The organism is Streptomyces sp. A0642, assembly GCF_004795105.1.
In the GTDB taxonomy this organism is placed as follows: domain Bacteria; phylum Actinomycetota; class Actinomycetes; order Streptomycetales; family Streptomycetaceae; genus Streptomyces.
Genome location: NZ_SSBL01000006.1, coordinates 227,663 through 283,128, shown reverse-complemented (window position 1 = coordinate 283,128; position 55,466 = coordinate 227,663). Strand labels below are relative to the sequence as shown.

The window sequence follows — 55,466 nt, the reverse complement described above, 5'->3', positions numbered from 1 at the left end:
CCGGGCGGCGGACATCGTCGTCGACACTCTGCTGCACGGTCTCGGCGCACCCTGACACGGGAAGGCCCCGCTGGTCACACATGCTTGGGTGCTGGTGATTGTCAGCGCGGGACGTACGAATTCGAAAGGATGCCGCCCCTCACCCCGGCCCGGCGGGCCGCCGCGGCCGCGGCGATCATGGAAGAGGGATCCGGCGCTCTGCCAGGTGATTACGCAATGTTCGGGCACGGAGGTTCTACGCTGCCCCGGAACCTGCGCGAGCCAGGTTGCCCGCCGGGCCGCAGGTCCCCGACCGCCGCGCAACCGCCGTCGGTCAGCCCACTTCGCGGTTCCGGTTCATGCCACCACCGCCCACCCCCGCCGCTCCCGGGGCCAGCCTCGGCAGACCCCGGAGCTGGGCACGGGTCACCCGGTGGTTCCAGAGGCGTAGGTGCTCCGAGACATCGGCACGATCGGGGCACGACCGGGGCGGGGCGCATCCAGAGCATCCCGGAAGGCCGACACCATGCGCGCGTTTCCCGCCGCGTCCCTCACTGCGATGCGCACCGTGCGTCCTTGGTACGCGCAGGACAGGGGCGAAAGATCCCTCAGATAGACGTTGCTTCGGCGGCAATTCTCGACGAGTTGCGCGGCGCTCGGGCCATGGGACGGCAGTGTGACGGTGAGCCAGTTGGCCACGGCTTCTTCCACCACCACGGCTTCATCGAGCCCGGCAAGCCCGTCGGCCAGTTGCCGCCGCAGGGCATGGGTGCGACGCCAGCAACCCTCGTAGTACGTCGGATCGCGCAAGGCTGCCACCGCGGCCAGCTGTGCGGGCAGGCTCACAGGCCAGGGCGGGGTGCGCCGGCGCAGCTCTGCCCCGGTGTCCGGCTCGGCCACCAGGTAAGCGGCCCGCATGCCGGACAGCGCGTACATCTTGGACAGGGAGCTGCAGACCACCACCCTTGGATCCGTCACGGCTAGGCCGGCGAGCGACTCGTCCATGTCGACGTAGCCCAGGTAGGCCTCGTCCACCCACCAGCGGGTCCGGGCCGGTGAGGCGGTGATCAGGGAACGCAGGTCCACGGCAGGTGTGTGGCGGCCCGTCGGGTTGTTCGGATTGACCACCACGACGAGGTCGTAGCGCCCGTGCGTGACGACAGCCGACAACCGGCCGGTATCCAACCGCCAACCGTCTTCGCGACGCAGCCGGAACCGGTCCACCCGGCATCCGATGACCTTCTCCGTGACGTGCGCGTACTCACCGTAGCCCGGGTCCAGGAGAAGCACCCTGCTTTGCGGGGTCAGCCACTGGACGAAGGCCCTGAAGATCAAATCGGAGGAACCGGCGCCCGGTACGAGCGATCCCATGGGCAGAGCCCGCGCCCTGGCCTTCTCCGCCAGAAGACCCTCTGCACCGGTCGGCGGCGAGGTCCGGGCGACCCAATCCGGATCGTCCGCGAGCGCCGCACGCACCCCCGGGGCGGGCGGGAACCAGGCGTCGAGCACATCTGCCGCGACCACCTCATGGCGACGGTGCAGGGAGTTGAAGTCCGTCCCGATGGCAGCGAAGGAGACGCCGCCGTGCTCGCAGCCGTCCGGTCGCGGCGCGAAGGGCACGTCCAGTCGCCAGTCCACTTGGGCCCGCAGACGCTCCAGCATGGTGCGGTAGCGGTCCGTCGTGGCCCTCGCCAGCTCGTCGACGCCGCCGCTCAGTACCTCGAACGTGACCGCCCCACTTCGAACGGTGCGCCCGACCGGCTGCAGACCGGCCGCAAGATACATGGGAAGCAGTTCGGTCCGCCCCATCGCAACGATCCGCCGGCCGCCCCGGGAGGCGATCCAGCGCAGCGCCGCGTACATCAGCAGCGGTGCCGCCGCCGTGGACCGCCAACGAGGTTCGACGGTGAGGATGCGCACCTCGAACAGATCCTGCTCGGCCAGAAGCGGCAGTTCTTCACGGGACAGGTACTTGTCCAGCGCGAATCTCCTCAGCCAGGGAGGGGTCAGGCTGACAAAGCCGATGCGGGTGCTTCCTCGTGCGGCGACCACATACGTGTTGTCGCCGTCCAAACCGTCATGAAGCTTCCCTGCGGGATTCGGCGTGTGCTGGCCCAGCTCGTGGGCGTACACACGGTGACGCAGCTCATGGATCCACTCGAGGTCCTCCACAGTGGCAGTGCGCAGCTGCAGGTCGCGGGTCATCAGTTCCTCTTTCGCTACAGGAACTTGCATCATGTGCAACGCAAATCCGCTGTGTCAGGGGCTCCGGACTCGTTCGACCCGAGTACGCGTACTCACGCACACCGGCCGTGGTGCGTGTTAGTGGCCGGACAAGGGTGGCGAGCCGGGGCGGTCCGTCCATGCCTGGAGCCCTGAAGAGGCAGTAGGCCGCCCCGGCGGTCCACGCCCGCACCCGCACCCGCACCCGCGGGTCGGTTTGCCCGTGGCACGGAAACGCACCCCCTCCGAGGGACCTCGCGGACTCTCACAGACGAGACCTCATCAGGAACCCCGGCCGTCGCCCCTGGCCGCAGGGGCCGTCCCGGACGCGCTCGCCGTCGTCGTGCAGCTCCGGCCCTCCCTCCGCAGAGAACGCGCACTGCATGAGTCATGGCATACGCGGTGGCCGTTCGGGCCAGCCACCTCGACTTCCGCCTGCTGTGGGGTGGCGAGACCGCCGCCAAGTTCGACGCGCCGGCCACAGGGGTGGCGATGCCGCCGGTCGCCGTCTCCACCCTGCACGCCAGCACGTCGAAGTCGGCCTGCTGAGCGCCGCCGCTTGGCCGTGCCCGCCGGTTCGTCTGCTCGTCGGTCAGCCGCACGTTCTCCCTGTGCAGGGCGGGCGCGTCATCGAAAGATGACTCCTCGGCGTCCGTCCGCCCCTCTCGCCGACCACACACATATGTGTCTGGCCAGTAATGCCCCTCCCGCAACATGGTTGAACATGCAAAAATCTCTCGGAGTGCATTCCCCGAATGACACGTGCCGAGGTCGTTCCCCGGCGCCGTTCACACAGGAAAGGGTGGTTCGCATGTCTACCCCCAGGGCGAAATCGCGCAGCGCTGCCGCTGTCGCCTCCATGGCCGTGGTCCTGATCGGACTCGGTGGCGGGGCGGCGAACGCTGCCGGCTGGCCTCCCCTCCAGGAGGGCGCCCACCTCTACTCGGGCCTCACCGGCACCGGCACGGTGACCGAGGTCGATCTCAACGATCTCGGTACGTGCCACACGCTGTCCCCGTCCGTCCGCTCGGTCCAGATCGCCAACGGGTCCGCTTCCCTGGAGCTGTTCTCCGGGAGCGGCTGCACGGGCTGGGCGTGGCGCTCCGGCAGTCTGACCCAGACCAACCTCCCCCAGGCGGCTCTGAGTTACCGGGTCGTCCCCGCGTAGTCGCAGCGGACTCGCGCGACCCGTCGCGGCCCGGCAGGCCGGGCCACGACGGGTCGGGCACCGGTGGAGTCGCCGAGAACGCCTGCACGCCGATCCGGGCGAACCCGTCTTCGGTCACTTTCCGGTCTTCGCGGGTTGCTCGTGCGGGCCGCCTGCCCCCTCACCCTGCTCGGGAGTGACGCGGGCGACGGACAGCCGGGAGATGCCGTCGGCGGCAGGTGGCCGGGCCCTCTGCCGCCGACGGCGTCTCTGCTGCGGCCGTACCGCAGGGCCGGGGTCAGAGGGTGATGGTCTTGTACTCGGTGTACGTGCCGAGGCCCACCGCGCCGTACTCGCGACCGATGCCGCTGGCCTTGAAGCCACCGAACGGGCCGTCGAAGGCGACGGAGGCGCCGTTGACCGTGATGGTTCCGGTGCGGATGCGGCGGGCGACGGCGAGCGCATGTGTCTCGTCGGAGGACCAGACACCACCGGAGAGGCCGTACTCGGAGTCGTTGGCGATACGGACGGCGTCGTCCTCGTCGTCGTAGGCGATGACGACCAGCACCGGGCCGAAGACCTCCTCCTGCGCGATGCGCATGGAGTTGTCGACGTCGGCGAAGAGGGTGGGGGTGACGTAGTTGCCCTTCTCCAGGCCCTCGGGGACCTCGGGGCCACCGGTGACCAGGCGGGCGCCCTCCTCGATGCCGAGCCTGATGTAGCTGCGCACCCTCTCCTGCTGGTCAGGGCGGATCATCGGGCCGATGAAGGTGTCGGGGTCGTTGGGGTCGCCGACCTTGAGCGATTCCACCAGCTCCTTCAGACCCGCCACGACCTCCTCGTACCGGCTGCGCGGCGCGAGGATCCTCGTCTGGGCGATGCACGACTCACCGTTGTTGAGGAGCGAGCCGAACTTCACGCCCGCCACCGCCTTCTCGATGTCGGCGTCCGGAAGGATGATCACGGCGGACTTGCCGCCCAGCTCCAGGCTGACCCGCTTGAGCTGCTCCCCCGCGATCGAGGCGATGCGGCGCCCGGCGCGCGTCGAGCCGGTGAAGGCGATCTTGTCGACTCCGGGGTGCGAGACCAGGTACTCGCTGGTCTCCCGGTCGGCGGGCAGCACGCTGATCACACCCTCCGGCAAACCCACCTGCTCCAGCAGATCGGCCAGGAAGCCCATGCTCAGCGAGTTCTCCGGGGACACCTTGAGTACCACGGAGTTGCCGGCGACCAGGGCAGGGATGATCTTCGACGTGGCCGAGGAGAACGGCGAGTTCCACGGAATCACCGCGGCCACGACGCCGACCGCCTCGCGGCGCACGACGCTGCGCACCCGGGATGCGGGGTCGGAGGGCGCGAGTGTCTCCTCCCAGGCGAACTCCTCGGCCGCCTTGAGGTAAGCGTTCGCCTGGCGGGTCAGGCCAGGCTGTCCGGCACGGGTGAACCAGCCTGCCGAGCCGTTCTCCAGAGAGATGAGGTGGGCGATCTTCTCCGCGTGGGCCTCCCTCAGGGCGTTGAACCGGCGCAGGGCCTCGATCCGCTCGGCGGGCGGGGTCAGCCGCCACTCACCGGACTCGAAGGACGTCCGGGCCGCGGTGACCGCGCGGTCGATGTCAGCGGGCCGGGCCTGAGCGGCGCGGGCGACCACCGACCGGTCGTGCGGCGAAGCGATGTCGAGCAGCTCGGGGTCGCTCGGCTCGGTCCAGGAACCCCCGATGAAAAGCCGGTCGTAGGTGATCATGTTCGTCTCTCTTTTCCGGTGCCTTGGTCCGCCTGGGGCTTCTAACTGTCACTTCAATGTAGCACTTCTATGAGTTAAGAGCACGTAAGGATGTCATAGATGCCATCATCCTCTACTGCAGCGTTACCTTTAAGTCATGAGAGCCGACGCTGCACGAAACCTGGAAGCCGTCCTGACGACCGGGGCGCGCATGCTCGCCGCCGATCCGGCCGCGAGCATTGCGAGCATCGCCGCCGAGGCGGGCGTGGACCGGCGCACCGTCCACCGGCGCTTCGACTCCCGCGAGGAACTCCTCGCCGCCATCCACGAATCCCGGCTCTCGGCCATCGAAACCGCCATCGAGGACGCACGCCTGCGCGAAGCACCCGTGGCCGTCGCCCTGCACCGCTACGTCGAAAACATCATCACCGTCAACCGCACCTGGCCGGTCGACCTCACCCGCATGCTCACCGACGACACCATCCGCCAACGCCGCGACGCCTACATCACCGAGGTCGACACCTTCCTCGAACGCGCCACCGGCGAAGGCCTCCTACGCCCCGGACCCCCCAAGGATGGGCAGCAGCCCTGCTGGTCGAACTCATGACGCCGGCGTCACCTCATCGGTCGCATCCGAGCCCGGGGCGGGTGGCCGCCGGAGTGGTCGACACGTTTCTGTACGGCATCGGTTCGACCTCCCCCGTGGCACCCCCTGCGGCTTCGGCTCCCAATCCGGCGTTCCTGCCGCGCCCCGTCTTCCAGGCGGGCGGACATCGGGTGCACGACCACTCCGCTCACCCCGAGTGCGGCGCGGGCCCGCCCGGTTCGGGCCGCGCGACGAACGGAGGGGTGACGCACACGGTCGGTTCCTGAGTCGGATGACCCAAGGGCGGGGAGCGCGGAGCGCATGGGCTCCTCCTGCCGCAGGTGCGCGAGCGGTCACCCGAAGGCGGAGTCGGGTGGCGCGATACGGGCGGCGGGCACATGTGTCCGTCCAGCGTGCCTGTGACTCCCTCCTGCGAACCGTCATATGACTGATGTGTCTCGTTTCGCCACGGCCCAGAGTGGGTGGCGTCGGTTCGGACATGACGTCGCACCGACACCGCTGAAGACACGTTCACGAACCTGTCCCCTCCACCGGACACGCACGTCACCTCTTTGACAGGTGACGCACCGTGTGCGAGGGTCATCGCGCCGAGGCGCCACGGCGATGTCGCACCACCGGTGCGGACGAGAGGTTTCCCTGGCGCAAGCCGGTCACCGGATACGCACGACGGAGGAATTCCCATGATCAACAGGCGTACGTTCAGCAAGGCCGTCGGCCTCGGCACGGGGGCGGCCGCGGTCTCGCTGTCCGGCCTGGGCGGCGAGGCGTTCGCGTCAAACGCCTCGCGCACAGCGGGCACCGCTCAGGCGCCCACGGTCCCAGCCATCACCCCCGGCACCCACACCGGATTCAGCAAACTCAAGCAGGTCAAGGCCGGGCTCCTCGACGTCGGTTACGCCGAGGCCGGCCCCGCCCACGGACCCGTCGTCATGCTTCTGCACGGCTGGCCGTACGACATCCACAGCTTCGTCGACGTCGCCCCGCTCCTCGCCGACCAGGGCTACCGCGTCATCGTCCCCTACCTGCGCGGACACGGCAGCACCACGTTCCTGTCCCGCCACACCCCCCGTACCGCGGAGCAGTCCGCCGTCGCGCTCGACATCATCGCCCTGATGGACGCCCTCAAGATCGACAAGGCCCTCTTCGCAGGCTTCGACTGGGGCTCACGTACCGCCGACATCATCGCCGCCCTGTGGCCCGAGCGCGTCACGTCCCTCGTGTCCACCAGCGGGTACCTCATCACCAAGGTGAAGGCGCAGCTGGAACCCGCCGCTCCGGCCGTCGAGCACAACTGGTGGTACCAGTGGTACTTCGCCAGCGAGCGCGGCAAGAAGGCCATGGAGGACGTCGACAAGCGCATCGACCTCTGCCGTTACGTGTGGACTCTCGTCTCCCCCAACTGGAACTTCTCCGACGAGACGTTCGCGCGCACCGCCGAGGCCTTCAAGAACCCGGACTACGCCTCCATCGTCCTGTTCAACTACCGCTGGCGGATCGGCCTCGTCCAGGGCGAGCGGCGCTACGACCGCTACGAGAAGCTGCTGGCGGCCCAGCCCGAGATCGACGTCCCCACCCTCACCCTGGACGCGGCGCTCGACCCGTTCACCCCGCCCGATCAGGGCGCCGGTTACCGCCACCACTTCACGGGCCCCTACGAGCACCGCACCATCACGAACATCGGTCACAACCTGCCGCAGGAGGCGCCCACGACGTTCGCCCAGGCAGTGGTCGACGTCGATCACTTCTGAGCCCCGCGCCGAGACCCACGTACTGACCCGCTCTGCGGGCCGGATGCTCCGAGGAGGAGTCCCCGATGAACCAAGTCCAGTGGAAGCGTCTGACCGCCACCGAGCTGCGTGCCCTGGCGGCACAAGACGCGGTGGTCCTGCTGCCCGTGGGTGCCACCGAACAGCACGGCCCCCACCTGCCGACCGGCGTGGACGACTTCCTGGCCTCGGAGGTGTGCCGGCGGGCGGCGGTGCTGGCCTCGGAACACACGGGCGTGGTGGTGACGCCGTCGGTGCCGATCGGGCTGTCCGAGCACCACATGGCCTTCGGCGGCACCCTCACGGTGGGGCTGCCCACGCTGCACGCCCTGCTGCGGGACATCTGCCGCTCCGTGATCCGTGCGGGTTTCTCACGCATCCTGATCGTCAATGGGCACGGGGGGAACATGACCGCCCTCAACGCCGTCACCACCGAGCTGACCGCGGAACTGACGGCACCGATCGCCTTCGCCAGCTACTTCGGTGCGGGCCGGGAGGCGGTGCGCGACACATTGGAGACCCAGGACGGCCTCATGCACGCCTGCGAGGGGGAGACATCCATGATGATGGCCGTTTTCCCCGAGCTCGTCCACGCCGAACACCTTCCCCGCGCCCATGGGCCTCGGATCACACTGCCCGCCGAATCCCCCGAACCGGTGTACATGGCCGTCCCCTTCGACCGGATCACTCCGTCCGGTGTGGCGGGTGACGCCCGGGTCGCGAGTCCCGAGAAGGGGGAGAGGCTGCTCGCGGGCTGTTCGGCGGCCCTGGCCGACATCATCGTCCGGGATCCCTGGGCGAAGGCGGACTCCACGGAGCAGCCGGTGCGGTGACGACGGCACCGGTCCGGATCCGGGCACCCCGCCCCCCGAACCGCTGCCGGGGGGCACACATGCGCCGGACCTCACGCCCGCGGCCGGGAGGAGCACTGCTCCCCCGGCTGCGGGCCTCTTTCAAGGCCGCGCGGCCCGCTGACCGGCCCGCCCAGGACGCGCGCACCCTTGGCCCGACCCACGGCTCCCCCACGGGTCCGTGCGCTTCCGCTCCCCTGCCGACTGCGCCGCCCGCCCCCTGGTCGCGGACTCGGCCCGGCTGTGCGCCGCCCGCCCCCTGGTCGGGGGCCTTCTGGGCGCCTCCGCAAGCGCGAATCGGGCCCGCGCGAAGCTTTTCGTGCCTGTAGGCCGACGCGAGTCCGTGCGACGCAGGTCGTGCGACGCGAGTCCGTGTGCACCGACGATATGCCACGAAGAGACGTCACCGGCTTGACAGGTGACGGTGCAACATGACAGATTCGTCACCGTTCAGGGTGGTGACATTGTCTCGGCGAGGCCGGCACACCGCCCGCTGTCGAAATGCCTGAGAGGGAAATGCCGTGGTGAGCAACAAGAGTGGGCGCAGGCGACTGGTCACAGGTACGGTCGCGACGATCACGGCGGGCCTGGCGCTCGGCGCGTTCGCCCTGAGCGGGAACGCCAACGGAGCGACCTCGTCCCCCGAGGCCGACCGGCACCCGAAGCCCACCATCATCCTGGAGCACGGCGCCTTCGCCGACGGCTCAAGCTGGAACGGCGTCATCGACGAACTGCGCGCCGACGGATACCCCGTCGTCGCCGCAGCCAACCCGCTGCGCGGTCCCGCAACAGACGCCGCCGCCCTGCGCACGGTCCTGGACCATGTGGAGGGCCCCAAGATCCTCGTGGGCCACTCCTACGGCGGAAACGTCATCAGTCAGGCCGCCACCGACGACCCGCAGGTCAAGGCCCTGGTCTACGTCGCGGCCTTCCTCCCGGCCCCCGGCGAGACCGCCCTGGAACTCACCGGCAAGTTCCCCGGCTCGACCCTCCCCGACGCGCTCGACCCCGTCACCTACCAGCAGGGCGACGGCTCCACCGCCACCGATCTGTACATCCAGCAGGACAAGTTCCGCCACCAGTTCGCCGCCGACGTGCCCGCGCAGCAGGCCGCTCTCATGGCCGCGGAGCAGCGGCCCGTCGCCCAGTCCGCGCTCGAGGAGAAGGCCACCACGGCCGCCTGGAGGACCAAGCCCAGCTGGGACATCATCACCACCCGCGACCTCAACATCCCCGCGGCCGTCCAGCGCTTCATGGCCAAGCGCGCCCACGCCCACACCACCGAGGTCGCGGCCTCCCACTCCGTCGCCGTCTCGCGCCCCCACCTCGTCGCCGACATCATCGAGCAGGCCGCCCGCGCCACCGTTCGCTGACCCGCCACGGGCGGGGGGCGGGGCCACGCGACCGACCCCCGCCCACCCCCGGGAACCACCGCAGAGCTGGCAGATTTCGGCCCACGGGAGAATGGACGTCATGGCCTCACACGCGGACTCCCGGGCGCTGGGTGACTTCCTCAAGTCGCGCCGGGCACAGCTGACACCGAAGGAATGTGGTCTGCCCGAGACTGCCTCCTCGCGCAGGGTCGCGGGGCTGCGCCGCGAGGAAGCCGCCCGGCTCGCGGTGATCAGCGTCGACTACTACACCCGGCTCGAGCAGGGCCGCGTCCGGGCCTCCGCGCCCGTGCTCGCCACTCTGGCCCGTGCCCTGCGCCTGGACGGGGACCAGCAGCGCTACCTCTACGAACTGGCAGGCCGGAGCGACGCGTTGCCCCGCCGCCGCCGGCCCGCACAGCGGGTACGGCCCGCCATGCGGCGGCTGCTCGACCAGCTCACCCACACACCCGCGCTGGTCCTTGGCAAGCGCCTGGACATCCTCGCCTGGAACCCTGCCGCCGTGGCTCTCTACACCGACTTCGCCGAGGTCCCCGCCGGCCGGCGCAACTACGTGAGACTGCTGTTCGCCGACTCCGTCATGCGAGGGCTGCACCGCGACTGGAAGCACGATGCCCGCGAGGCCGTCGCCGCCCTGCGGATGGAGGCGGCAGCCGACCCCGACGATCCCGAACTCAGGTGCCTCGTCACCGAGCTGACGGCCCTCGACCCCGAATTCCGCACCTGGTGGGCCGAACACCACGTCACCAGCGCGACCCACGGAACCAAGCAGTACCACCACCCCCTCGTCGGCGGCCTCACCCTCGACTGCGACACCTGGGCCGGCTCCGACGACTCCGGTCAGCGGCTGATGGTCCTCACCGCCGAACCCGGCAGCGCCTCGCACGACGCCCTGCGCATCCTCACGTCCTGGACGCCTGAACGGACAGCACCGGACCCGGTGCGCGAAACGATCTCGTGACGGTCCGCGGAGAGCCGGGACCCGTCGTAGGGACGAGGACCGGCGCGCCTCGGGCCGGACGGCCCCCGCGCAAATGAACCCGGCCGCGCCGCCGCAGCCGTGCGGCCACGCCCCCGGCCGCTCCTCGATGTTCGACGCTTATGCGAGGGCTGTGCCCGCGCGGACCGCCCGCAGGACCGCCCCTCGGCGGGGCGCACCGAAAGGCGGGATGAATCCCACGGGGGTCTCGGGGACGATCAGCCGGGTGCGGTGCTCCATGCTTCCCAGACGATGATGCCGGACACGCGACCGACGCACGCCCCGGCCGCTCCGGCACCCGGTCAGCACCGCTCGTCGGCCGGGTAGAGGGTGCACAGCCGCCCTGCCTCCACGTACAGCCACACCGGAGTCAGAACGAGCCCGAACGCCACGAGCCAGCACTGGTCGCGGGAGGCGCCGCGTGCGATGCCGTCCTCGATCTGCCGGAAGTACGTGGGCGGGACGGAGCTCCCGAGAACAGCGCCCAGGACACCCAGACAAGACCCAGGCCGACGGGGGTGCAGACCCAGACCGTCCGCGCCGGCCAACTGCCACAGCATCCAGTCCGCCAGGGCGAGAAGGCCCAGGCCGAGCAGCGCGGCGCCGCTCCTCCTGGTGGAAGATGTCACCCGGGCGGGAGGCCGCCGTGGGGTGGGCTACTTGCACCGCCTCTATGATCGACCGGCCGCAGAACGACGAAAGGTGGAGGGCGTGATGCCTGGTCAGGTGACCGCAGTGAGCTGTAACGAGGCGTACTCGTTCAGCAAGCCCACGCGCGATTCCATCAGGCTGCTCACGGGGCTCGGTGTGGAAGGAGACGTTCACGCAGGTGAGACGATCCGCCACCAATTCCGCATGACCTACGAGCCGGACCTGCCCAACCTGCGCCAGGTCCACCTGATGCACGAGGAACTCTTCGACGAACTCGCGCTCAAGGGCTTCAGGGTCTCGGCGGGCCAGCTCGGCGAGAACATCACCACGCGCGGGGTGGACCTGCTGGGGCTGCCCACCGGCGCCCTGCTCCACCTCGGGGAGCAGGCGGTCCTCGAAGTGACCGGACTGCGTAACCCGTGCTCGAAGATCAACGACTTCCGCGAGGGGATGCTCGGTGAGGTCTTCGCCATAGATCCGCTGTCCGGCGAGTTCACATTCAAGTGTGGCGTCATGGCTGTGGTCCGCTGTGGAGGGACCGTCCGCCCCGACGATGCCATCCAGGTCGAGCCCCCGCCCCTACCCCACCGCCCGCTGGAACGGGTCTAAGGGCTGTCCCGCAATTCCTGGTGGATCAGCGCGCGGCGTCAGATGCGGTGCATCGCAAGGCGGAGAGGCGCCCGCATACTGGATGTATTCGGGCGTTTCGACAACGCGGCGAGGTGCCGTAGCTGGCGTCGCGCGCCCGCCAGGAATTGCGGGACAGCCCTTAGGTTCTTGGCCCGTAGTCATCAGCGAGAGGCTGGCGGCTGGGCGGCGCCCACCGACTGATCGCCGGTCAGAGGCCGTACGGGTAGAGAGCGATCTTCTCGCGCTCCAGGAAGAGCTCGACCCACGTGCCGGCAACACCCTCGGGCAGGGGATCAGCAAGGTCCAGCAGGATCTGCGAGCCATCCACGTCCAGCACGGCTGCGCCGTCCACGGTGAGGTCCAGCCGTCCGCGCAGGACAACGCAGTGCCCACCCGGCCGGACTCCCGGTCCGACACCGACGGCCGGTTGCGCGTTCCGACCCCAGACGATGCGCTCATCGACCGTCCACTCAACGTGGTACGGGCCCGGCTTCGCGGCCTGGTCACCGCACCAGCGGACCGCTGTCCCGCCGAACGGCGTCCGGACCTGGGCCAGCCAGGGGCTCCAAGGAAACTTCGCGACCTTCACCAGTTCGACCAGCATCGGTCGATCATGCAGCATCCGCGTTCCTGCCGGAACCCGTGCAGTTTCGGCGCTGCCTGCCGCAGGTTCGCCGGAACGTGTGCGTTTTACCGAAGAAGCCGCTGCAAGCGATGGCGGTTGTCGGGATCACCCTGCTTCAGGTAGATGCCGGACGGCCTGTTCCGGGCCGGTCGTGGCGCCCGCCCCGAGCGGTACGGCGGCGATGCGCCCGGTTGTCTGCCGGCACTGCGAAATCGCGGTCGATGTGCTCACGCGTGTGGGTCAGAGCCTCGGCCGACGAGGTGGCACCTCGGCTGAGCAGGTGTCGCACCATGGGTATCCGTCCGAACCCAGCCGCCCAGTCGAGGGCGGTCTTGCCCTTCATCACCGCGTTGACATCCGCCCCGTGGTCCAGCAACACATCCACCGTCTCCGGGTACCCCTCGCTGCCGGCCGTGGCTGCCAGCACCAGCGGCACCCATCCCCTCCTGCCCTGTGCTCCGGTACGGGCACCGGCATCGAGGAGAGCTCCCACGACTTCCGTGTGCCCACTCATCGCCGCCAGGCACAGAGGTGTCGACTCCGCGTACTCACCCACGCGCTGCTCCGGATCGGCTCCCGCGGCAATGAGCAGACGGACGACATCGGCATGTCCCCGCCCCGCCGCCAGATCCAGCGCCGTACGCCCGCCCGTGCCCGGCGCATCCACCGCAGCACCCAGCTCCAGCTGCCGCTCTACCGAAATCACGTCGCCGGCGTCGGCCGACCGCACCAGTTGATCCGCCACGTCCATACCCCGATCATTCCGCGTATCCGGGCCGAGGGAACAGCTGGGGCGCTCAACTCCCCGGCCTGTCGTCCGACTTCGACGGCAAGCGATCCAGGTTCGATGTCACGGGACGAAGTGCCCCGTCGCACGGAGCGTTGTTGCGCAGGCCGCGTACTTCCGGCTCTCAGCTGAAGATGTCGAGGACGTCCAGCCAGGAGTCCCCGTCGCCGGAGCGGGGGCGCATCGGACGCGGCTCCGGATAGGCGGCCGCCGCGGCTCGGGCGCGGACGACCTCCGGCCCGCCACACGCCTCCACCGCGAAGGCGCCGAAGACCTTGGCGAAGCCGGCCGGATCGCGAAACTCCACGCCGAACGCCCGGCCATCCTGCAACGGCACCCACACCACCCGGTCAAACCGTATCCACTCCAGCACCGGCTGGTCGTCCGCGGTCGACCGCCCTTCCAGCCACAGCCGCGCCACGTGCAGCAGATTCACCTGCTCCATCGCCAGCCGCTTGCGCCGCACCCGCAGTTCACGCGTCGTCAACATGATCCGCTGGTCCTTCTTCGGATACCAGACGACGCCGATCCCGAACGGCACCCACAACAGGATCCCGATCATCGGCCAGACGAGAGCGTCGCCCCACGATCGGAACAGTCCCCCGTCCCACAGATACAGGGCCCCGAAGACCAGAACCCACTTCGCCGTCATCCGCCAGAACCCCGTGCCCTGCCGGTACAGGACCCGCCGCTTCCCCGTCATCGTCATGCCCGCACGCTATCCGCCACCCTGCGGATCCCGGCAACGCCGGCCTCACTCCCTTCATCTCGTCCGGTCTTCCGACCGCCAGCCGAGGATGTCGAGGAGGAGCCCGTCCAGCGGCCCGCCGACCAGTACCGGGTACGTCTGGTGGGGAAGCAGGCCGGGGTTGAGGGCATCGTGGTCGTGGCCGTAGACCCAGCCGCGCGCGGCAGTTGCTCGTCGCCGTCGTTCATCCGAACGACTTCCCAGCCGCACCGACGGCACGGGCGGAGATGACCGACGGGCCCGGCCTGGGTGGGGGCCGGGCCCGGCGCTGTGCGCGGGGCGGCTATCGGGTCTGGAAGGCGCCGCGGCCGACAGGGCCGTGGCTGCGGGGCGGCCCAGTTCCGTTCCCGGCTGGTGGTGACGGCGGTGCGGGCATCGGCGCGGAGCCACGACTCACGGGTCGGCACGATTCGGTGGCGTTCATGCGGGGAGGGTGTCTCCGGGGAAGCCGTGGCACGCGTGAACCTCGCAGCGCATCATTCCCGCTCGCACACAGGGGTCCCCCGCCATGATCTCCGCCGCTTCCTCGGCCGGCACGGTCATGATCGCGACGCCGGCCACCGGGGCGGAGGCGACCGGGCACAGGACAGCGATCACCCCCTCCGCGCGCAGCGACACCATGCGCCGCTGGTGTTCGAGTTCGATGGCGTCCGCACCGTCCATGGTCCGCTCCGGCCCCCACTCGAGGATCGCCAGGCTGTAGGGCTTCGCGGTCGCGGCCAGAGCCCGGATCTGTTCGTCGGTCACGGTCGTGCTCATGATGTCTCCTTAGAGATTTCGCGGGTAGGAGCGCCCTCGCGAGCGCTGCGTTACCGCCGCCCGGACCAGCGGAACATGCCACGCCTCCGAGTTTGCGTGAGAGCGCACTCCAACTCCTAGGTTCGGCGCATGCGATACATCAAACTCGGAACGACCGGACTGGAAGTCTCCGCCATCGCCCTCGGTTGCATGAGCTTCGGCGAGCGGGACCGGGGCGGCGAGCCCTGGTCGCTGGGCGCGGACGCCAGCCGGGACGTCATCAAGCAAGCCCTCGAAAGCGGCGTCAACTTCCTCGATACGGCCAATGGGTACAGCGCCGGAAGCAGCGAGGAGATCGTGGGCCGGGCGGTCAGGGACTTCACCCGGCGCGAGGAGGTCGTTCTCTCCACCAAGGTCTGGATGCGGATGCGCCCCGGCCCGAATGGCGCTGGGCTGTCCCGCAAGGCGATCTTCGCCGAGCTCGACGCCTCCCTGAAGCGACTGGGGACCGACTACATCGACCTGTACCAGATCCACCGCTGGGACTACGACACCCCGATTGAGGAAACCCTCGAGGCGCTGCACGACGCGGTCAGGTCCGGGAAGGTCCGCTACATCGGGGCCTCTTCCATGTATGCCTGGCAGTTCGCCAAGGCCCTGTATCTGGCTGACCTGAACGGCTGGACCCGGTTCGTGTCGATGCAGGACCACTACAACCTCATCCACCGGGAAGCCGAGCGGGAGATGCTCCCGCTCTGCGCCGACCAGGGCATCGGCGTGATTCCGTGGAGCCCGCTGGCGCGGGGCAGGCTGACGCGGGTCGGGGACACCGCCACGGCGCGTGCCGCGACCGATGAGGGCGGCACGATCCTCTACCGCGACGGGGACCAGGCAGTGGTCGAGCGCGTCCACGAGATCGCGGGCAAGCGGGGTCTGTCCCCGGCCCAGGTCGCCCTGGCCTGGGTCATGCGCAACCCGGCGGTGACCTCGCCCGTCGTCGGGGTCACCAAGCCGGCCCAGCTTGCCGACGCACTCGCCGCGGTGAACGTCGAACTCGACGAAGACGAGGCTGCCTACTTGGAGGAGCCCTACCAGCCGCACGAGGTCGCCTACCTGGAGGAGTCTTTCTACAAGTCGCGCCCTGTGGTGGGCTCCCGGTAGCCCGGGCTACCGCCGGGCCTTCGACGAGTCCTTGGCCTCGGCCTTCACAGCCCTGTGGTGGGTCCGGCGGTACGTGCGGGCGGTCGCGCGCAACCGCATGATCTGCGCGCTGCCCGCCGGCGCGGTGAGTAGGATGCCCGCCACCTCGGCCAGCAGCAGGGCCACGCGTAGCGGGACGTGCCCGCGGTCACCGCAGTAGCTGACGTCCATCGACTGCTCCTGAGTTTGGTAAGAGATTTCGCGGGCAGGGCGTAAGGCCCATGTGCGCGGGCACCGGCATCCGTTTTGACGTGGGACTCCTACCTCTCTACATCTGAAAACGGAGCACCGGTGCCCGCTGTCGAAGCATGGGCAATCGAGCCCTTGTGGGTCCCGTTCGAGGCCCTCCTGCCACCGCATCTCGAGACACATCCGTGGGGCTGTCACAACCCACGGATCCCGGACCAGATCGTGTTCGACAAGCTCGTCGCGAAACTCGTCTTCGGCGGCTCGTACGAGAAGCCCGCCGATCAATCGTGCTCGGCAACCACGATGAGAACCCGACGCAACGAGTGGATCGCGGCCGGTGTCTTCGCAGGGCTGGAGCAGATCATGCTGGAGACCTCCGACCGTGTCGTGGGCCTGGATCTGGCCGACATCACCGTCGACGGGCAGATCACCAAAGCGCCCTGCGGTGGCGAGGTCGCCGGGAAATCACCGATTGACCGAGGAAAACTCGGGATCAAGTGGTCGCGGATGACCGACGGACGCGGGATCCCGCTGGGCTGTGTCGTGACCGGCGCGAACCGACACGACTCCCCGTTGCTGCGCCCGACGCTAGAGAAGCTCGCGCGTTTCGAGCTCGCGCTGCCTGAGCAGATCACGGTGCACCTTGACGCGGGCTACGACTCCACGGTCACCCGCAAACTGCTGACCGATCTCGGCTACGAGTGGCGGATCCAGCCCAAGGGCGTCGTGATCCCGATCAACCACACTCGCCGCTGGGTCGTCGAGCGCACCAACTCCTGGTACAGCCGCGGCTTCAACTTCACCCTTTCCTGCACGGAACGTCGACCGGTCATCATCAACGCACTGCTCGCGTTGATGACCGCGATCATCGTGACCCGACGCCTCATCCGCGAAGCCTGGACCAGCCAACGCTGGGACGCACGGCCAGCCCGCCGACCATGACGCCTTGTCCTCTCCCCGCGGAATCTCTTAGTTCCCGATCCTCTCGGCCAACGAGACGATGATGCCTTCGGGCCCGCGGACATAGGCCATCCGCCACACACCCTCGTATTCACCGATGCCTCCCACCAGGCCGTAGCCGTCGTCCGCGGCGCGCTCGACCGCAGCTTGGATGTCGTGCACTTCGAAGGCGACGTTGCGCAGGCCGAGCTCGTTGGCCGGCGCGGCAGGCGAACCCGGGAGGTGGTCCGGCCGCGTGAAGCTCGAGAGCTCCAGCGTCGTACCTCCGCCGGGCAGTCGCAGCATGACGATCTCGGTGCGGGCGTCGGTCATGCCGGTCACCGTGTCCAGGAACTCGCCTTCGACGGCCGTCTTCCGATCGGCCTCCAGACCGAGGCTGACGAAGAACGCCGTCACGGTCTCGAGGTCAGCGACGGTGATGCCGCCGTGGTCGAAGCGCGTTACGAATGTCATCGGACCCCTGACGGATGCTTGAGGAGAGGCTGGGGAAGGCGGCCTCTCAGGTTCCTCAAGGGAACCCCACCCGCTCTCGCGATGCACGCATCTGACCCCGCGCGCTGATCCACCAGGAATCGCGGGACAGCCGTTATGCGCGAGGCGAGGTGTCGGTGATCGAGAGGCTCAGTCCGTCGGTCAGCCACGCATGGGCCGCGGTCATGTTCAGGGAGCGCCCGCCGGTGACGGTGTCCAGCAGACCCCAGTATCGGCGCAGACGCGGGTCGAAGCCCGACGACCTGGAGACCAACGCGTGCAGGAAGCGACGGAAGGCGGGGGTGTCCGACTCCCTCCGAGCTCGCGCGTGGGCGGACACGAACGCGTCGACCGCCTCCCCGGGGCCCGGCGGGAGCCCGGCCCTCACGGCAGCGGCTGTCAGAGCAGCCGCCTCGTCTATCTCGCCGTAGAAGGCGGGGGCGTCCCGCATCTCCTCCGAATGATCCCCCGTCCAGCGCGTGAAACCGGGCGTGGACACCAGGACGTGGATCTCCGCGTAGGCCAGTGCCGCGGCGGGAGAGGGGTCGTGCGAGGGCTCGGGCGACAGCATGGCGACCATGAGGTCGAGCCGCCGCTTCGGCATCTCCGCGGGCAGCTCGCGGTACCAGTGATCCGTGAGGGTCCGCCGCGCCTGCGGAAGCCGCTGCACCCGGGCGAGAATCTCCAGGCGCCGCAGCCGCTCGCCGTCCACGCAGTCGTCGAGGGCGCGAAGTGTGGCCTGCCGCCATCGCAACTGCGTCAGCTGCTCCTCAACGGCGTCGAGTTCGGTCGCCACGAAATCACCGAGGGCCTGCTCCCCGCTCGCCACCCGCGCGACGGTCGCGATCGGGGTGTCCAGTGCCCGCAAGCGCCTGATCAGCCCGATGCGCTCCCACGCCTCCGGGCCGTAGCGCCGGTGACCCCCGCTGCTGCGCTCCGCCACCGGCAGCAGACCGCTGTCGGAGTAGTAACGCAGGGTCTTCACTGCGATCCCTGTCCCGGCGGCGAGTTCACCGATGCTCCATGTGCGGTGCGTCACAGACCCTTGAACCTCCAGTGCGCGGGAGCTTCTAGCGTACCGAGCACCGGCCGCCTCCGGACGGCCCATCGAGACAGGGGAGCACGCATGACCTCGATCCCACCACCACGCCCGCGTAGGCGAGTCGGCCGGCGCGCGCACGGCATCCGCCTGCTGCGTGTGGCCGTTCTGCTCGCGGTCACGGCCGTGTCCGTGACGACGGCGGCCGCAGAACCGCCGCGCGCAGAAGGAGTTCGCACGGAGACCGTCGTACGGACCGACCACGGCCTGATCCGCGGCGCCGCCCACGGCTCGTACGTCACCTTCGACGGCATCCCCTACGCCGCACCGCCCACGGGCCGCCTGCGCTGGCAGGAACCCGCGCCGGCGCCGGCCTGGCGGGGGGTGAGGGACGCCACGGCCCCCGCCTCGCGCTGCGTACAGATGCCGATGCCCGGCATGGAAGGGGGGAGCGGTTCCGAGGACTGCCTCTATCTCAACGTCACCGCACCGTCGGCACGTCCGCCCGCCGGCGAACGGCGCCCGGTACTGGTGTGGTTGCACGGCGGGGCGTTCCTCGGCGGGTCCGGCGGCGACTACGGTGCGGAGCGGCTGGCCGTTCGCGGAGACACCCTCGTCGTCACGGTCAACTACCGCCTCGGCGTCTTCGGCTACTTCGGTCATCGGGCCCTGGGCTCCGCTCCGCCGTTCGGCCTCGCCGATCAGCAGGCCGCCTTGCGCTGGGTACGGGCGAACGTGGAGCGCTTCGGCGGCGACCCCGGCGCCGTCACACTGTTCGGCGAATCCGCGGGCGCCCTGAGCATCTGCGCGCACCTCACCTCCCCGCGCGCGGCCGGGCTCTTCCAGAGGGCGGTGCTGCAGAGCGGTTCCTGCCTCATGTCGTTCCCGCCCGGCGCCCTCGGCCCCGGAACACCGGCGTACGAGCCCTTCGCCCCCGCACACGACGTCCAGGACAACGGCGCCCGAGCCGCGGCACAACTCGGCTGCGCGTCGAGCGACGATGCCCGAGTGCTGGCCTGCCTGCGCGAGCAGAGCACGGAACACCTCGCCACCACGCAACTCATGCAGTCCTTCAACCGCCCCGCCTTCGGCAACTCACTGCTTCCCACGGCACCCGGCGAGGCCCTCGCCTCCGGCCGCTTCCACCGGGTGCCGCTGCTCCAGGGCACCAATCACGACGAGATGCGGATGTTCGTCGGCCAGTCACTCACCGCGTACCCCCTCCGGACGGAGGAGGACTACCGCGCCCGTCTCGACGACACCTTCGGCCCGGCCGGCGCCGCCGTGGCCTCGCACTACCCGGCGGCCCGCTACCCGACCCCGGCGCTGGCCTGGTCCGCGGCGCTGACCGACCGCTCCCTGACATGCACCACGCTCCAGGCGGCCCGCGAGATCACCACGAAGGCGCCTCGCCTCCCGCTCTACGGCTACGAGTTCAACGACCCGGACGCCCCTGTCCTGACCGGCCTTCCCGCGCACGCCGACCTCCCCTACGGGGCAGCGCACGGCTTCGAACTGCCCTACCTCTTCTCCTCCGTGCCGACCCAACAGCCCCTCACCGAGGCGCAGGGCACCTTGTCCGACCGCATGATCGACTACTGGGCGTCTTTCGCCCACACCGGGAACCCGAACACACCCGGCGCTCCACGCTGGCCGGTCCTGCGCACCACGGGCCCCGTCCTGTCGCTCGCGCCCGGCCCCGGGGCGATCCACGCCTCCGACGCGTACGACGCGCACCACTGCGCCTTCTGGCAGGGTACGCAGACGGGCGTGGGGCCCGGCTTGAACCCTTCGTAGCGCTGAGCATCAAGCCGCAAGGTCCGCAGGCCGGGACGGGGGGCCCGCGTCTCCCGGGCGACGGCACCCCGTGGAGCGGGGCTGCTCCCCGGCCCTGGCCGCGGGCGCGGTGGTCCCCTTCGCCTTCGCCGCCGCACTGACCCTCTCCACTGCGGTGGGCGGCGCTGGCAAGGCTCGCCGGGACGGGTTCACCTCGGCCCTGAAGCCGTGGCCCTCCCCTCCGTACGCGAAGTGCGGGTGCCCAGCCGCGAGGGCATGATCCTGCGGGACCGTCTGCCAGCCGACCGACGGTGTGCGGGACATCGGCGAGAAGGCCCCCCTTCTGCGTGTGGACCAGGTCCCCGCCGGCGGCTCGCGTCCAAGCGGCTCGACGCGGCGTCCTGCCGGGCCGTCGCGCGCGTCATCGAGGAGCGCGTGGCGCGGCTCTGCGCGCCGGGGCCGGACTGCGGCCTCCGACACCGCGCCACCACCGCGGATGGCTCCGCCCTGCCTGTCCTCGGCGCCGGCCTGGGCCACGTTGGTGATCCGGCACTTGACGGTGCCCTTGCCACCTCCGCCACGGGTGCCGGCCTGCCGGCAGAGGTCGATGTCGGGCCCGGGTGATCTGATAGGTGCCCTGACAGGTGGTGCTCGCCCCAGGAGCCAGCGTGGTCCCGTCACACGTCACCGTGGCGACGCGGTGGTCCGCAACGTGCACGTCGTGCAGCGGGGTGCTGCCGGTGTTGGTGACCGTGTACTCGTACCGGACCCTGCTGCCGACCCGGAACGGGCCGCTGGAGGCGCCCTTCTTGTGCAGGGTGAGAGGGGGCTGCCCGACCGGGACGGTCTGGTACGTCTCCGGTGAGGTGACGGTCCCCCCGTTCGCCGTGCCGGTCGCCGTTGCGGTGTTGGTCACGGAGCCGGCCGTGCCGTCGGCCGCGGTGATCGTGTAGGTGCCGGTGCAGGTGGTGCTGTCACCGGTCTCCTCCGCCGGGGCGAGCGTGGTCGACTCACAGCTGATGTCGGTGACGTGGTCGTCGTGCACCGCGACATGGGCTCTGACCAGCGCGGATCGCCGCCCCGCTCAGGATCGTCTCAACAGCAAGAACCGGGTTGAGAGGCTCCGCGAGCTCTTTGGTGGCGACGGCCATGAGACGCGCGGGTAGTTCACCATTGCGAGGGCGGCTCAGGCCGTGTGCGCAAGGTGGATGGTTGGGTGAGCCCGGGGCACCTCGTTGTCACGAACGTGATTGCCCTCTGTTGGCCATCGGAGTACGTAGTCCGACGGCTTCGTCCTGCCTGACCAGGGCAGTCATCGGCGGCGGTGAGAAGTACCCAACTACGAGGCGGGAGCTTGGCGCGGCCGCACATCTGGCGCTTGAAACCTGCAGCCCAGGATCGACCAGGAACGCGAACTCCTCGAGCCCATGCCGCAGGGTCCGCACGGCTGCCTCACATCGACCCAGGACCCGGTGAGTACTCCCCCGGCCGAGGGTCTTCCTCCGCCAGTGGCACCCCTCAGGGCACGGCTCACCCCGCGTCGGCGGGTGGGTGCCGCCCACCGAGCAGAGGGGCGCCGCGGTGCTGCCCCCGCCGGCGCGGCGCGCAGGTGAGACGCTCCCCACGGACGCACCGGACGAACCGCGGTCTCCTGCCCCGGCACACCGCGGCCCCCACCAAGCGGTGGGGGCGCACAGGGCTGTGGCCAGGGGGTGTCATCGCTTCGGGAACTTCCACCCGTTCTTGCGCAGCTTCAACAGGATGAAGACCGCGAACAGCACCCACACCCCGAGGAACGCCCATTTGAACCAGGGCGGCCCCTGCCACCGCTCAGCGAGCACAACCATCGACGATGCTGCCACGTGAGAAGACATGACTCACGAGTGCCCGCGCATGGCCGCTCGACTCCATCAGCGGCTAGTGCGAGATCGAGTGCAGGGTTTCCTCGTGCTCGGCATGCTCGTAGTGGGCCAGGGCCAGCCCGAGCCCGAAGAACGTGGGAGCCCACTCCCCGACGAAGATCCCCCACCGGTCAGCGCGAGCCACACCGAGCGGCTCGACCTTCATGGACCCGAACCAGGAGGCCACCGACAACCCGATCGACACGAACCCGGCGGCGTAGGCGTGCTCAGACTTCAAGCCCTTGTCGTGCAGCATTTTGACGATCATGACTCTCCAAGGGGATGGAAGACGGTGCCCCTCCAGGCTCTCCCCGGAGCGCGGGCGGCGCATCCTGGCGAGGGAAGCGACCGGCCTACTCCACCAGCATCCGAATACCGCGCCGTGCCGCACAAGCGCCGTACCCGACCACAGCGGCCGCGGCGTACGCACACCTCCAGCCCTCCGCGACCCACCCCGCTCAGGGACAGCCGCGACTCCGGCTCACCTGCAGGGGAGCGCAACGCCGCTCGTGGGTGTTATCGAGTCAGGCGCATGGGCTTGCAGTCGGGGTGCGCGCAGACAAGATCGTTCTGGTGATCGGGGAGCAGTCGGCTTGTGATCCGCCCGGCGGGGCCAACTCGCTGGGGCGGTCTCGGCGGCCGGCACCAACTCGCCAACGAGCGGGGCCCATCGGTGGCATACGCCACCGGTGGCGCCATCGCGACGAATGCGCCCGGCGAGGTCAGGCGCGAACGAATCCGGCCGGGTCGGTCAGGTAGCGATCAAGGTCCGGGTCTTCGTGAAGCGCGTAGAACTCGAGATGGATCTTCCACACGGGTCCGAGTTCGGCCCGAAGGCGGCCGAGCGCCTGGCGTACCGCCTCGTTGATTGCCTCCCTGCGGCCCTGCACCAGCGACACCGAAGGGACCGCAGCCCTGGACGCCTCCCTCACCAACCATCGCTGCCACCCCCCACTCGGATACCAGTCACTGGTTGCCACATCAACAACCTGCGGGTCGGTACACCTGAAGGACGTCGACAGGTCCGGAGCAAGTGTCCGAACCTTCATCGTGCCCAGGATCAATTCTTCCGGCCGCTACCGTCCAGGTCCCGGTTCGGGCGCCGGCAGCGGGAAGACGCCCGGCCCGCTCCGTGGGAACGAAGGGGCCGGGCGTTTCGCATTGCGCCTCCGGGTCAGCGGGTGTGATGACGGCTCGTCTGCTGACGGGGCAAGTCGCTCGGCCGCACCGCGGTGAAGGAGCGCTGAGCCCGGCCGGACCGGCGACCCGGGAAGGGATTGCGCCGCGCCGGCACGCTGGGGGCCAGCGCCAGAACAACGAGGGGGACGAGGACGACGACGAGGACGAGCACATTCACGAGGGCCATTTTCCTGCCTTCCGTCGAGTACTGACCGCCTGTAACTACCTTCTGTAACCAGAAAGCGGGCCAATAAACACCCTTGGTGAGCACGGTGTGAGTGGGCATGCCAGTGAGTGCTCAGCGGCGGAGGTCAGCTCGCATACCCACGGTGATGAGAGGAAGCACCTGTGCCCCGCTCGGCACAGGGTGGACGAGAGCGAAGCACCGGCACCATCCGAGGGCGCCGGCCCCACGTCCTCAAGCCGATCGGACGGCTCGTTTCCACGGGTCGTCATACGTGTCCCGGAACCGATTCGTTCGACGGCCAGCGATCGCGGCTGCTACCCCTCGCGGGGCGCTGAAGTGGTGACCGGGCCGTTGCAGAAACGGCGGCGCAGCGTGCTCGCCGACCGCAACGCCGCCCGTTCCGCGTCGGTGGCCGAGGCTATCGCCTCGCTCCTCGCCGCCCTCCCGGGATCTGCATCGACACGCCACGCGTCGGGCGAACTTCGTCACGGGCACGTGAATCGACTACCCGTCGAAATGATCCGTGTCTGATCGGCTGCGGCGTGATCCTGACAGAACCGCAGCCTCGGACTCGATAGCGATGCGGTCGCTAGTGGTCTGAGGGTAAGGTTCGCCGGGCTGGTGGTCACCACGGTTGGATGTGCGGTGACGTCCGATCCGGTCGCTGGAGGCGAGTGGGCTGAGCCTGTCCGTGTACGCAGACTGACCGACCGGAGGGACAGAGGCCGCAGCAGATCGTGCGCCGGGGCAGCACCAGTTCGGTGCGCTAGCTGCGCGCTTGGATGCTGCTCGCCTCGGACTCAGGAGACGGACGCCTTGATCTCCCCCGCGAAGACGATGATCTGGTCGATGAGGCTCCGTCGCAGATGGACGACGTCCGTTCCCGCCAGGCGGGGGCCTCCCTCAGGCATGGTGAAGACCCACTGGTACCGGGCCCATTCGTCAGGCATGTCCACCGCTGAGCAGCGCACCATCGTGCCGGTCCCCGCCGGGTGGCGCCGGATGTCGAGCACGAACCGCTCGACCGCCGCGATTCCTTCGCTGCGACCCAACGGTCCCCAGAAGACCACGTCTGAGGTGAGGGCCTGCGAGAGCAGGGCAGTTACATAGGTGTCGTCCGTGGCGTTGAACGCGGAGATGAACGTGTCGATCGCGGAGCGTACGGTGTCTTCCTGCATGCCCCAGTAATACCAGCCGTTTCGCGTGCGCTCGTCCCCCGAGCCGTCTTCCGATCACGGGGGGGCCCTGTCGGTCACAGCACCAGGAATACGGAAGCCGTGGCAAGTGCCCCGCCATCCGGTGAGGTGATCGAAGTGGTGTGTTCCCCGGCCGCCACCGCGACACGGCGATGCGAGTGAACGGCTTGTCTCAGTGTGCCGATGACGCTTTCGTATCTACACCAGCGCCGCCCTGTCAGCGGTGGCGCGCCGGCATCAGGGGTGGGATCAGAGTTGAGGAACACGTTAGGAAGAGCCAGGAGGCTCATGACCGTGCTGGTGGCGGGTGCGCTGGCCGGGTCGGCACTGACGGCGGCCCCGGGCACCGCGTCCGCGGCCCCGGCAGCGGCCGCCGTGGCGTCCGTGGTGCCATCGGGCCCGGGCGTGGAGCTGTCGGCCGCATCGTTCACCCAGATGGCGGTGGACGACGCCAGTCGGCGTGTGTGGATCGCCGGTGACCGGGTCTATCCGGACGGGTCGCGGGACGGCGAGCTGGTCGGCGTGCTCTACGGGGGCGCCGGGCCCGCCGTCGCGAGCGCCCACATGGCCGCTCCCCTGTCCGGTGTCGCGGTGGAGCCGGACGGGTCGAAGGTCTATGCCGGGCAGTCGGACCGCATCGCAAGCTACTCCCACTCCAGCGGGTTTCTGGACCCACTCGACCCGATTACGGCACCGGCCGACGGCTGCGGGCGGGAACTGGCACAGACGGGCGGGCGGCTGTTCTTCACCAGCCGACCGGCCGCGTCGCCCGAGGACTGCGCCGGCACGCAAGGCAGTGTCGGTGTCGCCGCGACGAGCGAGGGGGAGACGGCCGGGGAGGTCATGTACACAAGTGCCTCGGTCCATCTCGAGGGAGGGCCCGGAGGGCTGCTGGTGACCGCTCCCGAGCGCTGGTCCCCGACCGACGACCCCGACCTGGGGATCTACCGGGTGACGGACGGGGCGGACGGGAACCTGCTGGAGTTCCTGGGCGAGCGCCGGTTCGCCGAGGACGGCACGGGTCAGGGGATGGACTTCCGGGACGCCGACTTCTCCGCGGACGGCTCCGTCCTGGCGGTGGCCGACGGGGCCCGGGGGACCGTCCTGCTCGGCGGCCGGGACGCCCGCTTTCTCGAGAACCACTACGCCCCGCTGCCGCAGGGCGTGGCGCCCACGGCCGTCGCCTTCAGTCCCGACGGCAAGTGGTTCGCCCAGGGCGGCGCGGCTTCGGGCGACGCGGCCGACCTGACTCTGGCCTTCGCCGACCCGTCCGTCGGGCGTGAGCCGCTGCGCATCAGCTTCGAGGACGAGGCCGCGGGCCACCGCGTCGTCCCGCGGGGCATGGAATTCTCCGGGGACGGTCAACAACTGTTCGTCGTGACTTCCGATCAGGAGGGCACGAAGTTCTGGCTGCACACGATTCAGACCCGGGAGGCTCTGGCACCGTCACGGTTCGTGGGCGTGACCCATGGCCCCGCCGTAGCCGGGGGGTTGTTCAGGGTGACCGGGCGGCTGGATCTGGACGGTCTGGCGCCTACCGAGCCGCCGCGGATCACGGTCCTGCGGCTGAACGGGCCGGATGCCGCCGACCTGCCGCCGGTCCCGGTCTCCGAGGACGGAACGTTCGTCCTGGAGGACGTCCTGCCGGACCGGGCCGGGAACGTCCAGTACGTGCTCGGTTACGCGGGTGACCAGGTCCACTACCTCTCGGAGTACTGGCTCGTGGTGGACACGGTGGATGCCTCGGCCAGGGTGACCCGCGGCAGCCGGTAACCGGCGCGGGGCTCGGCGGCTACCGACTGCCGCGCCCCGGCGCTCTGGCATGCGTCTAAGGGTGACCGGACCCGGCGAGAGCCAGAGGGTTCACGAAGTCCTTGCTCCGGCACGAGCCGGGTCTGAGTCGTCGTCGAGACGCTGCGGCGCTCCCCCGTCGCCGACGTACTGCCCGCTGCGCACCGGGACCGGCGCGCTCCCACGCTCGCGTACTGGCGGAGCAATCCGCCGTGGCCGCTGCTCGCCGGCGCCCCTGTGGCACGGTCCAGGTTGAGGTTCCGCTTGCACCGCGCGGCCAGTGCAGTCCGTCGGCGAGGCGCTTGCCAACGGCAAGCCCGGCGCGAACGGGCCGGCCCTTCGCACGGACGACATGGGTGCGTGAAAGGCTGAGCCCATGACCAGTGCAGCCGATGGACCACGTAGATAGTTGTTCCTCCGGGACGGCCTGGAGGCGGCAGACGTGGTGCGTGCTCATCGTGAGGCGCTTCGTGTCCTGCGAGAGAGCATCGAGTCTGCCCAGGTCGACGCCTACAGTGATATCGCCTGGCCACGCGAAGTGGCGCCCGCGTACGAGCAGGTGTTGTCGATGGCCGCCAACGAGGTGGCCCAGGGCGTCCGGCCTGCGAAAGGTGATCCCGGCATGGGGATCGACGTCGATATCCGCGACGACACGCAGTTCGACGTGCTCCTGGCCTTGGCTCCCTACACGATTCACGCCGAGGCATGGCGACAGGGTCGAGAGATCTTCAGCGCCGGCGACACCGGCACAGCCCTGTGGATCGCCGTCACGTCAGAGCAAGAGGCTCGGCTCATGTCACGGCTCGAGGCGCTGGGTGTCCCGCAAGGACCGTTCACGACGGAACCTCGCATGCGGCGAAGTCTGTTCGCCCGGTGGACCCGACGCCTGATCGCGTAATCCCCGCAGGGCTCCCCCTTTTCGCCGGTGCCGGGGGGCTGGTGGGCTGGTGGGCTGGTGGGCACGATTGATGGTGGAGTCCGCCGACACGGTCCACCCGATGCCGCCCACCGCGTCACCGTGGACCTGGGCGTGTTCGGACGGCCTGGCCCACACGCCATCCGCTTTCCAGCAGGCAAAGCGTTCGTGGGCGGTCTGCCACGGGCCCTGATGCTCGAGCGGGTCTCACCACGGAGCAGACCGGTCCCCCGCCGCCCCTGCACCCCATCGATCACCTGCCGGGAGTTCTGCCAGGACCTCTCCCGCCCCTCCACCGAAGGAAGCGGCGGTGAGTGCGCCGATGGTGGCGGTGCGCTTGCGGAAGTGGAACGTCGTACGCAGGTGAATTCCCCGAGTGTATGGCGGTCGAGTACGGAGGTGCAGTCGGGGCCCGGAACGCGGGAGCCGCTACCCCGCTTGACCTGCTGACACGTGGAAGCATCCCGCTCCCCGCTCATGTTTGGCTAACGCCTCGCATACGTCCTGCGGCCGTCCCTCGACGCGGCGGCGCCCGCCCTCGTCCTACTCAGGCCACTGGGCCAGGGCGCGGCTTAGGGCCTCTGCGGCGGGGAGCCGGACATCGTGGTGGATTTCTTCGAACCACGCGAACCAGGCGTCGGGGTCCTCCTCGAGGTCGGGCTCCGCTCCCGTCTCGACGACTGTCAGGCGCAGCCGCAGCCACGCCAGCGCTTCTTCGCGTCGCTGGGTGGCGTGGCGAGCGAGTTCGCCGACGCCCCGCACGAGCCGCTCCGCCAGCCAGAGGTCCGGCTCGTTGACGAAGAGCGTCAGGAAACGGGGGATCAGGGAGTCCGCGTGAGCGGCGGACTGCGCGAGTGCATCGACTGCGGCGATCCGGAGGAGGGAATCGTCGTCGTCGAGCAGCGGCAGCAGCCCGTCGGCGGCTCGCTCCCAGGCGGGCGGCCACGCCGGGTCCACGGTGGGCCGCCACCTGCCTTCGAGGATCGGGGCGACCTTCGCGGTCGGGGCGGTATTGCCCGTGTCGGCGATGTCGGTGATCGTCCGCAGGATGTCGAAGCGTACGGTCACGTCCGGGTCCCGGGCCGCCCCGACCAGAATCGGCAGTATCTCGGCGGCCGGAATCCCTACCGAACTGCCGTCGCCGTTGGCCGTGTAGTGCAGGATTTCGCACGTCCTGCCGGCCGTGAGGCGGTCGGCCGCCCAGAGTCCTGTCAACAGCTCGGGCCCTAACCGTTCTCCGGTGTAGGGATCGATCACCTTCGACCAGTCGACCTGCGCGGCGAGCCGTGCCAGTCGCTGGGCTTTCGTGCGCTCCACGGACATGCCCCGCTCGCCGCCCTCGTCAGTCTTCCGGCATGAGGCCCAACAGGGGCAGGACAAGGGGGCGATTGCCCCGGCGCCCGTCCCACGCTTCGTAGACGAGGGCCTGCGGCCCGGCGATCCGCAGGCCGTCGCGCAGACCGGTCACCGTCATCGCCGCCAGGGCCCGGTAGGCGTCCGAAGGAGAGGGCCAGGGCAGCTCGACCGCCCAGTTGTGACCGTAGACGGTGTCCTGGGGCGGCTGCCAGCCCGCCTCGGCAATCAGCCGGCTGCCCGTCTCTCCAGCGCGCAGCGCGGGGTCGAGATGGTGGTCGCCGACCAGTTCGGCTCCCAGCCCTTCGTCGCTCTGCAGAAACTGCGCGTACCGCCCTGTCCGTCCGGTCTCGCGGACGATCAGGACCGATCCGGCGCCCAGCGAGGACAGTTGCTCGGCGAGCCCTTCTTCGAACGCGTCCCACTCCGTCACAGCGGCCCTTCCTCGTCCTCGTCCATGCGCCGGAGCTCCTCGTCGAGGGACAGCTGCTTGTTCGTCACCAACTCCAGGTACACCGAGCCTCCCCAGTGCCCGAGGATCAGGGTGGTGTCGGCGCCGGTCCAGTGAACCGCAGCCTCGGGGCCCGGCTTGCGGTCCGTCGGCTCGCCCAGCGACGTACGCAGCGCGGCAGCCATCCCCGCGAACGCGTCCAGGACCTCGGTCCACTGCCCCCCGCGGTCGGTCAGACGGAGTTGGACGCGTTCAACCAGTTCGTCGTCCCGCACTCTTCCGCGGCGGGTCGCGTCGTGGCCGACCCTCTCGAACCCGGTGTCGAGCAGGTCCCAGCGCGGCCGGATCATCAGCGCCCGACGAGCGAACCGCGTCGACCGCCTCGCACTCTCCGTGGCCCGCAGCTCCCACGTACAGTCCAACGTCTGCAGTACGAAAGCGAGTTCGGCCACCCTGGCCTCATGCATCGCACGCCATTGCGTCATACGCCCCCGGAGGACGGCACCGCCACCGGCCCGCCCCCGCCCTCCTCACCCTCCATGCGGCACCCCGCACACGACTGGCACTTCGCCGATCATGGCACACCGCTGTTCTGCCCAGGGGCCGGAGAGGCCGCCACGCTCGTGGTGACGCTAGCGGGGCTTCACCGCGTGGACTCCTTGTGCTGAAAAGCGGAACAGTCGCACGTACCGCCGTACTTCTGCTGGCTGTTTCCGTAGCTGTCGTTGTTCCACGTGTCATGGCCGTAGGAGTGAAGGCAGTGGGTCGTACTGCCCCGGGAGTGCTCAGGCTGTTGGTGCCCGCACGTAGCGCACACCGGGTACACGACCACCGGGCGCAGGATCGATCCGCGGGTGGGTGGGTTCATCGGCTGGTCCGCGGGCTACGGGGCGGGGGTGTAGCCGCGGGTGCGGACGAGGTCGTGGGTGAGGCGGGAGAAGGCGAGGGCGGCGGCGCTTTCGTAGGCGTCCGTGCGTCGCAGGAGGGCGACGGTTCGGGTGGGCAGGGGCGGATCGAGGGGGACCGGCGTGAGGTGGGGATGGTCGTGGGTGACGGCGTCGGGCAGGACAGTCGCGAGGGCGGTGCGCCGGACGATCTCGGTGAGGGCTTGGATGGAGTTGGCCTCGACCGTGATGCGCGGGGTGATCCGGTGGCGGGTGAAGTAGGCGTCGATGTGATGGCGCGTGGCGAAGTCATCACTGAGCAGGGCAAGTTGCCGGTCGGCGAGCTTCCCTACGGCGAGCGGGGCGGTGTGGACGGCGCCGGGGCGGGGGGTGCCGATGACCAGAGTGAGCGCCTCGGTGAACAAGGCGGTGGCCGTGATGCCCGGAAGGTGGGCGTCAGCGAAGGCGATGCCGAGATCGAGGCCGTCGGCGAGCAGGGCCACTTCGATGCGGTCCTGGGTCATCTCCACCAGGGTGAGATCGATGCCGGGGTGGCGGGTGTGCAGCTCGGCGATGAGGGGGCCCATGAGGTAGGCCGTGAACGACGGAGTGACGCCGAGGCGCAGGTGGCCGCGGGAGAGGTCCTGGACGTCGTGGACGGCGCGTTCGGCGGCGGCAAGGTCACGCAGTGCGCGTCGGGCGTGGTCGGTGTAGACGGCGCCGGCGTCGGTGAGTCGCACCGTGCGGCCGGTGCGGTCCAGCAGCTGCACCCCCAGGGTCCGCTCCAGCTGCTTGATCTGCTGGGAGAGGGTGGGCTGGGAGATGTGCAGCGCCTCGGCGGCGCGGGTGAAGTTGCCGTGTTCGGCCACGGCGAGCAGATACCGCAGGTGACGCAGTTCGAGGACAGCCATGGAGCTGACTATAGATGCGGTCGATAGCTCCTATGCCTAATGACTCTTGGACACTATAGGCAAAGGCCATGCATGGTGGATTCCGTCAGCCCTCAGGGGCCGATCACCACTCGAACGGAGTGACTATGCAGGATCTGACCGAGGGCGTCGCCCGCTTCCAGCGGGACGTCTTCCCCGCCAAGGCGGAGCTTTTCGCCCGCCTGGCCACGCATCACACACCCCACACGCTCTTCATCAGCTGCTCGGACGCACGGGTGGTCCCCGAGCTGATCACCTGCACGGAGCCGGGCGACCTGTTCGTCATCCGCACCGCCGGCAACCTGGTGCCCGCCTACACTCCCGGGAGCGACGGGATCGCGGCGAGCATCGAGTACGCCGTCACCGCGCTGGGTGTCGAGGACATCGTCGTCTGCGGTCACTCCGCGTGCGGCGCGATGACCGCACTCGTGGAGGGTCACGACCTCAGCGGCTCACCGGCGATCGCCACCTGGCTGCGGCATGCGGACGCCTCGGTGGCCCGTACCTCCACCGACCGTGACGTTCCAGCCCTGGTACGGCAGAACGTGCTGGCCCAGCTGGCGAACCTGGCAACCCACCCCTCGGTCGCCAGGGCCGTGGCGCAGGGGAAGGTCGCCCTGCACGGCTGGGTCTTCGACATCCTCACCGGCCGCGTCCAGGACCTGACCGCCCCGATCGCGGCCTGACACCTCCGGCTCCCGCCTTCCGACCGAGTAACACCCATCCCCCACCCGCCACTCCGCAGCCCCCTGCTCGTGAAGTGGCCCAGCTGAGAAAAGAACGTACTGATCATGATGCACGCACAGTTCGACTCGACCGCCCGTGAGGCCCTGGCCGCTGAGGCCGTGAAGGCCAAGACCGTCATGAACCTCTCCTGGCAGCAGATCGCTGACGCCTCAGGCCTGTCGGTGGCCTTCACCACCGCCGCAGTCCTCGGCCAGCACCCGCTGCCGGAGAAGTCCGCGAAGGCCGTGGCCGATCTGCTGGGCCTGGACGACGGCGCCGCCATGCTGCTGCAGACCATCCCGCTCCGCGGTTCGATGCCCGGCCGAATCCCGTCCGACCCGACCATGTACCGCTTCTACGAGATGCTCCAGGTGTACGGCACGACCCTCAAGGCCCTGGTCCACGAGCAGTTCGGCGACGGAATCATCTCCGCCATCAACTTCAGGCTCGACGTGAAGAAGGTCGCCGACCCCGAGGGCGGCGAGCGCGCCGTCATCACCCTGGACGGCAAGTACCTGCCGACCAAGCCCTTCTGACCGGCGCCGATACAGCGTCACGCACGGGCGGCGAGGGGGTGGTCCGGACGAGCAGCCCTTCGGGCCGCCCGGCCCCGCCCCACTCCCCCGCGAAGCCACCCGATCGCGAGCGCGAGCGTCATCGTCATCGTCATCGTCATCGTCATCGTCATCGTCAAGGATGGCGAGAAACTCGCTGAGAGCCCGACGTAGCGGCCCCCACGCCGGGCCCGGGCAGGTCGGGCAGATGGGCAGCACACGTCCGTTGTCCGCACCCAGGAAGGATCAGGCGAGCTCTGGGAGCGAGCGGTCCGTGAGGTAGGGCATTCGGGCCGTCCGCGCGCCCGCGCGGCTCGGGATCTCGGAATCCATGAGGAAGCCATGCGGGTGAGGATCCGCCAGGCCGAGGCCGACCACGAAAGCCGGACCGGCTTGCTCACCTCCGCCGAGCGCTGCCAGACCCACAACTCCACATGTCGGGAGCAGAGTTGCAGAGGCCCCGCGAGATCCCGCAAACCCAGGCAGCTCAGAGTCACGGTGCGGGGTGTTCCAGGTCCCTCGGGTAGTGCGGGCTCGGGAGCAGTCCCTTCAAACGCGGCATTGTCTGTTCCAGGGATTCGGCCAGGGTGTGCAATGCGCCGTGCAGGTCGGTGAAGTGGTGGTGCCGGACGGCTTCAAGTGCCACGTGGCATGCGCGCCATGCGGCCGCGGCCCGTCCGTGGCGATGGTGCCTGATGGCCTGTGCATAGAGCAGGTGGGTGTGGGCCCACGCGTCCCGATTGGTGTCGGTGGTGCACTCGGCCCGCTCAGCGGCGTAGGCAGCCGGCGCGAGTTGCCCGCTGAGGGCCAGTTCGGCGGCAAGGTAGGACCAGCCTTGCCCGATCGACGGGCCGGCCGTCCAGTCGGCACCCGAGTTGCCGGTCAGCACATCGGCAGTCCGCAGCAGTTGGTGCGCCTGATCCCAGTCCTTCTGGGCGGCCGCGTGATACGCCTGCACAGTGAGTGCGGCACTGAAGAGCGAAAGCGCGCCCTCGGCGACGGCCGCGTCCCAGGACTCGGACAAGAGTGAGTGGGACATTTCGCTGCCGCAGGCCAGTGCGAGATGAGCGGCGAGCGTCAATGCCTCGCAGCGCGCCAGAGATGCGGGTTCGACGTGGGGCAGGTGCTGGCGGAGCAGGCTCAGGCCGGTGGCGGCCTGACCGCGGGTGGCCCACCAGAACCATAGATCGACGCAGATTCCGAGCTGCGCTTCGCGGTCCGTCGTCAGGCTCGTAGCTTCTGCCTCCAGTAGCGGCCAGTTCTCCTCCACCTTGTCCAGAGCCTGGCGCTGATGGCCTTGGTGCCACAGCTTCCGGGCTTCCGCGGCGATGATCTGAGCTTGCAGTTTCATCCGGCGCAAGGCCTCGCCGTGTTCTCCGCGTTCATGGAGATGACGAAGACCCCACACGCGCGCGGAAGGGGTGAGACGGAAACGCGGTGGCCGCACGGCGCCAGGATCCTCACCGGAGACCAGTACGGAATGCTGGTGCAGCCGGACGACTGCGGCATCCACGTTGAGTTTCGTCGTACTGCTTGTATAGGCGGCCACCGCATGTGCCGTAGCCATGTCGAAGGACGCGGGCAGGACAGCGAGCCGGGCCCATACGGTCCTCTCGTCCTCCTCCAGCAGTCGGGCGCCGGCGCCTTCCGCGCGGTACATCGAGGTGTGACGTTTCGGCAGGCCGGCCAGATCCGGTTCCGTGGCGAGGACGATCGCCAGGGGGTTGTTGTCCAGCGTGGCGCACAAGCTCGCCAGGCCGGCCTCGTCCTCGGCGTGCCAGTTGCCTGGCACTCGGGACCGGTACAGGAGAGGCCCTTCCGCGGAGCCCAGCGGCCCCAGCCGAAGAATCCTTTCCTCTCCCAAGCCGAGCGGCGCGCGAGAGGTGGCGAGCACCCGCACTTGCGGCTGCGACATCAGCAGCTGCTGCAACAGCCGAGCCACAGCCCGGCGGCACGGATCCACATCGTCGACAAGCAGCAGTGTGCGCTCACGCCCCAGCGCCGCGCAGAGTTCCGCCACCGGAGCGTCCGCCGGCAGACCGACCGCCTCGCACAGCCCCTCCCGGACACCGTCGGTACGGCCGGGCTGCCACCACTGCGCGACGATCAGCCGCCCCTGCCCTGACCGGGCGAGCCGCGCCATCGTGTGCGCGGCGAGCGTGCTCTTGCCGATGCCCGCGTGGCCCGTAATCGTCGTCACTCGGCTGCGCAGCAGCATCCGCAGAAGGACGCGCTGTTCCTCCACCCGTCCAATCAGATGTTCCGGTCTGCTCGGCAGCGCAGGTGTTGCTCGGCTATTCATTGGTCCCCGTGTCCAGCTGCAGCGCGCAAGCGCGTGACGTGGAGGGCGAATCGCTTGTGCGGTGTGCCCTAAAGGGCTCGCGTTCCGGTGCCTGCGGCTCGCCCGGTACGAAGGGGCGGAACCTGGCGCACCCCGGCCATCCAACGCCGACGCCCTTCCAGTCCAGCAAAACGAGCCGAATGCCCCACTGGCCCTGCGCCTCCGCAGATCTTCACCCACCCTTCACCCTGCACTCCCATCCGCGGGCGAAGGCCGGCAAAGGGGTCGACTGCCGAGGCGGCCTCACTCTGTCCTGCAAGAGGCGCGCACCGAGCCCAGCCCCGGGGTCCAGTCAGTCAAGACCGCACCGTGCTCACGCACTTCAGTCTCTGTATCCCCACTCATGGGCCGACCGGCCCGAGGGTTGCCAGGGCCGCGGGCCTCGACCCCAGACGCCGCCCCTGAAATCGGCGCGCGCATGATCGCCCGCATATTCGCAGCCGGCCACCACGCCCCCTGGGTAGCGGCTCTCGTCGCTCCGCTTGGGCCGAGGCGACACCCACCTGGTCCTGTGCACAGGATCAGTCACGGTCGACTGCTCGCCGCCCCTCGGCCCACTCCCCCGCCCCGCCTCCCAAAGCGGGCGGCCTCTCCGAGCGCGTGGCCGTCCTCCCGAGCCTCAGTCTCCTCGGCTGCCTCGACTCCACCCTCGCCCAGCAGACGGGACTGCTCACCGTCACTCTCTTCTGTGAGGCCGCAACGGCCAGGCTCTTTCTTGTCGTCGGGACCTCAGGCACGGCCCAGGACGGGGACACCTCGCCGTAGAGAGACGCTATTCCCCGACCTTCCCGGCGGTGATCTGCTGGCCTCGGGTGGTGTCGACCACGAGGGGGACGCCGTCCGGGATCTCCCCTTCGAGGTCGTGGAGAAGGTCCTCGATCGGCCGGAGATCCCCGGGGCTGCGTACATGGACGTACAGAGTCTGGCCTGTGCGTCGACGCTGGTGACGGCTGCTCCCGGGGTGCGTGACAGCCGCCGTTGCGCGCTGCTTCGCGTCCGCGAGGCCCAGGTAGCAGCACGGTGGTGACCGTGTTGGCGGCCAGCGGAAGCAGTACCGCGGGGAACAGCAGGCCGAGCATGACGTACGCGGGGCGAGGCGCGCGCCGGCGTCGATCCCGGGCGTCGAGGGTGTGCCCGAGGGCGGCGAAGACCACCATGCCCGCGAAGACCAGGGCGGAGAGGTGCGACAGGAAGAGCACCAGGGCACCCAGCGCGAGCCACCATGCGGTTTGGCCCGTGCAGACGCCCGTGACGACGAGCGGAGGTACGAGGGAGATCGCGAGGGCGACTCCGGGCAGGACCGCGGCGACGTCCTTGCGGGACAGTGCCACCGCACCGTCGAAGCCGGTCGCGAGGGCGGCGATCAGGTGGCCGCGTCGTAAGCCTTCTCGGCGGGGAGCTTTCAGGGTGTGCGGCACCGCGGACCGCGATGGGATCGGATCGGCAGCATCCCTTGCACCAGAGGGATCAGGGCTGGTTGTCGTGCGGGGTTGCAGCCGAGATCCCGACGGACGGAGGCAGACACCGGTTCACTCGGTAGCCCAAAAGGCCTTCGAGCCATACGTGCCCACGTCGACCGGATCGAGGCCAGCATTCCGCACCCCCGGCAGGCCGGGCAGCGCGCGCTATGCCGACCGGGCCCTCACCGACGGGCCCCTCCGAACCGTCCGGGACCCCGTTCCTCCAGCCCTCCCTCCCCCGGAATCGCCGGGCACTTGCGGGCGGCGCGACCCGCACCGGATTCATGAAGCAACCGTGAATACCCTGTGGAAGTGAGGGCGGGGTGGCCCCTTATGCTGCACCGGACGATCACGCGGGACCAGGGGAGGGCGCGGCATGTTCGGCAAGCTTTTCGGCAGGGGCGGCGAGAGACCGGCGGTGGATCCGCACGCCCTTCCCGTGCCGCGCAGACAGCGGAACGGCATGTACACGCTGCGCGCGCTCGGGGACGCCCGGGTGCTCGCGCTGGTCGAGGCAGCCGGTGCTGGGGACTGGGAGGCGGTCAAGGCGGCGCTGGGGCCCTTCGACCTCGGCACCGACCACCAAGTGCTGGGCGAGCTGGCCGACCTGGACGGTGTGCAGGAGTGGATCGGCCGGGCCGTGGAGCAGGACGAGGAGCACCGGGCGACGGCTCTGCTGATATCCGGGACGCGCCACATCAGCTGGGGCTGGGAAGCGCGCACCAGTGCGCGGGCCGTCAACGTCACTCAGGAGCAGTGGCGGGTCTTTCACGAGCGCCTCGACATCGCCGAGGAGCAACTGTTCCAGGCGGCCGAGCTGCGACCGGACTGGGTCACACCGTGGCGCCGGCTGCTCACCTCGGGCCGCGGCATGTCGTTGGGCAAAACGGTCAACGAGACCCGGCTCGAGGCCGCTCTGCGCCGCGCCCCGCTGGACCTGGAGACCCACATCGAATGGGTTTCGCAGTTGCAGCCTCGCTGGGGCGGTGAACCGGGCGAAGCCATGGCGTTCGCCCGCGAAGCGTTCGCCCGTGCTCCGCGCGGTGACCGGATCGGCTGCGTGATCGCCATGGCGCACATCGAGGACTGGGTCGAGTCGGACGAGGCGACCTGTCTGCGCACTGCCGCGATCCAGGCCGAGTTGCGCAACGCGGCCGACCACAGCATCCTCCACCCCGCCTACGCGCGGCGCCCAGGGTGGCAGCACGACTTCAACGTGTTCGCGATGGCGCTGACGCTCGCGGGTGAACGCCACACGGCCGCGCGCGTCTTCCAGACGCTCGACGGTGCCTACACCGAGTGGCCCTGGACCTATTTCGCGGAACCCGAGAAGCAGTTCGCCCGCCAGCACCGCCGAGCCTGAGCGCCGGACAGGGTCCGCATCCCGGCTTGCGGCCCGGTCCCGGGCCCGCTCCGCCTTCCTGTAACAGCCGCCTCTCCCACACCGGACTGCCCGATGACTCTGCCCGACACCGCCTCGAACCCGGCCGACGCCGACCGCACCTTTCAGGTGGACCTGCGCGGCCTCGTCGATCTCCTCTCGCACCACCTCTACTCCAGCCCGCGCGTCTACCTCCGCGAACTGCTGCAGAACGCGGTGGACGCCCTGACCGCCCGGCAGGGGCTGGAACCGGGCGTCCCCGCCGCCCCCGGCATCCGTCTGTACGCCGACGGTGCGGTCGTACGCGTCGAGGACGACGGCGTCGGTCTCACCGAGGCAGACGTGCACACCTTCCTTGCCACGATCGGCCGGAGCAGCAAGCGCGCCGACCAGATCGCGGAGCAACGCGCCGACTTCATCGGCCAGTTCGGGATCGGCCTGCTGTCCTGCTTCCTGGTCGCGGACGAGATCCTGGTCGTCAGCCGCTCCGCCCGCACCTCCGACGCACCCGTGGTGGAGTGGCGCGGGCGCGGCGACGGCAGTTACAGCGTCCGCACTCTGCCGGTCTCCGCCCGCCCGCGCCCCGGAACCACCGTCACGCTGACACCGCGCGCCGACGCGGGCGAGTGGACCCGTCCGGGGCAGGTGCACGCGCTGGCCCGGCACTTCGGCTCGCTGCTCCGTCACCCGGTGACCTTCGACGACGGCTCCGGCGGCCCGGGCGCCCGGGTCAATCCCGAGCCCGCGCCCTGGCAGGGCGCGTACCCCACGCCGGGCGCCCGTTCCCGGGCGCTGGCCGCCTACGGCGAGACGGTCTTCGGCTTCAAGCCGCTGGACACCATCGATCTGGACCTGCCGGCCGTGGGGCTCAAGGGCATCGCGTGCGTGCTGCCCGAGACGGTGCCGACCGGGCGTCGCCATGGCCACCGAGTGCACGTCAAGGGCATGCTGCTGTCCGAGCAGGCCGAGGAGATTCTGCCCGAGTGGGCGTTCTTCGTCCGCTGCGTGGTCGACGCCGAGAGTCTGCGCCCGACCGCCTCCCGGGAGGCCCTGTACGAGGACGACACCCTCGCGGCCGTCCGCGACGCCCTGGCCGAGCGGCTCCGGGCGTGGATCGCCCGGGCGGCCGCCAGCGATCCCGACCTGCTCGCCCGCTTCCTCCAGGCCCACCACCTGGCCGTGAAGTCGCTCGCGGTGCACGACGACGAGATCCTGCGGATGCTGCTGCCCTGGCTGCCGTTCGAGACCACGGACGGTTCCACCAGCCTCGACGAGTTCGCGCGCACCCACCGCACCGTCCTCGTCACGTCGAGCGTGGAGGAGTTCCGGCAGGTCGCGGCGATCGCTTCCGCCGCCGGACTCGGTGTCGTCAACGGCGGCTACACCTATGACCGTGAACTGGTTCACCGGCTCCCCGAGATCAGGCCCGAGACCAGCGTCGCCGACCTCGACCCGGTGACCCTCACCGCACACCTCGACCCCGTCGAGCGCGAGACGGAACTGGCCGCTGCCTCTTACCTCGCCCGGGCCCGTGACGCCCTCGCCGTCTTCGACTGCGACGTCGCGCTGCGCACCTTCCAGCCCGCCTCCGCCCCCGCCCTCCTCATCGACAGCCGCGAGGCCCGGCACGAACGCACCCGCTCTCAGCTCGCCCGTGAGCAGGAGGGCGGGCTGTGGGGCGACATCCTCGGCGCGCTGCGCCAGGAGGCCCCGCGCGCCCAGCTGATCCTCAACCAGCTGAACCCGCTCGTCCGCACCGCGCTCGCCATCGACGAACCCGAACTGGCCCGCACCAGTGCCGAAGCCCTCTACGGGCAGGCCGCGCTGTTGTCCCGGCGTCCGCTCAGGCCCGCCGAGTCGAGCCTGATCAACCGCTCCTTCCTCGACCTCCTCGCCCACGCCCTCCGCAAGGACAGCTGACGATGCCGACCGCACCCCAGAACACCGACGAGCTGTACCAGGCACTTCACGAGAACCAGCGGCGTCCCTACGGCCGCACGCGCACCGTCACCGCCGAGGAACTCGTCGACGTAGCCGAGCGGTTCGAGGATCCCCTCGCTCTGGTCCGTACCCTCCTCGAACTCCAGGAGGCGTACGCCTACGGCTCCGAGCCGCGCAAGTCGCCCGTCGTCTTCGCCCGGCTGCTCACCCTCTTCGACGAGCAGCCCGACGTCTTCGACGAGCGCCTGCGGCACACGCTGTTCTGGCGTTTCAAGTGGGTCGCCAACGCTCTGCGCGCACTGCCCGAGATACCGCTGGCCAGCCTGGGCCAGTGGCTCAAGGAGATGAAGGACCGGTACGAGAAGGCCGGTCTCGGCCTCCAGCCGTATTACGGGCAGGTGTACCAACTCGCCTCGCACCGCGGTGAGGACACCGCCGTCGCGTACGAGCTGTGGGCGGGCCGCACCCGTACCGCGTACAGCGACTGCGAGGCCTGCGAGATCTGCGAGCGCGCCCTCCATCACCTGGCGGCAGGCGACGACGAGCGCGCGCTGCGCGCCTGGGAACCCGTCCTGGCCGGGCAGGAGTCCTGCCAGGAGGAGCCCGCCCGCTCCTTCTCGCACGCGCTGCTGCCCCTGCTGCGCACCGGCGACACCGACCGGGCCCGCGCAGTGCACCTCGCGGGCTACCGGGGATGCCGCCGCAACGCCTCCATGGCCGGGGAGGTCGGCCGGCACCTGGAGTTCTGCGCGCTCACCGGAAACGAGGCACGCGGCCTGGAACTGCTGGCCGAGAACCGGAACCTGTTCGACGAGGTGGACTCGCCGCTGGACCTGTTCGACTTCCTCACCGGAGTGGACGTTCTCCTGCGGCGCGTCGAGTCCCTCGGCCACGGCGAGCTGCCCGCTGCCGGATACGCGGGCCGCAGCTGGACGGTCACCGGCCTGGGTGCCGAAGTGCGCGGACGCGCCGACGACCTCGCCGCCCGCTTCGACGCCCGCAACGGAACCACGGCCCTCACCGACCGCCGCCGGGCCCGCCTCGACCGTACGCCGCTGCTGGACTCCCTCGAACTGACCCTGCGCACCCGCACCCTGGACGAGGTGGACCCGGCCGCCGCCGCCCCGGTCGCGGCGTCCACCGCCCGCAAGAGCGCCGACCTCCCCGAGGAACTGCCCGCGCTCATCCTGCGGGCCAGGGACCTGCACGAGCAGGGGCACCCCGACGCGCAGCTCTGCTGGGCCCGGCTGCGCAAGCTCGTCGCCGCCCGCGGCTACACCCACCCCGACGACCCGGCCGTGGGCCCTTTCGTACGACTGCGCGCGGACCTGCTGGCCGATGAGGCGGGCCGGGCCGGGGAGAGGGACGACTTCGCCGAGGCCGCCGACCTGCACGAGGAGGCCGCAGGGCTCTACGAGGACGCCGGAGTAACGGGTGAGGCGGTGCTCTCCCATGCCTACGCGGCACTCGCCGTCGCCCAGATCCCCGGGGACGGCGACGACGGGGCCGAGACCAAGGCCGCCGCGCTGACAGCCGCGCACGCGGCAATGGTCCGGCTGCACGAGGGAACGCCCGGACTGGCCCCCCACGTGGAGGCCCGTCTGCTGCGGCTGCGCGCGACCGTGCTCGGCCTGCGCCTGCAGACGTCGGTGAGCGAGGAGCACCGGGCGGCGGCGTTCGCCGAGGTGGAACTGCTGCACGCGTTCGCCGACCGGCACGGCCTCGGCGGGCAGGTGTCCGGTGCCGCGCTGCTCCGGGCCGGCACGCACGGCGTCTCCGGTGACCTGGCGACGGCGGTGACCGAGCTCGACGCCCTCCTTCTCCGGCTGAAGGAGCACGGCCCCGCCTGGCATCTGCCCCGCGCGCTGGGACTGCGTGGCCGCATCAACCTCGGCCGCCAGGACGCGCAGGCGGCGTACGCGGATCTGGCCGAAGGGGTGCGACTGGCCGGCGAGTGGGTGACCGTGGCCGCCGACAGCGGCCGGCTGCACGGTGATCTGGCCGAAGCCTGCATGCACCTGGGCCGCCCCGACGAGGCCCTGCGGCATCTGACGCGCTCGGCGGAGCTGGATCTTCGCCGCGGCAGCCGGACCGAGGCGTTCTGCAGCTACAGCAACGCGGCGCAGCTCAGCCTCGACCTGGGCCGCATCGAGGACTGCATCGCCCTGCTCGACTCCCTCCTGGCGGATCCCGGCGTCGCCGCCGGAGAGCTGGACGACCGGCTCGTCGCGCAGCTGCGCCTGACCCGCGCCCGGGCGCTGCACGCGGGGGCGGATCTGAAGGCCGCCACGGCGGAGTTCGTCGCGCTGGCCGCCGAGTCGGCGGGCTGGGGGGACGACCCGGGCAGCCACGCCATGATCGCCGCCGAGACGGCCGTACTCCTCGGCGAGTCGGGCGAATTCGGCAGGGCCCGTGAGGTGATGGCCCAAGCGATCGCCGCCCACGCCCTCGCCCCGCGCTACGAGCAGCTCAGCAACGCCCTGCGCGAACTCGCCCGTCTCCAGGCCGAGCGGGAGGGCGCCGACGGTCTTGCCGACGCCCTCGCCCACCTCGCCGAGGCCGGCCGGATCGCCGACGAGGCCCGTGCCGCCGCCTTCGAGGCGGGAGGCCGTTCCCTCGACACGGCCCTGGGCTACGAGCACGGGCGGGTCCATGCCTACGCCGGTGAGTACGAGGCCTCCCTGTCCGCCCTGGAGAAGACCCTGGGTGACCTCGGCGAGCCGGATGCCAACCGGGACCGCGCCGCTGAGTGGGCCGAGTGCATGCGTCTCGCGAGTGCGGTGGAGGGCATCTACCTGGAGCGCACCGCGCCGGCCCTCAGCCGTCTGGAATCAGCTCTCTCCCGGCTGAACGCCCTCGGCCACACCGAGGAGGCCGAGCCGCTGGCCTCGCTGGCGGCCCGGTTGCGCGACGATGCCTGAGCCGTACGACCCGGTCGGGGCGACGACGTCGGGAGGATGACGCCGTTCCGCCTGGCCCGCGATCGGGCTCCCCGGTCTCCCGGTTGTCACGTGGTGACCGGCCTCCCGGTCGTCACGTGGTCCTAAGGGCGCGGCCCGGCACGGTGCGTGTGAGCACGGTGCCGGGCCCCGGGTCCGGTCTACGCCTTACCGAAGGCGACCAGTGCGCCGTCGGCCGCCGGGACGAAAAGGCGGGAGCCGGACGTCGCGATGCCGGGCACGACGAAGCCGCGCCAGTCGTCCTCGGCGGGGTTGGGCGACATGGGCGGCGGCTCGGGGTAGCGCCGGTACGTCCACCGTACGGATCCGGTCCGCTCGTCGAGCACGACGAGGCGTCCGTCGCCGTCCTCCACGTACACGTAGCCGCCCGCGACCAGCCGCACGGTGGCCGCCCGCACCTTGCTGGTGTAGGTCCAAGCCGCCTGGTAGGTGCTCGTGCGCAGGGCCCGCACCTCCCCGTGGTGGGCGAGGTACACGCGGCCCGGCCCGAACGCCGGGGTCGCGTCGGCGGGCAGCGTCCGTACGGCCGCACCGGTCTTCTGGTCGTACGCGGTGACCGTCCCGTCGTCGTCGCCGGAGCTGCTGCGCATCCAGGCGGCGCCGGCGCCGAGGGCGACCGGATTGCCGTAGGCGCCCGAGCGGTCGGGCACCTCGAAGTGGTGCAGTGTTGCACCCGTCTTGAGGGCGAGGTGGTGCCAGGCGATGCCGTCGAAGCCGATCCACACCCCGGTGGCATCCACGACGGTCGGCGCCCAGGAGTACTCGGCGAGCGGCGCCGTCCACACCCGGGCCCCCGTGTCGGCGCGCAGCGCGAGGGCGGTGCCGCGGCCGTCCTGGAGGTAGAGCAGACCGTCGTACCAGACGGGCGGGTACTGCATGGACGCCGAGTCCAGCGTCAGCGACCACTTCCGCCGTCCGGTGGCCGGGTCCCACGCGGCGATCGTGCCGCGCGCCGTCTGGGTGTAGAGCAGGCCGCCCCCGTAGGAGACCCCAGCCTGCGGCTCGTTCTGTTCGAGGGAGACCGCCGGCCACAGGTCCTTGCCGGTGGCGGCGTCGAGACCGACGAGCATCATGCGCGGCCCGCCCTCGGTGCCGTCGTCGGCGTTGACGACGGCGTACACCCGGTCGCCGACCGCGACCGGTGCCGAGACGGCCCTCCCGAAGTCCCGTGACCACAACGCGCGGTAGGGCGGCGCCGCCGTCGCCCCGGCGACGAAGCCGTCCGCACGGCTGTCGGCGCGGTAGCCGAGCGTGGCGTCGGTCAGCTCCGCCGCGGTGGCGGCCCGGCCCGGCACGACCGTGGCCGCGCGAGGTGAACCCGCGACGGTCAGGAGCGTGACGGCGGCGAGGCAGACCACGCCGAGTCTGGTCCGTAAACGGTGTGTTGATGCGTTCAAGGAATACCCCCCTGTACGGAAGTCACCCGGTCGGACGACCACGCCCGACTACCCCCGCGGGGTGTTCACATGCACGCGGTGATGGTGAGTTCGGTGATGCGGCCGCCGTCGTCGAGCGTGAAGGCGTGGGCGAGGTCCACAGTGCCGCCGGGGAAGTCGCCTTCGAGGCGTCGGGTCAGCGTCCAGCGCCGGTCGTCGTGCCGGACGGCGGTGAGGGTGGTGCTCGTGTAGGTGTACTCGGTGGATGTCTTGTCGAGCCAGGCCAGGACCGCGTCGCGGCCGCGGTGGGTGCGGCCGTCGTCCACGACCACCGGGGCGGGGCCGAAGCAGCCGGCCGCCGTGGGCACGCCGTGGCGGGTGTGGGCGTCGAGGTACGTCCGGATGCGGACGGGCAGGCCGTTCGGGGTCATGCGGGTGCTCTCCTGCGTGCGGGATGCGGTCAGAGGGTGGGGACGGTGCCGCCGTCGATGGTGTGCTCGGCACCCGTGATGGCGGCGGCGCGGTCGGAGACGAGGAAGGCGACCAGCTCGGCCACCTCCTCGGGGCGTGCCGGGCGGCCGAGGGGGATGCCACCGAGCGAGGCCAGCACCTGGTCCCAGGCCGCGGCCCGGTCGATGCCCTGTGCGTCGGCGATCCGGGCGACGAGGGCCGTGGTGCCCTCCGTCGCGATCGCGCCCGGGGAGACGACGTTGACCCGTACTCCGTGCGGGGCCAGTTCCCGGGCGAGGCCCTTGCTGTACGTGGTCAGTGGGGCCTTGGCGGCGGCGTAGCCGAGTGTGGCGTCGGGCAGCGGCAGCCGGCGCTGGATGGAGGAGACGTGGACGACGGCGCCCCGGCCCGCGTCCCGCATCGCCGGGAGCAGTGCGCGGTCGAGGCGTACGGCCGCCAGCAGGTTGAGGGCGAGCTCGTCCTGCCAGTGGGCGTCGGTGAGGGCGGCGAAGCCGCCGGCCGGCGCGTGCGAGCCGCCGAGCGTGTGCACGATGACGTCCGGCGTGCCGAGCCGGTCGCGCACCGCCGACACCACGGTGCCGACGCCGTCCGGGGTGGTCATGTCGGCCGTGACGAAGAGCGGATCGGTCGCCGCGGTCGCGGGCGCCGTGCGGGCCGTCGGAAGCACGGTGGCGCCGGCCGCGCGCAGGCGGGCCGTGATCGCGGCGCCGGTGCCCCGTCCGGCGCCGGTGACGACGGCGAGACGCCCCGCGAGATCGGTAGAGAAAGATGCACTGGTCATGTGCCCGAGCGTGCCGCCTCCCGCGGCAGCCGGGTCAAGCGCTGCACTCTCCCCCTGCGGGAGGGTGCAGAGTAGGGGCGTGCTGACGATCGGCGAGTTCTCCCGGCTGACCCACCTGAGCATCCGTACGCTGCGCCGCTACCACGAGGCCGGGCTGCTGGAGCCCGCGCACGTGGACCCGTCGAGCGGCTACCGGTACTACGACCCCGGCCAGATCCCCACCGCCCAGGTCATCTCCCGGCTGCGGGAGCTCGACGTTCCGCTCGCCGACGTCCGGAGGATCCTGCTCACCCAGGACCCGACCGTGCGTGCGCACCTGGTGGGCGAACACCTCCAGCGGCTCCAGGACCAGCTGTCGCGGACGCAGGCGGCCGTCGCGTCGCTGCGACGGCTGCTGCGCCCCGAACCGGCCGGTGTCGCCGTCGAGCTGCGCCACGCGCCCGGGTGGCACGTGGCCGCGGTGCGGGGCACGGTCACCCACGAGGAGGTGCTGTCCTGGTACGCGGGGGCGATGGCCGAGCTGGACGCCGTCATCGACGCGCCGACGGGCCCCGCGGGCGGCCTCTACGACAACGCGCTGTTCAGCGAGGGCCGCGGGGACGTACTCGTGTACCTCCCGGTCGCCGCGCCCGTGCGGGACCTGGGGCGCGTCCACGGCACCGAGTTGCCGCCGGCCGAGCTGGCGGTCACCGTGCACCCGGGGCCCCACGACACCATCGACGTCACCTACGGCGAGTTGGGCAGGTGGGTCGCCGGCCACGCGCTCGCCGTGGCCGGGCCGGTGCGCGAAACCTACCTCGTGGGCCCGCGCGACACCCCGGTCGCCGAGGAGTGGCGTACGGAGATCGGCTGGCCGGTGTTCAAGGTCGCCGGTGCCGGCCCCCGCCCGGTCTGATTCCGGCATAGCCCGGCGGGGGCGCGGAACCCGGGCCGGTCCAACGAGCCGTGGCGGGGTTCACAGGCGTCGCGCAGTCTCTCCGCGTGGGGGGTGTCGTAGTCGTCGCCGCCCTGGTCTCGTTCGATCACGACGCAGGCGCCGACCTTGTCGGCCTCGGCGACGGTGTCGAGGACCGTCGGTCGGTGTCGGAACAGGCGTCGACGTGCTTCTTCTCCGCGTCGATGAACCCTGCGACACCGGGCCGGGGACTGTCGATCTAGGGGTAGAAGACGAAGTCCGGGTCAAGCATCCCGGTGAGCGTGTCGTAGTCGCCCTGCTGAAGGGCCTGGTAAAAGCGGTGCACGAGGCCGGAGTTGGTTCCGGGGGACATGCGCTCGGGTCCCTCTCTGTCGTTCTGGCACGGCCCAGGGGACGTATCGAAGGGTTGTTCCCAGTGCCGGGGCTCTGCGTGTGGGGAGCCCCGGCGTTCCTGAGTTGCGGTCCGGGCTCAGGCGCGCTGCGCCCAGTCCTGGTCGAGGCGGTCGGTCAGGTCCGCGGCGGCGAAGGCCGCCTCCAGCTCGTCGCGGCCCTCGGTGAAGTGGGCCCAGCTGTCGTGGTGGACCGGGACCACGCGTCGGGCGTCAAGAATCCGGGTGGCCTCGGCGGCCTGCGCGCTGTCCAGGACGACCGGTCGGCCGTCGAAGAGCATGGGGAAGCGGGGTGCTCCGGCGAACAGGAGGGCGGTGTCGATCGGGGCGAAGCGGTCGGCGATCTCCCTGACCGCGTCGAGCGAGGCGTTGTCGCCGCTGACGTAGACCGTCGGCAGACCCTCGCCCGTCAGGACGAAGCCGACGACCTGGCCGGTGAAGGGCTCGATCTCCTCACGCGCACCGGGTCCGTGGATGGCGGGGACTCCGGTCACCGTGATGGTGCCGCCGCCCGGGCGCTCCAGCTCGGTCGACTCCCAGTCGGCCAGGCCCTTGGCCTTCGCCCCGAGGCGCTTGCCGCCACCGGGGGTGGTGAGGGTGAGGGGGACGTCGGCCAGCAGGGCGCGGCCGGAGGTGTCGAGGTTGTCCGCGTGCTCGTCGTGGGAGAGCAGGACCACGTCGATGGGGCCGAGGTCGGCAGGAGTGGTGGTGGAGGAGGCGGTCTTGGTCAGGGTCGGGCCGCCTTGTGAGGCGTAGTCGCCGGGGCCGTCGAAGGTCGGATCGGTCAGAAAGCGCAGGCCGCCGTACTCGAACAGGGCGGTCGGACCGCCAAAGGTGCGGACCGGGAACTGGCCGGCGTTGAGCTGGGACATCACCGTCTCCATTTCTCACGAATAAAGTCTGCGTTTAACGTGAGTTCAGGTTAGCCAGGAGTCACGGAAAAAAGCAAGCGATACCATGAGACGTATGGACGACACCCTGGCCACCGACGTGGCACCGATCGCTCTGCCCCCGGTCCCGGGTGCCGACCGGTACCGCTCCCTCGATTTCGCCGACACCGCCGCCACCCTGCCCGCCGGCCAGAGCTACGACCTGCTCGCCGCCCCGGAATCCGCCATGCGCTGGCTCGCCGCCCACGACCTGACCGCCCCGGACGTGCAGCTGTACGAGGTGTGTGCGCAGCGGATGCGCACACTGCGCACCCATGTCCGGGCCCTGTTCGCCGCCCGCGTCGACACCACGACCCCGCCCGAGGAATCCCTGCGCGCGGTGAACGAGGCCCTCACGGCCATGCCCACCGCCCCCCTCCTTGCCTGGGACGGGGCCCAGGGGCTGCGCCGCATCCAGGCACACCCCACCGACCAGGCCGTCAACCACGCACTGGCGACCCTCGCCGCCGACGCCGCCGACCTGCTCACCGGTCCCGACGCCGAGATCCTCGCCGCCTGCGGATCAGCCCCCTGCGACCGGTTCCTCCTGCGCACCCACGGCCGGCGCCACTGGTGCTCCACACGCTGCGGCGACCGTGCCCGCGCCGCCCGCGCCTACGCCCGGCGCAGCGGCACCTCGGACTGACGCCCCCAGGCCATCGTGCTCTTGTCTCGTCCTCGTCACCCTATGGATGGCTGTGGTCAGCTGGCCCGAAGAATCTCCTCCGCAGCAGAGCGAAGCCGGCCCGTCCGGACATCTGGCGCGTGAGCATCTGGATCCGCGTGACGTGTCCTTCGACGCCGCCGCAGCTCAAGGGCAGGGTGAGGCCGGCGATGACGGCATCGCGGTCACGTTCGATGCCCACGGCGAGGGTGTGGAGGCCGGGGAGGTCGTCTTGTCGGACGGCGTCTAGGGCGTGTTTCGAAAGTCCCGCCTGCTCGGCGACGCCTGGCACTTCCCCGAGCTCTCGGCTTCGCTCGAGCAGGGGAGACCCCATTGCTCGCCGCGTTGTCGGGGTCGCCCCGATACAGCCAGTATCGGGGCCACCCTCCGCCTTGCGATCGCACGCACCAGACGCCGCCGAGCCCGCCCTCCGGGCGGACGGCGCTACTTTCGAAACACGCCCTAGCCACGGCGGGAGCCGTTCGCCTCGGCGCTCGGTGAGCATCGGGGCGAAGGACCGGACGTGACCGGTGAGGGCGTCGAGTCCGGGGCAGTGGACCGGAACGGCCTTGAGCCGAAGGTGGTCGATCTCCGGGAGCGTCTCGGGTCGCGCCGGTGCCCTGCCCGTCCTGTGGCCCGCACCCGGCCGGTGACGAGCACCGATTCCGTACGAGCAGCCTGCCGCTTTACCGTGCGGTGTCCATATGGAGGCGGACGGTAGTGCCCCGGTCCGGCTCGGAGCGGATCTGGACCAGGTCACAGAGCTGGTGGGCCAGCCACAGGCCGCGGCCGCCGATCTGATCCACGGGTGGGCGGATGCGGCCGGCCATCACGTCCGGGATGTAGCCCGCGTCGCGGAACTCGCAGATGAACTCCGCCTCCTGGGCCCAGGTGCGCATGGTGCCGCTGCCTCCGCCGTGGCGGATGCTGTTCGTCGCGATCTCCGTGACGGCCACAGCCAGCTTCGCCCGCTGCTGCTCGGGGACGCCCGCGTCGGCGGCGCACTGGGAGACCTTGGAGCGGATCGCGGCCAGGTCGCCGTCCGTGTAGCTGATCTCCTGGTACGGGTCGCACGGTGCCTGGAGGGCCTCGAAGGGATACACCCCGTCGGTGAGGTACTCCGCGTTGGACATGTACTGCCCGTCCTGGCGGATCAGGGGGTGGCAGCGGGACACAGCCTGCAAGGCGCTCTGGTCCTGGTCAGCGTCGTCGAAGGGGCACAGCATCGAGTACGCAGGGCTCTGGGCGAAGGCCTGGTTCACGAGCCACTCGTGGTAGCGCAGCTCCGCCAGGTGTCCGGCGCTCCGCGCCGGGCGCCAGGCGCTCTCGCCGATGCCCCGTACGGGCCGGCCTCCGTCGCCCTGCTGCGCCAGCCAGGCCGTCCACGCAGCGATGAGGCGCCCCGGGTTGGGTCCCGCGGTCGCGGAGTCGACGAAGGTGACGGCGGGCTCGTCGGCCAGTTCGCCCTGGAGGAGTGACGTCTTGTCCGGTGGCACCGCGACGACGACGGCTTCGTCGGCCTCCAGGGCTTCGTGGATGAAGCCCAGGGTCCCGGTCAGGAACTGATCCTCGCCCCGGTAGGGATACAGCTCGTGGCGGAATTCGCCCGGGGCCTGCTCGGCCGGTTCCGGCGCTCCGGACGGCTTGGAGGGCAGGGCCGTGCTCATGCGGCCATCACCACCGGCAGACCTGCGCCGGCGTAGCCCGCCAGCTCCCAGACCAGGCGCACGGTCTCGTTGGCGCCCTCGACGACGATCCGGCGGCCGGGACGGTGGCGGGCCGCGTCGATGAGGGCGTGCATGCCGGCGGCGTCGATCATCTCAAGGCGGTCGAAGCGCAGCGTCACCGTGCTGGTACCGCGTACGGCCGCTCGGGCGGCAGCGTTGAACGCGAGAGCGCCCTCTGAGTCGATCACTCCGTCCACGCTCCACATGTCGCTACCCGTGCAGTACATCCGGAACGCCGGACGCTGTGCACGTGTGCCCATTTCATGCGGATGCACACTCGCCACATGTTCCAGCGTAGGCCCATTCCATTCGGAAGGCCGGAACGCGCACACCACCATGGCACCGCTCTCGGCGGCGAACTCGTCCAGCTTCAGTTCCTGAGCCAGCAGTTCCTCCGCCGCCCCCGGCGCCGTGACGGGCATCCGCTCGGTCAGCACGCGTACCGCCCGGAATCCCTCCCGGGCGGCGGTACGGGCCTCGCGGCGCACCGCGGCCACCACCCCGTCGCAGTCCGTGGAGGGGGGAAGGTCGAGGACCACCGTGCCCGCGGGCCGCAGGCCCTCGTCAAAAGGGGCAGAGGAAGACGGGCCCCCAGAGCCTACGACCACGATCTTGTCCCCGTACAAGGCGCCATCGGCCACGTAGGGCCACGCATCCTCGTACAGGACCCCGGGTGCCTGCAGGCGCCAGCAGACATGGTCACCGAGCTCGACCTCATCGAGCGTGGCCAATGCCCGCACCGCTCTCATCCCCGCCCCCTTCCCGCCACGTGCACACTCCCACCAGCCTACTGACCGCCAGGACAGTGAAGCCAACCCGCTGCGCACCTGGCACCCTGGCAGACCTCCCTCGCCTCCACCCACTGCCCAAGGGGGGACGTGTCAATCGCTCACCTGTGCGACGGAACCGTCGGCGCCCGGCCTCCCTCGGCCCAAAGCCCGGCGCAGGGACTGGGCGCCTGCCATTCACGGCCGCCGTGACGCCCGGCGGCAGCCGCGTCTGCGTCCGGTGGCGGTGCTCAGCGGTACTCGTCCGCCGAGCCGTCCTTGCCGCCGTACCGGGTGTCCTCGAAATACGCCCAGCCGTCGGGCTGGCTGCCGTCCACGTCGCGTACGCCGTAGGCCCTGGCCAGCTCCGCGCTGGAGGCGGACTTCTTGTTCCAGCGCGCCGACCGGTCCGGGTCCGCGGCGAGCGCGGCGACCCCCCGGGCGAGGTAGTGCGGTGACTCGGCGATGGCGAAGGCCGGTTCCCGGGCGACGGCGTCCCGCCAGTTCTCCTCGCTCACCCCGAAGTAGGCGAGCATCTGCTCCGAGCGCAGGAAGCCCGGTGTGACCGCGACGGCCATCCCGCCGTACTCCGCCAGCTCCTCCCCCAGTCCGAAGGCGATCCGGATCGGTGCGTTCTTGGCGAGGTCGTAGAAGAGGTTCTCGCGGTAGCGGCGGTTGGAGGCCGCCGTGCCGTCGGTGACCTCGATATGGAGCGGGGCATCGGAACGCACCAGGAGCGGGAGGGCCAGCGCCGCAGTGACCACGTGGGAACGGACTCCGAGTTCCAGGATGCGCAGGCCGTCGGCGAGGGGGGTCTCCCAGCTCTTCTTGCCGAACACGGACCCGACGAGGAGGTGCTCGCCGCCCCACAGGTCGTTGACGAGGATGTCCAGCCGTCCCTGCTCGCGCTCGATACGCCCCACGAGGGCGCGTACCTGATCCTCGTCGAGGTGATCGGTGGGCACCGCGATACCCGTGCCGCCGGCCGCCGACACCAGTTCGCCGGTCTCCTCGATGGTCTCCGTGGGCCGGCCGACCTCGCTGGCACGCGCACGGGTGGTGCGGCCGGTGACGTAGACCGTCGCGCCGAGCCGGCCGAGCTCGACGGCGAGTGCGCGTCCGGCGCCGCGGGTGGCTCCGGCGACGAGTGCGATCCGGCCCGTCAGCGGGGCATCACCGGCAGTGCTCTGGACGGCGATGCCCTGGATGGGTGGGGTGTGCTGGGTGGGGGTGTCCTGGTTCATGCGCACCACCCTGCACGGCAAACAAGACAACCTGCGTCACCATTTCTCTTATGTTTCACCGATTCCCGGGCGGCAACCGTGGCGCCCGCCGGCCAGATGACGGCCGGGGCTCGGACGCTTCAGCGGGGCGTATCCGGTGGGGACCCTGCTCAGGAAGGGGTGCGTGAGGGCGGTGACGGCACGGCTGTTCACGTGAAGCGTCCCCGGGCCCGGTGCAGAGGGAAGCCGTGAAGAGCCCGGTGGTGGCCGTTCCGGTGTTGCTGAGCAGCAGGTGGACGCTGGTTCGGGTGATCAGCTGACCGGTGCGGCGTACACCGCCCTCGGCGGCCGGGTCTCGGCGAGCCGGTCGTGGCCGCCACCCGGGCGTGTGGTGAGGGGTCTCAGCCGGCTGTTGTCGCGGGCCACCGCGATCACTCGGTAGCCGGCATCGGCAAGGTGCTACGCAAACGCCCGGCCGATTTCGGCCGCCGGCTGCGGTGACCGCTGCGGTCGAACGTCTGCCGCTCCGCGGCTCCATGGTCAGCTCGCCGCGGGGCGGGTCGCGGGCCGCATGCGAAAGGAGAACGCTTCCATCAGGGGGCGGCGGGTGGTCTTCTGCACGGCCGCGATCCCCCAGGAGCTGTCGGCCCGGCGCACCAGTGTGTAGGTGGCGATCTTGTCGAGCCGCCCTGTCTTGGCGCCGTGCTTGCGTACGGCTCCGCGGGTGACGGCCACCGCCGAGCCCGGGCCGTGGAACCGCAGGGAGACGACGTCGGTGTCGAGCCGGGTGTCCTTGAGGAAGCTGTCGAACAGGGCCTGGTGGGCGCGGCCGATCTCGGAGCCGCCGTGGTACACGGTGCCCACGTACGTGACGTCGGTGGCGTCCTCGGTGAAGCAGGCACCGTACGCGGCTCCGTCACCCGCGGCCCAGGCGTCGGCACTTCGGCGGAGCAGGGCGTGGACGGCGGCGGTGTCCTCGGCGCGGTCGGGCGTGGTCATATCGGACTCCTTGCAGGGGGTGAGGGTCGTTGCTCGGGGGCGTCGGGGGCGGGCGTGGTCACTTCTCGGCCTCGGGGGCGGTGGCCGGGTCCCAGAGGAAGGACAGGCGCTCCATGACGTTCTTGCGCTGGGTGTTGTGGAAGGCGGCGATGCGCCAGTGGCCGTCGCCTTCGCGGACGAGCGTGTACGTCTGGGTCTTGGTCAGGTCGGCGGCCGACGGCCGGTCCTCCTTGTAGGTGTCACCGCGGCTGGTCACTACGGCTGTGTCGGGGCCGTAGAAGCGGACGCCGAGGAAGGAGTCGGCGAGGCTGGTTCCCTTGACGAAGCCGTCGAACAGGGCGCGGTGGGCGTCGGCGATGTCCTGGCGGCCCTGGTAGTGGGTTCCGACGTAGGTGGTGTAAGCGGCGTCCGCGGTGAACTGTTCGCCGTATCCGGTCGCGTCGGCGCGGCCCCAGGCGTCGGTGAGCCGGCTCAGGGTGGCGCAGACGGCCTGTTGGTCGTCGGCCGTGGCCTTGCCGGACGCGGTGGCGGTGAGGGACGGGACGATGGCGGTGCAGTCCGCCTTGCCGAGGTTCTTGGGGCCGGAGGTGGCGTCGAGCCAGAAGTACCCGCCCGTGGCGGCCAGGACGGTGACCAGGGCGCCTCCGAGGAGGACCCGCTTCACGGTGCGGCGGTGATTCGTCGGCTTGGCTGCCGGGCCGGTGGGAGCGGTGGGCCCCTCCAGGGCCGTGGCAGCGGTGCTCGTGGTGGTGGAGTTCGTACGCACGTTTCCGCCTCCGTGGTAGCTTCACAGGTGGAGAAGATGCCGAGAAGATGTTTCTTCTCAGAAGATGTCTCTTCGCTTAAGAAGAGATTATGGAGTGGAGGAGCACATGTCAACGCCTGCCATGCCGTCCGACGCGAGCGAGACCTACCGCCGGTATCTGAGCGCCGTCATGTTGCACAGCCACGCCAGCGCCAAGGCGTGCGGACTGGGTGCCAGCGACCTGTACGCGCTCAACGTCCTGGGGCTCACCGGGCCCATGACCCCCGGCGAACTCGGCGCCCGCACCGGCCTGACCACCGGCCCCACCACCCGTCTGATCGACCGGCTCGAAGCGGCAGGGTACGTACGCCGCGCACCGTCCCCGGACGACCGGCGCAAGGTGATCGTCGAGCCCATCGGCAAGCCCGCGGGCCTGGACGAGGTGATGACCCCCGCCCGACGGCGCATCGGCGAGCTCCTCGCCGGGTACACGCCCGAGCAGCTCGCCGTCCTCTTCGACTACTTCGCCCGAGCCTCGGACGCCTACCAGGCCGCCGCCGAGCACCTTCGGTCCAACTGAGCTGGTGTCAGGCACGGGGGGGGCACGGGCCGTTGGTTGGGCGTCTGTGGATGAGTGCGGCCGCGCAGCCGGCCGTCAGCGTGGACCGGGGGTGATCGTCCGGGCGAAGCGGCCGCCGGCCCGCCACCCGGACGGCCGCGGCGACCGTGTCGCCATCGGGCTCGTCGGCCCCCGCACCCAGGAACTGACTTTGCTCGGTAGGTCGACGCTCAGATGAGCGCGAGATGGCGACGGCTGGGGACTACGCGTTCGGGTTCTGATGGAACCGCTGGCCGGGTACGCCGCCGGACCGCCCTCCAGCCCGGCGGTCCACACGGACCTCACGCTCCGCCGGGTGTCCGCCGTGTTCTCATCGGCCCGGCCAGGCGATGTCGTCCACGGCGAGGAACGGCTCGTCGGCGACCTTCGCCGGGGTCGCGCCGGTGAACGCCACGACGTCCCGGTGCAGATGGGACTGGGGGGCTCCGTGGACGGGACCGGGGACGGGACCGGGGACGGGACCGGGGACGGGGCCGCCAGTCCGCTGCTCGCCCCCCGGGCTCGCCGTACGGCTGCGGGGTCACCGTCGCGGAGCGCGGGCCGGACCGGCAGCCACGCGGGCGGCCTGTTCCGCCTCGAACGCCCGGGTGATGGCGTCGTGGGCCCACAACAGCTCCACGAAGACGAAGTTGCCGTCGTAGCCGTGCATGACTTCCTGCGGCCCCATACCCCGGGAGGCTGCCGACGGGCTGATGCCGAGCGAGACTGCCGCCAGGGCGCATGCGGTCAGCAGGTAGCCAAGCTGGGGCCCCTCACCTCTGCTTCGCAGATCCGGTAGTCGAGGACGGCCTCCTCTCGGAGGAACACGAACCGCCGCACCGGTTCACGGATCACGAATCACGCGGGAGCGCTCGACCCGGGCGGCCCCGGCTTCCGCGTCGTCGCCGGCCGCGATGTCCCGGAACTCGCCGATCGCGAAGAGGCGGACAGCGAGTGGGGCATTTTCATAAGCTATGAATATAAAACTGTTATGCTCCGAGCATGAGTCGTCAAGACAGCGCTCCCGCCGCGTCCGCCGCCATCGGGGCAGCCCTCTACGGCCTGGCCACCAGGGCCGCCAGACGGCTGCCCCGGGACATGAGCCTGACGTCCGCGGCCACCCTGGCCACCCTGGACCGGACCGGCCCGCGGCGCATCACCGATCTGGCCGCGGTCGAGGGCGTCACCCAGCCCGCGATGACCACCCTGGTCCGGGTCATGGAGGCGTCCGGCCTGGTCGAGCGGCAGGGTGAC

At 70.4% G+C, this 55,466-nt stretch carries 54 protein-coding genes and 6 pseudogenes (2 of these 60 running past the window's edge); 25 read left to right on the top strand and 35 right to left on the bottom strand.

Annotation, left to right across the window (positions count from 1 at the left end):
- On the top strand, positions 1–55 hold the final stretch of the coding sequence (locus tag E6R60_RS14955; RefSeq protein WP_136327122.1) for a TetR/AcrR family transcriptional regulator. The gene continues 434 nt to the left of window position 1, outside the view; the window shows 55 of its 489 coding nt (coding positions 435–489); its start codon lies off the left edge, out of view; its stop codon occupies positions 53–55.
- A gap of 350 nt (positions 56–405) precedes the next feature.
- Here E6R60_RS14955 and E6R60_RS14945 read toward each other — a convergent pair whose 3' ends face one another.
- Positions 406–2,184, bottom strand: a complete 1,779-nt coding sequence (locus E6R60_RS14945) for an aminotransferase class I/II-fold pyridoxal phosphate-dependent enzyme (protein WP_136327033.1) — start codon at positions 2,182–2,184, stop codon at positions 406–408.
- 401 nt (positions 2,185–2,585) lie between these two features.
- Here E6R60_RS14945 and E6R60_RS14940 point away from each other — a divergent pair.
- Positions 2,586–2,765 (top strand): annotated as a pseudogene (locus E6R60_RS14940) (MFS transporter); the annotation flags it as partial.
- A 248-nt stretch (positions 2,766–3,013) separates the two neighbouring features.
- A complete protein-coding gene (locus E6R60_RS14935) occupies positions 3,014–3,370 on the top strand; it encodes a hypothetical protein (protein ID WP_136327032.1) in 357 nt (118 codons plus the stop codon).
- Positions 3,371–3,647: 277 nt separating this feature from the next.
- Here the strand turns inward: E6R60_RS14935 and E6R60_RS14930 are convergent, their stop codons facing one another.
- Positions 3,648–5,090 (bottom strand): aldehyde dehydrogenase, encoded by a 1,443-nt coding sequence (locus E6R60_RS14930; RefSeq protein WP_136327031.1) that lies wholly within the window; start codon positions 5,088–5,090, stop codon positions 3,648–3,650.
- Positions 5,091–5,280: 190 nt separating this feature from the next.
- On the opposite strand from E6R60_RS14930, the pseudogene E6R60_RS37380 reads away from it, so the two are divergent.
- The 5 genes and pseudogenes from E6R60_RS37380 to E6R60_RS14905 form a co-directional block, all read left to right on the top strand.
- Positions 5,281–5,675 (top strand): annotated as a pseudogene (locus tag E6R60_RS37380) (TetR family transcriptional regulator); the annotation flags it as partial.
- A 681-nt stretch (positions 5,676–6,356) separates the two neighbouring features.
- Complete coding sequence (locus E6R60_RS14920) at positions 6,357–7,424, top strand: alpha/beta hydrolase (RefSeq protein WP_136327030.1); 1,068 nt, start codon at positions 6,357–6,359, stop codon at positions 7,422–7,424.
- Between the two features lie 65 nt (positions 7,425–7,489).
- Complete coding sequence (locus E6R60_RS14915; protein WP_136327029.1) at positions 7,490–8,275, top strand: creatininase family protein; 786 nt, start codon at positions 7,490–7,492, stop codon at positions 8,273–8,275.
- A gap of 539 nt (positions 8,276–8,814) precedes the next feature.
- A complete protein-coding gene (locus E6R60_RS14910) occupies positions 8,815–9,666 on the top strand; it encodes an alpha/beta hydrolase (RefSeq protein ID WP_136327028.1) in 852 nt (283 codons plus the stop codon).
- Between the two features lie 100 nt (positions 9,667–9,766).
- Complete coding sequence (locus tag E6R60_RS14905; RefSeq protein WP_136327027.1) at positions 9,767–10,645, top strand: helix-turn-helix transcriptional regulator; 879 nt, start codon at positions 9,767–9,769, stop codon at positions 10,643–10,645.
- A gap of 320 nt (positions 10,646–10,965) precedes the next feature.
- Here E6R60_RS14905 and E6R60_RS14900 read toward each other — a convergent pair whose 3' ends face one another.
- Positions 10,966–11,292 (bottom strand): Bax inhibitor-1/YccA family protein, encoded by a 327-nt coding sequence (locus E6R60_RS14900; RefSeq protein WP_136327026.1) that lies wholly within the window; start codon positions 11,290–11,292, stop codon positions 10,966–10,968.
- A gap of 85 nt (positions 11,293–11,377) precedes the next feature.
- On the opposite strand from E6R60_RS14900, the gene E6R60_RS14895 reads away from it, so the two are divergent.
- Positions 11,378–11,923: an MOSC domain-containing protein gene (locus E6R60_RS14895; protein WP_136327025.1), complete on the top strand. Its 546-nt coding sequence runs from the start codon at positions 11,378–11,380 to the stop codon at positions 11,921–11,923.
- Positions 11,924–12,152: 229 nt separating this feature from the next.
- Here E6R60_RS14895 and E6R60_RS14890 read toward each other — a convergent pair whose 3' ends face one another.
- The 4 genes from E6R60_RS14890 to E6R60_RS14870 all read right to left on the bottom strand — a co-directional run bounded on the left by E6R60_RS14890 (position 12,153) and on the right by E6R60_RS14870 (position 14,863).
- Positions 12,153–12,566, bottom strand: coding sequence for a hypothetical protein (locus E6R60_RS14890; RefSeq protein WP_136327024.1), 414 nt, complete (start codon positions 12,564–12,566; stop codon positions 12,153–12,155).
- Between the two features lie 118 nt (positions 12,567–12,684).
- Positions 12,685–13,320: an ankyrin repeat domain-containing protein gene (locus tag E6R60_RS14885; RefSeq protein WP_136327023.1), complete on the bottom strand. Its 636-nt coding sequence runs from the start codon at positions 13,318–13,320 to the stop codon at positions 12,685–12,687.
- A 160-nt stretch (positions 13,321–13,480) separates the two neighbouring features.
- Positions 13,481–14,065: a hypothetical protein gene (locus tag E6R60_RS14880; protein ID WP_136327022.1), complete on the bottom strand. Its 585-nt coding sequence runs from the start codon at positions 14,063–14,065 to the stop codon at positions 13,481–13,483.
- A gap of 459 nt (positions 14,066–14,524) precedes the next feature.
- The gene (locus E6R60_RS14870; RefSeq protein WP_136327021.1) at positions 14,525–14,863 is read right to left on the bottom strand and encodes a hypothetical protein; all 339 of its coding nucleotides are present in this window, start codon (positions 14,861–14,863) and stop codon (positions 14,525–14,527) included.
- Positions 14,864–14,992: 129 nt separating this feature from the next.
- Between E6R60_RS14870 and E6R60_RS14865 the strand changes: the two genes are divergently transcribed.
- A complete protein-coding gene (locus tag E6R60_RS14865) occupies positions 14,993–16,003 on the top strand; it encodes an aldo/keto reductase (protein WP_136327020.1) in 1,011 nt (336 codons plus the stop codon).
- A gap of 6 nt (positions 16,004–16,009) precedes the next feature.
- Here the strand turns inward: E6R60_RS14865 and E6R60_RS14860 are convergent, their stop codons facing one another.
- The gene (locus tag E6R60_RS14860; RefSeq protein ID WP_136327019.1) at positions 16,010–16,213 is read right to left on the bottom strand and encodes a hypothetical protein; all 204 of its coding nucleotides are present in this window, start codon (positions 16,211–16,213) and stop codon (positions 16,010–16,012) included.
- A 120-nt stretch (positions 16,214–16,333) separates the two neighbouring features.
- On the opposite strand from E6R60_RS14860, the gene E6R60_RS14855 reads away from it, so the two are divergent.
- On the top strand, positions 16,334–17,173 hold the full coding sequence (locus E6R60_RS14855; RefSeq protein ID WP_136327018.1) for an IS5 family transposase: 840 nt from the start codon (positions 16,334–16,336) through the stop codon (positions 17,171–17,173).
- A gap of 27 nt (positions 17,174–17,200) precedes the next feature.
- On the opposite strand, the gene E6R60_RS14850 is transcribed toward E6R60_RS14855, so the two are convergent.
- Together E6R60_RS14850 and E6R60_RS14845 are read right to left on the bottom strand one after the other, a co-directional pair.
- Positions 17,201–17,644, bottom strand: coding sequence for a VOC family protein (locus E6R60_RS14850; RefSeq protein WP_136327017.1), 444 nt, complete (start codon positions 17,642–17,644; stop codon positions 17,201–17,203).
- A 133-nt stretch (positions 17,645–17,777) separates the two neighbouring features.
- The gene (locus tag E6R60_RS14845) at positions 17,778–18,701 is read right to left on the bottom strand and encodes a MerR family transcriptional regulator (RefSeq protein WP_168713607.1); all 924 of its coding nucleotides are present in this window, start codon (positions 18,699–18,701) and stop codon (positions 17,778–17,780) included.
- Between the two features lie 87 nt (positions 18,702–18,788).
- On the opposite strand from E6R60_RS14845, the gene E6R60_RS14840 reads away from it, so the two are divergent.
- The gene (locus E6R60_RS14840; protein ID WP_136327015.1) at positions 18,789–20,498 is read left to right on the top strand and encodes a carboxylesterase family protein; all 1,710 of its coding nucleotides are present in this window, start codon (positions 18,789–18,791) and stop codon (positions 20,496–20,498) included.
- 1,694 nt (positions 20,499–22,192) lie between these two features.
- Here the strand turns inward: E6R60_RS14840 and E6R60_RS37805 are convergent.
- The 5 genes from E6R60_RS37805 to E6R60_RS14820 all read right to left on the bottom strand — a co-directional run bounded on the left by E6R60_RS37805 (position 22,193) and on the right by E6R60_RS14820 (position 24,922).
- Positions 22,193–22,324, bottom strand: a complete 132-nt coding sequence (locus E6R60_RS37805) for a hypothetical protein (protein ID WP_276613960.1) — start codon at positions 22,322–22,324, stop codon at positions 22,193–22,195.
- Between the two features lie 70 nt (positions 22,325–22,394).
- The gene (locus E6R60_RS14830) at positions 22,395–22,646 is read right to left on the bottom strand and encodes a hypothetical protein (protein ID WP_136327013.1); all 252 of its coding nucleotides are present in this window, start codon (positions 22,644–22,646) and stop codon (positions 22,395–22,397) included.
- Positions 22,647–23,100: 454 nt separating this feature from the next.
- On the bottom strand, positions 23,101–23,277 hold the full coding sequence (locus E6R60_RS36710; protein WP_168713595.1) for a hypothetical protein: 177 nt from the start codon (positions 23,275–23,277) through the stop codon (positions 23,101–23,103).
- A 275-nt stretch (positions 23,278–23,552) separates the two neighbouring features.
- Positions 23,553–23,744, bottom strand: a complete 192-nt coding sequence (locus E6R60_RS14825) for a hypothetical protein (protein ID WP_136327012.1) — start codon at positions 23,742–23,744, stop codon at positions 23,553–23,555.
- A gap of 800 nt (positions 23,745–24,544) precedes the next feature.
- A complete protein-coding gene (locus E6R60_RS14820; RefSeq protein WP_136327011.1) occupies positions 24,545–24,922 on the bottom strand; it encodes a nuclear transport factor 2 family protein in 378 nt (125 codons plus the stop codon).
- A 306-nt stretch (positions 24,923–25,228) separates the two neighbouring features.
- Here E6R60_RS14820 and E6R60_RS14815 point away from each other — a divergent pair, with 306 nt between their 5' ends.
- Both E6R60_RS14815 and E6R60_RS14805 read left to right on the top strand, forming a co-directional pair.
- The gene (locus E6R60_RS14815; protein ID WP_240802561.1) at positions 25,229–26,713 is read left to right on the top strand and encodes a WD40 repeat domain-containing protein; all 1,485 of its coding nucleotides are present in this window, start codon (positions 25,229–25,231) and stop codon (positions 26,711–26,713) included.
- Between the two features lie 427 nt (positions 26,714–27,140).
- Entirely contained in the window at positions 27,141–27,629 is a 489-nt protein-coding gene (locus tag E6R60_RS14805) for a hypothetical protein (protein WP_136327009.1), read from the top strand.
- Between the two features lie 54 nt (positions 27,630–27,683).
- Here the strand turns inward: E6R60_RS14805 and E6R60_RS37375 are convergent.
- The 5 genes and pseudogenes from E6R60_RS37375 to cynR all read right to left on the bottom strand — a co-directional run.
- Positions 27,684–27,943 (bottom strand): annotated as a pseudogene (locus E6R60_RS37375) (transposase); the annotation flags it as partial.
- A 247-nt stretch (positions 27,944–28,190) separates the two neighbouring features.
- A complete protein-coding gene (locus E6R60_RS14800) occupies positions 28,191–28,964 on the bottom strand; it encodes a hypothetical protein (protein WP_240802560.1) in 774 nt (257 codons plus the stop codon).
- Positions 28,965–28,989: 25 nt separating this feature from the next.
- Positions 28,990–29,433 carry a hypothetical protein gene (locus E6R60_RS14795; protein ID WP_136327007.1) on the bottom strand — a complete coding sequence of 148 codons (444 nt, stop codon included), beginning with the start codon at positions 29,431–29,433 and terminating at the stop codon, positions 28,990–28,992.
- Positions 29,430–29,903: a DUF6301 family protein gene (locus tag E6R60_RS14790; RefSeq protein WP_240802559.1), complete on the bottom strand. Its 474-nt coding sequence runs from the start codon at positions 29,901–29,903 to the stop codon at positions 29,430–29,432. The genes E6R60_RS14795 and E6R60_RS14790 overlap by 4 nt, the downstream gene beginning before the upstream one ends.
- A 431-nt stretch (positions 29,904–30,334) precedes the next feature.
- Positions 30,335–31,246 carry a transcriptional regulator CynR gene (gene cynR, locus E6R60_RS14785; RefSeq protein ID WP_136327005.1) on the bottom strand — a complete coding sequence of 304 codons (912 nt, stop codon included), beginning with the start codon at positions 31,244–31,246 and terminating at the stop codon, positions 30,335–30,337.
- 125 nt (positions 31,247–31,371) lie between these two features.
- Between cynR and E6R60_RS14780 the strand changes: the two genes are divergently transcribed.
- Both E6R60_RS14780 and cynS read left to right on the top strand, forming a co-directional pair.
- Complete coding sequence (locus E6R60_RS14780) at positions 31,372–31,950, top strand: carbonic anhydrase (RefSeq protein WP_136327004.1); 579 nt, start codon at positions 31,372–31,374, stop codon at positions 31,948–31,950.
- A 105-nt stretch (positions 31,951–32,055) separates the two neighbouring features.
- Positions 32,056–32,526 (top strand): cyanase, encoded by a 471-nt coding sequence (cynS, locus tag E6R60_RS14775; RefSeq protein ID WP_136327003.1) that lies wholly within the window; start codon positions 32,056–32,058, stop codon positions 32,524–32,526.
- Between the two features lie 511 nt (positions 32,527–33,037).
- Here the strand turns inward: cynS and E6R60_RS14770 are convergent.
- A complete protein-coding gene (locus E6R60_RS14770) occupies positions 33,038–34,789 on the bottom strand; it encodes an NACHT domain-containing protein (RefSeq protein WP_168713606.1) in 1,752 nt (583 codons plus the stop codon).
- 696 nt (positions 34,790–35,485) lie between these two features.
- Here E6R60_RS14770 and E6R60_RS36705 point away from each other — a divergent pair.
- Entirely contained in the window at positions 35,486–35,650 is a 165-nt protein-coding gene (locus tag E6R60_RS36705) for a hypothetical protein (RefSeq protein ID WP_168713605.1), read from the top strand.
- 461 nt (positions 35,651–36,111) lie between these two features.
- Here E6R60_RS36705 and E6R60_RS37370 read toward each other — a convergent pair.
- A pseudogene (locus tag E6R60_RS37370) lies at positions 36,112–36,216 on the bottom strand (DUF389 domain-containing protein); the annotation flags it as partial.
- 505 nt (positions 36,217–36,721) lie between these two features.
- Here E6R60_RS37370 and E6R60_RS14760 point away from each other — a divergent pair.
- The 3 genes from E6R60_RS14760 to E6R60_RS14750 all read left to right on the top strand — a co-directional run bounded on the left by E6R60_RS14760 (position 36,722) and on the right by E6R60_RS14750 (position 42,588).
- On the top strand, positions 36,722–37,708 hold the full coding sequence (locus E6R60_RS14760; RefSeq protein ID WP_136327001.1) for a hypothetical protein: 987 nt from the start codon (positions 36,722–36,724) through the stop codon (positions 37,706–37,708).
- A 93-nt stretch (positions 37,709–37,801) separates the two neighbouring features.
- Entirely contained in the window at positions 37,802–39,646 is a 1,845-nt protein-coding gene (locus E6R60_RS14755) for an HSP90 family protein (RefSeq protein ID WP_136327000.1), read from the top strand.
- Positions 39,647–39,648: 2 nt separating this feature from the next.
- Entirely contained in the window at positions 39,649–42,588 is a 2,940-nt protein-coding gene (locus tag E6R60_RS14750; protein ID WP_136326999.1) for a hypothetical protein, read from the top strand.
- Between the two features lie 179 nt (positions 42,589–42,767).
- Here the strand turns inward: E6R60_RS14750 and E6R60_RS14745 are convergent, their stop codons facing one another.
- The 3 genes from E6R60_RS14745 to E6R60_RS14735 form a co-directional block, all read right to left on the bottom strand.
- Positions 42,768–44,024, bottom strand: coding sequence for a PQQ-binding-like beta-propeller repeat protein (locus tag E6R60_RS14745; RefSeq protein ID WP_136326998.1), 1,257 nt, complete (start codon positions 44,022–44,024; stop codon positions 42,768–42,770).
- 65 nt (positions 44,025–44,089) lie between these two features.
- The gene (locus E6R60_RS14740; RefSeq protein WP_136326997.1) at positions 44,090–44,434 is read right to left on the bottom strand and encodes a nuclear transport factor 2 family protein; all 345 of its coding nucleotides are present in this window, start codon (positions 44,432–44,434) and stop codon (positions 44,090–44,092) included.
- Between the two features lie 29 nt (positions 44,435–44,463).
- On the bottom strand, positions 44,464–45,255 hold the full coding sequence (locus tag E6R60_RS14735) for an SDR family oxidoreductase (protein WP_136326996.1): 792 nt from the start codon (positions 45,253–45,255) through the stop codon (positions 44,464–44,466).
- 79 nt (positions 45,256–45,334) lie between these two features.
- Here E6R60_RS14735 and E6R60_RS14730 point away from each other — a divergent pair, with 79 nt between their 5' ends.
- Positions 45,335–46,150, top strand: coding sequence for a MerR family transcriptional regulator (locus E6R60_RS14730; protein ID WP_136326995.1), 816 nt, complete (start codon positions 45,335–45,337; stop codon positions 46,148–46,150).
- An 86-nt stretch (positions 46,151–46,236) separates the two neighbouring features.
- Positions 46,237–46,413, top strand: coding sequence for a hypothetical protein (locus E6R60_RS36700; RefSeq protein WP_168713604.1), 177 nt, complete (start codon positions 46,237–46,239; stop codon positions 46,411–46,413).
- On the opposite strand, the gene E6R60_RS37800 is transcribed toward E6R60_RS36700, so the two are convergent.
- Complete coding sequence (locus E6R60_RS37800) at positions 46,410–46,523, bottom strand: nuclear transport factor 2 family protein (protein WP_276613959.1); 114 nt, start codon at positions 46,521–46,523, stop codon at positions 46,410–46,412. The genes E6R60_RS36700 and E6R60_RS37800 overlap by 4 nt on opposite strands.
- Positions 46,524–46,640: 117 nt before the next feature.
- Entirely contained in the window at positions 46,641–47,432 is a 792-nt protein-coding gene (locus E6R60_RS14725) for an MBL fold metallo-hydrolase (RefSeq protein ID WP_136326994.1), read from the bottom strand.
- A gap of 94 nt (positions 47,433–47,526) precedes the next feature.
- Here E6R60_RS14725 and E6R60_RS14720 point away from each other — a divergent pair, with 94 nt between their 5' ends.
- Positions 47,527–48,135: an ABATE domain-containing protein gene (locus E6R60_RS14720; RefSeq protein WP_136326993.1), complete on the top strand. Its 609-nt coding sequence runs from the start codon at positions 47,527–47,529 to the stop codon at positions 48,133–48,135.
- Positions 48,136–48,175: 40 nt separating this feature from the next.
- Here the strand turns inward: E6R60_RS14720 and E6R60_RS37365 are convergent.
- The 6 genes and pseudogenes from E6R60_RS37365 to E6R60_RS14690 all read right to left on the bottom strand — a co-directional run.
- A pseudogene (locus E6R60_RS37365) lies at positions 48,176–48,358 on the bottom strand (ISL3 family transposase); the annotation flags it as partial.
- 481 nt (positions 48,359–48,839) lie between these two features.
- Positions 48,840–49,820 carry a sensor histidine kinase gene (locus E6R60_RS14710; protein ID WP_136326991.1) on the bottom strand — a complete coding sequence of 327 codons (981 nt, stop codon included), beginning with the start codon at positions 49,818–49,820 and terminating at the stop codon, positions 48,840–48,842.
- Entirely contained in the window at positions 49,817–50,620 is an 804-nt protein-coding gene (locus E6R60_RS14705; protein WP_240802576.1) for an MEDS domain-containing protein, read from the bottom strand. Before E6R60_RS14705 ends, E6R60_RS14710 begins: the two co-directional genes overlap by 4 nt.
- A gap of 278 nt (positions 50,621–50,898) precedes the next feature.
- Entirely contained in the window at positions 50,899–51,891 is a 993-nt protein-coding gene (locus E6R60_RS14700; RefSeq protein WP_136326989.1) for an SDR family oxidoreductase, read from the bottom strand.
- A gap of 519 nt (positions 51,892–52,410) precedes the next feature.
- Positions 52,411–52,869, bottom strand: coding sequence for an SgcJ/EcaC family oxidoreductase (locus E6R60_RS14695; RefSeq protein WP_136326988.1), 459 nt, complete (start codon positions 52,867–52,869; stop codon positions 52,411–52,413).
- Positions 52,870–52,927: 58 nt separating this feature from the next.
- A complete protein-coding gene (locus E6R60_RS14690; RefSeq protein ID WP_240802558.1) occupies positions 52,928–53,635 on the bottom strand; it encodes an SgcJ/EcaC family oxidoreductase in 708 nt (235 codons plus the stop codon).
- 121 nt (positions 53,636–53,756) lie between these two features.
- On the opposite strand from E6R60_RS14690, the gene E6R60_RS14685 reads away from it, so the two are divergent.
- Positions 53,757–54,194 carry a MarR family transcriptional regulator gene (locus E6R60_RS14685; RefSeq protein ID WP_136327118.1) on the top strand — a complete coding sequence of 146 codons (438 nt, stop codon included), beginning with the start codon at positions 53,757–53,759 and terminating at the stop codon, positions 54,192–54,194.
- 349 nt (positions 54,195–54,543) lie between these two features.
- Here the strand turns inward: E6R60_RS14685 and E6R60_RS37360 are convergent.
- Both E6R60_RS37360 and E6R60_RS36695 read right to left on the bottom strand, forming a co-directional pair.
- A pseudogene (locus tag E6R60_RS37360) lies at positions 54,544–54,657 on the bottom strand (AraC family transcriptional regulator); the annotation flags it as partial.
- A gap of 96 nt (positions 54,658–54,753) precedes the next feature.
- Positions 54,754–54,900, bottom strand: coding sequence for a hypothetical protein (locus tag E6R60_RS36695; protein WP_168713603.1), 147 nt, complete (start codon positions 54,898–54,900; stop codon positions 54,754–54,756).
- Positions 54,901–55,214: 314 nt separating this feature from the next.
- Between E6R60_RS36695 and E6R60_RS14675 the strand changes: the two genes are divergently transcribed.
- Positions 55,215–55,466, top strand: partial view of a MarR family transcriptional regulator gene (locus E6R60_RS14675; RefSeq protein WP_240802556.1) — the 5' portion only. The gene runs 207 nt beyond the window's last position; 252 of the gene's 459 nt are visible here — the first part of the coding sequence; its start codon is at positions 55,215–55,217; its stop codon lies beyond the right edge, outside the window.

Coding starts and splice junctions, on each gene's coding strand:
- E6R60_RS14750 (WP_136326999.1), top strand. CDS start 39,649: ATGCCGACCGCACCCCAGAACACCGACGAGCTGTACCAGGCACTTCAC.
- E6R60_RS14825 (WP_136327012.1), bottom strand. CDS start 23,744: ATGGCCCTCGTGAATGTGCTCGTCCTCGTCGTCGTCCTCGTCCCCCTC.
- cynR (WP_136327005.1), bottom strand. CDS start 31,246: ATGGCTGTCCTCGAACTGCGTCACCTGCGGTATCTGCTCGCCGTGGCC.
- E6R60_RS14905 (WP_136327027.1), top strand. CDS start 9,767: ATGGCCTCACACGCGGACTCCCGGGCGCTGGGTGACTTCCTCAAGTCG.
- E6R60_RS14830 (WP_136327013.1), bottom strand. CDS start 22,646: ATGATCGTCAAAATGCTGCACGACAAGGGCTTGAAGTCTGAGCACGCC.
- E6R60_RS36695 (WP_168713603.1), bottom strand. CDS start 54,900: ATGGGGCCGCAGGAAGTCATGCACGGCTACGACGGCAACTTCGTCTTC.
- E6R60_RS14740 (WP_136326997.1), bottom strand. CDS start 44,434: ATGACCCCGAACGGCCTGCCCGTCCGCATCCGGACGTACCTCGACGCC.
- E6R60_RS14820 (WP_136327011.1), bottom strand. CDS start 24,922: ATGCAGGAAGACACCGTACGCTCCGCGATCGACACGTTCATCTCCGCG.
- E6R60_RS14725 (WP_136326994.1), bottom strand. CDS start 47,432: ATGTCCCAGCTCAACGCCGGCCAGTTCCCGGTCCGCACCTTTGGCGGT.
- E6R60_RS14865 (WP_136327020.1), top strand. CDS start 14,993: ATGCGATACATCAAACTCGGAACGACCGGACTGGAAGTCTCCGCCATC.
- E6R60_RS14895 (WP_136327025.1), top strand. CDS start 11,378: ATGCCTGGTCAGGTGACCGCAGTGAGCTGTAACGAGGCGTACTCGTTC.
- E6R60_RS14815 (WP_240802561.1), top strand. CDS start 25,229: ATGACCGTGCTGGTGGCGGGTGCGCTGGCCGGGTCGGCACTGACGGCG.
- E6R60_RS14780 (WP_136327004.1), top strand. CDS start 31,372: ATGCAGGATCTGACCGAGGGCGTCGCCCGCTTCCAGCGGGACGTCTTC.
- E6R60_RS14915 (WP_136327029.1), top strand. CDS start 7,490: ATGAACCAAGTCCAGTGGAAGCGTCTGACCGCCACCGAGCTGCGTGCC.
- E6R60_RS14760 (WP_136327001.1), top strand. CDS start 36,722: ATGTTCGGCAAGCTTTTCGGCAGGGGCGGCGAGAGACCGGCGGTGGAT.
- E6R60_RS14890 (WP_136327024.1), bottom strand. CDS start 12,566: ATGCTGCATGATCGACCGATGCTGGTCGAACTGGTGAAGGTCGCGAAG.
- E6R60_RS14885 (WP_136327023.1), bottom strand. CDS start 13,320: ATGGACGTGGCGGATCAACTGGTGCGGTCGGCCGACGCCGGCGACGTG.
- E6R60_RS14850 (WP_136327017.1), bottom strand. CDS start 17,644: ATGACATTCGTAACGCGCTTCGACCACGGCGGCATCACCGTCGCTGAC.
- E6R60_RS14695 (WP_136326988.1), bottom strand. CDS start 52,869: ATGACCACGCCCGACCGCGCCGAGGACACCGCCGCCGTCCACGCCCTG.
- E6R60_RS14880 (WP_136327022.1), bottom strand. CDS start 14,065: ATGACGATGACGGGGAAGCGGCGGGTCCTGTACCGGCAGGGCACGGGG.
- E6R60_RS14945 (WP_136327033.1), bottom strand. CDS start 2,184: ATGACCCGCGACCTGCAGCTGCGCACTGCCACTGTGGAGGACCTCGAG.
- E6R60_RS14930 (WP_136327031.1), bottom strand. CDS start 5,090: ATGATCACCTACGACCGGCTTTTCATCGGGGGTTCCTGGACCGAGCCG.
- E6R60_RS14920 (WP_136327030.1), top strand. CDS start 6,357: ATGATCAACAGGCGTACGTTCAGCAAGGCCGTCGGCCTCGGCACGGGG.
- E6R60_RS14720 (WP_136326993.1), top strand. CDS start 47,527: ATGGACGACACCCTGGCCACCGACGTGGCACCGATCGCTCTGCCCCCG.
- E6R60_RS14935 (WP_136327032.1), top strand. CDS start 3,014: ATGTCTACCCCCAGGGCGAAATCGCGCAGCGCTGCCGCTGTCGCCTCC.
- cynS (WP_136327003.1), top strand. CDS start 32,056: ATGATGCACGCACAGTTCGACTCGACCGCCCGTGAGGCCCTGGCCGCT.
- E6R60_RS14840 (WP_136327015.1), top strand. CDS start 18,789: ATGACCTCGATCCCACCACCACGCCCGCGTAGGCGAGTCGGCCGGCGC.
- E6R60_RS14860 (WP_136327019.1), bottom strand. CDS start 16,213: ATGGACGTCAGCTACTGCGGTGACCGCGGGCACGTCCCGCTACGCGTG.
- E6R60_RS14755 (WP_136327000.1), top strand. CDS start 37,802: ATGACTCTGCCCGACACCGCCTCGAACCCGGCCGACGCCGACCGCACC.
- E6R60_RS37805 (WP_276613960.1), bottom strand. CDS start 22,324: ATGGTTGTGCTCGCTGAGCGGTGGCAGGGGCCGCCCTGGTTCAAATGG.
- E6R60_RS14735 (WP_136326996.1), bottom strand. CDS start 45,255: ATGACCAGTGCATCTTTCTCTACCGATCTCGCGGGGCGTCTCGCCGTC.
- E6R60_RS14700 (WP_136326989.1), bottom strand. CDS start 51,891: ATGAACCAGGACACCCCCACCCAGCACACCCCACCCATCCAGGGCATC.
- E6R60_RS14870 (WP_136327021.1), bottom strand. CDS start 14,863: ATGAGCACGACCGTGACCGACGAACAGATCCGGGCTCTGGCCGCGACC.
- E6R60_RS14710 (WP_136326991.1), bottom strand. CDS start 49,820: ATGAGCACGGCCCTGCCCTCCAAGCCGTCCGGAGCGCCGGAACCGGCC.
- E6R60_RS37800 (WP_276613959.1), bottom strand. CDS start 46,523: ATGTCCCCCGGAACCAACTCCGGCCTCGTGCACCGCTTTTACCAGGCC.
- E6R60_RS14685 (WP_136327118.1), top strand. CDS start 53,757: ATGCCGTCCGACGCGAGCGAGACCTACCGCCGGTATCTGAGCGCCGTC.